This window comes from Streptomyces sp. GQFP (genome assembly GCF_021545335.1).
GTDB lineage: Bacteria > Actinomycetota > Actinomycetes > Streptomycetales > Streptomycetaceae > Streptomyces.
This window is the reverse complement of record NZ_CP089312.1, coordinates 8,174,411-8,232,081: the sequence shown is the minus strand read 5'-3', so window position 1 is coordinate 8,232,081 and position 57,671 is coordinate 8,174,411. Positions and strand designations below refer to the sequence as shown.

General features: G+C 68.4%; 40 protein-coding genes and 4 pseudogenes (1 of these 44 cut by a window edge). 19 read left to right on the top strand and 25 right to left on the bottom strand.

Annotated elements, in window-relative coordinates; all coding sequences use genetic code 11:
- A protein-coding gene (locus tag LUX31_RS37065) for a LacI family DNA-binding transcriptional regulator (protein WP_268828249.1) crosses the window boundary here: on the top strand, positions 1-892 show its 3' portion. 143 nt of this gene lie to the left of the window's left edge; only the last 892 of its 1,035 coding nucleotides appear in the window; its start codon lies beyond the left edge, outside the window; it ends in the stop codon at positions 890-892.
- A 98-nt stretch (positions 893-990) separates the two neighbouring features.
- Positions 991-1,917, top strand: coding sequence for a phosphatase PAP2 family protein (locus LUX31_RS37060; protein WP_235479680.1), 927 nt, complete (start codon positions 991-993; stop codon positions 1,915-1,917).
- Positions 1,918-1,937: 20 nt separating this feature from the next.
- Here LUX31_RS37060 and LUX31_RS37055 read toward each other — a convergent pair whose 3' ends face one another.
- Positions 1,938-4,946, bottom strand: coding sequence for a bifunctional [glutamine synthetase] adenylyltransferase/[glutamine synthetase]-adenylyl-L-tyrosine phosphorylase (locus tag LUX31_RS37055; protein WP_235479679.1), 3,009 nt, complete (start codon positions 4,944-4,946; stop codon positions 1,938-1,940).
- Between the two features lie 173 nt (positions 4,947-5,119).
- On the opposite strand from LUX31_RS37055, the gene LUX31_RS37050 reads away from it, so the two are divergent.
- A complete protein-coding gene (locus LUX31_RS37050; protein WP_235479678.1) occupies positions 5,120-5,635 on the top strand; it encodes a pyridoxamine 5'-phosphate oxidase family protein in 516 nt (171 codons plus the stop codon).
- A 59-nt stretch (positions 5,636-5,694) separates the two neighbouring features.
- Positions 5,695-6,138 carry a VOC family protein gene (locus tag LUX31_RS37045; RefSeq protein ID WP_235479677.1) on the top strand — a complete coding sequence of 148 codons (444 nt, stop codon included), beginning with the start codon at positions 5,695-5,697 and terminating at the stop codon, positions 6,136-6,138.
- Positions 6,139-6,236: 98 nt separating this feature from the next.
- Here LUX31_RS37045 and LUX31_RS37040 read toward each other — a convergent pair whose 3' ends face one another.
- The gene (locus LUX31_RS37040; RefSeq protein ID WP_235479676.1) at positions 6,237-7,598 is read right to left on the bottom strand and encodes a glutamine synthetase family protein; all 1,362 of its coding nucleotides are present in this window, start codon (positions 7,596-7,598) and stop codon (positions 6,237-6,239) included.
- Positions 7,599-7,919: 321 nt separating this feature from the next.
- Here LUX31_RS37040 and LUX31_RS37035 point away from each other — a divergent pair, with 321 nt between their 5' ends.
- The 4 genes from LUX31_RS37035 (at position 7,920) to LUX31_RS37020 (ending at position 13,175) form a co-directional block, all read left to right on the top strand.
- Complete coding sequence (locus tag LUX31_RS37035; protein WP_235479675.1) at positions 7,920-8,606, top strand: DUF3105 domain-containing protein; 687 nt, start codon at positions 7,920-7,922, stop codon at positions 8,604-8,606.
- The gene (locus LUX31_RS37030; protein WP_235479674.1) at positions 8,606-9,226 is read left to right on the top strand and encodes a DUF305 domain-containing protein; all 621 of its coding nucleotides are present in this window, start codon (positions 8,606-8,608) and stop codon (positions 9,224-9,226) included. Before LUX31_RS37035 ends, LUX31_RS37030 begins: the two co-directional genes overlap by 1 nt.
- 154 nt (positions 9,227-9,380) lie before the next feature.
- A complete protein-coding gene (locus LUX31_RS37025; RefSeq protein WP_235479673.1) occupies positions 9,381-11,324 on the top strand; it encodes a S53 family peptidase in 1,944 nt (647 codons plus the stop codon).
- 96 nt (positions 11,325-11,420) lie between these two features.
- On the top strand, positions 11,421-13,175 hold the full coding sequence (locus tag LUX31_RS37020; RefSeq protein ID WP_235479672.1) for an NAD+ synthase: 1,755 nt from the start codon (positions 11,421-11,423) through the stop codon (positions 13,173-13,175).
- A gap of 841 nt (positions 13,176-14,016) precedes the next feature.
- Here the strand turns inward: LUX31_RS37020 and LUX31_RS37015 are convergent.
- The 4 genes from LUX31_RS37015 to LUX31_RS37000 form a co-directional block, all read right to left on the bottom strand.
- Complete coding sequence (locus LUX31_RS37015; RefSeq protein ID WP_235479671.1) at positions 14,017-14,448, bottom strand: hypothetical protein; 432 nt, start codon at positions 14,446-14,448, stop codon at positions 14,017-14,019.
- Between the two features lie 2 nt (positions 14,449-14,450).
- Positions 14,451-19,829 (bottom strand): DUF6531 domain-containing protein, encoded by a 5,379-nt coding sequence (locus tag LUX31_RS37010; RefSeq protein WP_235479670.1) that lies wholly within the window; start codon positions 19,827-19,829, stop codon positions 14,451-14,453.
- Positions 19,830-20,428: 599 nt separating this feature from the next.
- Entirely contained in the window at positions 20,429-20,638 is a 210-nt protein-coding gene (locus tag LUX31_RS37005) for a DUF397 domain-containing protein (RefSeq protein WP_235479669.1), read from the bottom strand.
- A gap of 29 nt (positions 20,639-20,667) precedes the next feature.
- Positions 20,668-21,537 carry a helix-turn-helix domain-containing protein gene (locus LUX31_RS37000; RefSeq protein ID WP_235479668.1) on the bottom strand — a complete coding sequence of 290 codons (870 nt, stop codon included), beginning with the start codon at positions 21,535-21,537 and terminating at the stop codon, positions 20,668-20,670.
- A 189-nt stretch (positions 21,538-21,726) separates the two neighbouring features.
- Here LUX31_RS37000 and LUX31_RS36995 point away from each other — a divergent pair, with 189 nt between their 5' ends.
- The 4 genes from LUX31_RS36995 to LUX31_RS36980 all read left to right on the top strand — a co-directional run bounded on the left by LUX31_RS36995 (position 21,727) and on the right by LUX31_RS36980 (position 25,594).
- Positions 21,727-22,044 (top strand): hypothetical protein, encoded by a 318-nt coding sequence (locus LUX31_RS36995; protein WP_235479667.1) that lies wholly within the window; start codon positions 21,727-21,729, stop codon positions 22,042-22,044.
- Positions 22,045-22,567: 523 nt separating this feature from the next.
- The gene (locus LUX31_RS36990; protein WP_235479037.1) at positions 22,568-24,379 is read left to right on the top strand and encodes a reverse transcriptase/maturase family protein; all 1,812 of its coding nucleotides are present in this window, start codon (positions 22,568-22,570) and stop codon (positions 24,377-24,379) included.
- 814 nt (positions 24,380-25,193) lie between these two features.
- Positions 25,194-25,397 (top strand): hypothetical protein, encoded by a 204-nt coding sequence (locus LUX31_RS36985; protein WP_235479666.1) that lies wholly within the window; start codon positions 25,194-25,196, stop codon positions 25,395-25,397.
- Positions 25,394-25,594 carry a hypothetical protein gene (locus LUX31_RS36980; protein ID WP_235479665.1) on the top strand — a complete coding sequence of 67 codons (201 nt, stop codon included), beginning with the start codon at positions 25,394-25,396 and terminating at the stop codon, positions 25,592-25,594. The genes LUX31_RS36985 and LUX31_RS36980 overlap by 4 nt, the downstream gene beginning before the upstream one ends.
- Before the next feature lie 216 nt (positions 25,595-25,810).
- Here LUX31_RS36980 and LUX31_RS36975 read toward each other — a convergent pair whose 3' ends face one another.
- From LUX31_RS36975 to LUX31_RS36950, 6 genes and pseudogenes are all read right to left on the bottom strand, one after another.
- Positions 25,811-26,383: a dihydrofolate reductase family protein gene (locus LUX31_RS36975; RefSeq protein ID WP_235479664.1), complete on the bottom strand. Its 573-nt coding sequence runs from the start codon at positions 26,381-26,383 to the stop codon at positions 25,811-25,813.
- The gene (locus tag LUX31_RS36970; protein ID WP_235479663.1) at positions 26,371-26,628 is read right to left on the bottom strand and encodes a hypothetical protein; all 258 of its coding nucleotides are present in this window, start codon (positions 26,626-26,628) and stop codon (positions 26,371-26,373) included. Before LUX31_RS36970 ends, LUX31_RS36975 begins: the two co-directional genes overlap by 13 nt.
- Before the next feature lie 28 nt (positions 26,629-26,656).
- A complete protein-coding gene (locus LUX31_RS36965) occupies positions 26,657-26,977 on the bottom strand; it encodes an ankyrin repeat domain-containing protein (protein ID WP_235479662.1) in 321 nt (106 codons plus the stop codon).
- A gap of 94 nt (positions 26,978-27,071) precedes the next feature.
- Positions 27,072-28,026: pseudogene (locus LUX31_RS36960) on the bottom strand (MFS transporter); the annotation flags it as partial.
- A 247-nt stretch (positions 28,027-28,273) separates the two neighbouring features.
- Positions 28,274-28,717: an RICIN domain-containing protein gene (locus tag LUX31_RS36955; protein WP_235479661.1), complete on the bottom strand. Its 444-nt coding sequence runs from the start codon at positions 28,715-28,717 to the stop codon at positions 28,274-28,276.
- Positions 28,718-29,164: 447 nt separating this feature from the next.
- Positions 29,165-29,816: pseudogene (locus tag LUX31_RS36950) on the bottom strand (IS5/IS1182 family transposase); the annotation flags it as partial.
- Positions 29,817-29,831: 15 nt separating this feature from the next.
- On the opposite strand from LUX31_RS36950, the gene LUX31_RS36945 reads away from it, so the two are divergent.
- On the top strand, positions 29,832-30,455 hold the full coding sequence (locus LUX31_RS36945) for an SMI1/KNR4 family protein (RefSeq protein ID WP_235479660.1): 624 nt from the start codon (positions 29,832-29,834) through the stop codon (positions 30,453-30,455).
- 59 nt (positions 30,456-30,514) lie between these two features.
- Here the strand turns inward: LUX31_RS36945 and LUX31_RS36935 are convergent, their stop codons facing one another.
- The 6 genes from LUX31_RS36935 to LUX31_RS36910 form a co-directional block, all read right to left on the bottom strand.
- Positions 30,515-31,630 (bottom strand): peptidase C39 family protein, encoded by a 1,116-nt coding sequence (locus LUX31_RS36935; RefSeq protein WP_235479659.1) that lies wholly within the window; start codon positions 31,628-31,630, stop codon positions 30,515-30,517.
- A 248-nt stretch (positions 31,631-31,878) separates the two neighbouring features.
- On the bottom strand, positions 31,879-33,981 hold the full coding sequence (locus tag LUX31_RS36930) for an iron ABC transporter permease (protein ID WP_235479658.1): 2,103 nt from the start codon (positions 33,979-33,981) through the stop codon (positions 31,879-31,881).
- A complete protein-coding gene (locus LUX31_RS36925) occupies positions 33,978-35,036 on the bottom strand; it encodes an iron-siderophore ABC transporter substrate-binding protein (RefSeq protein WP_235479657.1) in 1,059 nt (352 codons plus the stop codon). Before LUX31_RS36925 ends, LUX31_RS36930 begins: the two co-directional genes overlap by 4 nt.
- Positions 35,033-35,992, bottom strand: a complete 960-nt coding sequence (locus LUX31_RS36920; RefSeq protein ID WP_235479656.1) for an ABC transporter ATP-binding protein — start codon at positions 35,990-35,992, stop codon at positions 35,033-35,035. Before LUX31_RS36920 ends, LUX31_RS36925 begins: the two co-directional genes overlap by 4 nt.
- A gap of 171 nt (positions 35,993-36,163) precedes the next feature.
- Positions 36,164-37,039: a helix-turn-helix domain-containing protein gene (locus LUX31_RS36915; RefSeq protein ID WP_235479655.1), complete on the bottom strand. Its 876-nt coding sequence runs from the start codon at positions 37,037-37,039 to the stop codon at positions 36,164-36,166.
- 66 nt (positions 37,040-37,105) lie between these two features.
- Entirely contained in the window at positions 37,106-38,038 is a 933-nt protein-coding gene (locus tag LUX31_RS36910) for a helix-turn-helix transcriptional regulator (protein ID WP_235479654.1), read from the bottom strand.
- Positions 38,039-38,210: 172 nt separating this feature from the next.
- Here LUX31_RS36910 and LUX31_RS36905 point away from each other — a divergent pair, with 172 nt between their 5' ends.
- Both LUX31_RS36905 and LUX31_RS36900 read left to right on the top strand, forming a co-directional pair.
- The gene (locus LUX31_RS36905) at positions 38,211-41,897 is read left to right on the top strand and encodes a S8 family peptidase (RefSeq protein WP_235479653.1); all 3,687 of its coding nucleotides are present in this window, start codon (positions 38,211-38,213) and stop codon (positions 41,895-41,897) included.
- Between the two features lie 263 nt (positions 41,898-42,160).
- Positions 42,161-42,337 (top strand): annotated as a pseudogene (locus tag LUX31_RS36900) (VOC family protein); the annotation flags it as partial.
- Between the two features lie 2 nt (positions 42,338-42,339).
- Here LUX31_RS36900 and LUX31_RS36895 read toward each other — a convergent pair.
- The 4 genes from LUX31_RS36895 to LUX31_RS36880 all read right to left on the bottom strand — a co-directional run bounded on the left by LUX31_RS36895 (position 42,340) and on the right by LUX31_RS36880 (position 47,810).
- Entirely contained in the window at positions 42,340-43,584 is a 1,245-nt protein-coding gene (locus LUX31_RS36895) for an MFS transporter (RefSeq protein WP_235479652.1), read from the bottom strand.
- Positions 43,585-43,693: 109 nt separating this feature from the next.
- Positions 43,694-44,674, bottom strand: coding sequence for an endonuclease/exonuclease/phosphatase family protein (locus LUX31_RS36890; RefSeq protein WP_443046092.1), 981 nt, complete (start codon positions 44,672-44,674; stop codon positions 43,694-43,696).
- Positions 44,675-44,973: 299 nt separating this feature from the next.
- The gene (locus LUX31_RS36885) at positions 44,974-45,528 is read right to left on the bottom strand and encodes a TetR/AcrR family transcriptional regulator (RefSeq protein WP_235479650.1); all 555 of its coding nucleotides are present in this window, start codon (positions 45,526-45,528) and stop codon (positions 44,974-44,976) included.
- 683 nt (positions 45,529-46,211) lie between these two features.
- Complete coding sequence (locus LUX31_RS36880; protein WP_235479649.1) at positions 46,212-47,810, bottom strand: MFS transporter; 1,599 nt, start codon at positions 47,808-47,810, stop codon at positions 46,212-46,214.
- Between the two features lie 228 nt (positions 47,811-48,038).
- Between LUX31_RS36880 and panB the strand changes: the two genes are divergently transcribed.
- Both panB and LUX31_RS36870 read left to right on the top strand, forming a co-directional pair.
- Positions 48,039-48,905: a 3-methyl-2-oxobutanoate hydroxymethyltransferase gene (gene panB, locus LUX31_RS36875; protein ID WP_235479648.1), complete on the top strand. Its 867-nt coding sequence runs from the start codon at positions 48,039-48,041 to the stop codon at positions 48,903-48,905.
- Between the two features lie 140 nt (positions 48,906-49,045).
- A complete protein-coding gene (locus tag LUX31_RS36870) occupies positions 49,046-52,360 on the top strand; it encodes a BTAD domain-containing putative transcriptional regulator (protein WP_235479647.1) in 3,315 nt (1,104 codons plus the stop codon).
- Positions 52,361-52,377: 17 nt separating this feature from the next.
- Here LUX31_RS36870 and LUX31_RS36865 read toward each other — a convergent pair whose 3' ends face one another.
- Positions 52,378-53,217, bottom strand: coding sequence for an ABC transporter permease (locus LUX31_RS36865; RefSeq protein ID WP_235479646.1), 840 nt, complete (start codon positions 53,215-53,217; stop codon positions 52,378-52,380).
- Positions 53,214-54,235 (bottom strand): annotated as a pseudogene (locus LUX31_RS36860) (ATP-binding cassette domain-containing protein). Before LUX31_RS36860 ends, LUX31_RS36865 begins: the two are co-directional and overlap by 4 nt.
- Positions 54,236-54,401: 166 nt before the next feature.
- Here LUX31_RS36860 and LUX31_RS36855 point away from each other — a divergent pair.
- Together LUX31_RS36855 and LUX31_RS36850 are read left to right on the top strand one after the other, a co-directional pair.
- Complete coding sequence (locus LUX31_RS36855; protein WP_235479645.1) at positions 54,402-55,805, top strand: recombinase family protein; 1,404 nt, start codon at positions 54,402-54,404, stop codon at positions 55,803-55,805.
- 143 nt (positions 55,806-55,948) lie between these two features.
- Complete coding sequence (locus LUX31_RS36850) at positions 55,949-56,758, top strand: site-2 protease family protein (protein WP_235479644.1); 810 nt, start codon at positions 55,949-55,951, stop codon at positions 56,756-56,758.
- Positions 56,759-56,825: 67 nt separating this feature from the next.
- On the opposite strand, the gene LUX31_RS36845 is transcribed toward LUX31_RS36850, so the two are convergent.
- Positions 56,826-57,668 carry a geranyl diphosphate 2-C-methyltransferase gene (locus LUX31_RS36845; RefSeq protein WP_443046091.1) on the bottom strand — a complete coding sequence of 281 codons (843 nt, stop codon included), beginning with the start codon at positions 57,666-57,668 and terminating at the stop codon, positions 56,826-56,828.
- Between the last annotated feature and the right edge of the window lie 3 nt (positions 57,669-57,671).

Here is a 57,671-nt window from a genome sequence, read left to right as displayed (position 1 = left end):
CCCCGTCCGGCTGCGGCAGCGCAGCGAGGGCCTGGTGGGCCTCATCACCCCGGAGCTGGAGAACCCGATCTTCCCGGCCCTGGCGCAGGTCATCGGCCAGGCCCTGACCCGGCAGGGTTACACCCCGGTCCTGGCCACCCAGACGCCCGGCGGCTCCACGGAGGACGAGCTGACGGAGATGCTCGTCGACCGGGGCGTGGCCGGCATCATCTTCGTCTCCGGACTGCACGCGGACACCTCCGCCGACATGCAGCGCTACGAGCAACTGCGCGCCCAGGGCGTGCCGTTCGTGCTGGTCGACGGCTTCTCCCCCAAGGTGCAGGCGCCGTTCATCTCCCCCGACGACCGCGCGGCGATGAACCTCGCGGTCACGCACCTCGTCTCGCTCGGCCACACCAACATCGGTCTCGCGCTCGGCCCGAAGCGTTTCGTGCCGGTGCAGCGCAAGATCGAGGGCTTCGTCCGCACGATGCAGGACCTGCTGGGTCTGACGGCTCAGGACGTCGAGACACGTCTCGTCCAGCACTCGCTGTACACGCTCGAGGGCGGTCAGGCAGCGACCACGGCGCTCATCGACCGCGACTGTACGGCGGTGGTGTGCGCGAGCGACATGATGGCGCTGGGCGCGATACGGGCGGCCCGGCAGCGCGGTCTGGAGGTCCCCCGGGACATCTCGGTCGTGGGCTTCGACGACTCCCCCCTGATCGCCTTCACCGACCCGCCCCTCACGACCGTACGCAAGCCGGTCCCGGCGATGGGCCAGGCCGCCGTACGCACGTTGCTGGAGGAGATCGGCGGTACGCCCGCCCCGCACAGCGAGTTCGTGTTCATGCCTGAGCTGGTGGTTCGGGGTTCGACGGCCTCGGCCCCTGGGGAACGTACTCGTTCCTAGGTAGGAGTTCGGGGCGCCTCCCCTGCCGTAGAACGTGCGGGTCGTACAGGACCAGGGGATGATCTGGAAGGGGGCCGTATCTGGCAGACTCTGTGCCCATGGGTGAGACGACCGTGACGACGAAGGAAGGCCATGACATGGCCGCTCCGCACTCTGTCGCGGGCCAAGCTGGCCAAGCGGACCCGGCAGACGCAACGGACGCCACGAACGCGCCGGACGAGGTGAACGGCCGCGCGGGCAATACCTTCCTGCGCAGGCTCCGCGCTCCGCGCCGGCCGCGGCTGTGGTTCGAGATCCTGCTGATCGCGGTCAGTTACTGGACGTATTCGCTCATCCGCAACGCGGTACCGGAGCAGAAGGCCGAGGCGCTGCGCAACGCGGACTGGATCTGGAAGACCGAGCACAGCCTGGGCATCGCCTTCGAGGAATCGGTCAACCACGCGATCAACTCGGTGACTTGGCTGATCGTGGGCATGAACTACTACTACGCGACGCTGCACTTCGTCGTCACGCTCGGTGTTCTCGTGTGGCTGTACCGCAGTCACCCGGGCCGGTACGCGGCAACACGTCTGACCCTCTTCGCGACCACGGTCGTCGCACTGGTCGGTTACTACCTGTATCCGCTGGCCCCGCCCCGGCTGATGAACGGCGGCGACTTCGTCGACACGGTGATGATCCACCACACCTGGGGTTCGATGGCCTCCGGCGACCTCAAGCACATGTCGAACCAGTACGCGGCGATGCCGTCGATGCACATCGGCTGGTCCACCTGGGCCGGTCTGACGATCTTCGCCCTGGCGACCGTCCCGTGGGTGCGCGTCCTCGGTCTGCTCTACCCGATGGCCACCCTGCTGGTGATCGTCGCCACCGCCAACCACTTCTGGCTGGACGCGGTGGGCGGCCTCATGTGCCTGAGCTTCGGCTTCCTGGTGGCCCGCCTCTGGTACGGCAGCCTCCCGTACGCCCTCCCGAAGCTGGTCCCGGTGCAGGGGCAGGGCGGGCCGCTGCTCCCGGTCAAGCCATAGCCGGCTGACCGGGGCGGCTTCTACACGGACGCGGCCCCGTAGAACAGCGTGTCCACGACGCTCCGGGCCCGTCGGGTGGTCCTGCGGTACGCGTCGATCATGTCGCCGACATGCCCCGGCCCGTACCCCAGATACCGCCCCACGGCGCCCAGTTCACGCCCGTCGGAGGGGAAGGTGTCCCCGGCCCGCCCGCGCACCAGCATCACGGCGTTGCGCACCCGGGTGGCCAGGACCCATGCCTCGTCCAGTATCGCGGCGTCCTCGCCGGAGATGAGATCGGCGGCGCAGGCCGCGGCGAGGGCTTCGCGGGTACGGGTGGTCCGCAGCCCGGGTTCGGCCCAGCCGTGCTGGAGTTGCAGCAGCTGGACGGTCCACTCCACGTCCGAGAGGCCGCCCCGCCCGAGCTTGGTGTGCAGGGTCGGATCGGCGCCACGAGGCATCCGCTCCGACTCCATCCGTGCCTTCAGCCGCCGGATCTCGCGCACCGCGTCGTCGCCGAGCCCCTCCGCCGGGTAGCGCAGCGGGTCGATCAGCTCGATGAAGCGGCGCCCCAACTCCAGGTCTCCGGCGACGACTTCGGCCCGCAGTAGCGCTTGTGACTCCCAGACGAGGGACCAACGGCGGTAGTAGGCCTCGTACGAGGTCAGGGTGCGCACGGTCGGCCCGGACTTGCCCTCGGGGCGCAGATCCGCGTCGATGAGCAACGGCGGGTCGGAGCTGGGTACTTGGAGCAGTCGGCGCATCTCGGACACCACGGCGTTGGCGGCCTTGGCGGCCTCCTCCTCGCCGACGCCCTCCCGGGCCTCGTGCACGAAGAGCACATCGGCGTCGGAGCCGTAACCCAGCTCGTGTCCGCCGAAGCGGCCCATGCCGATCACCGCGAACCGGGTGGGCAGGGTGTCGCCCCACCCATCTCGCACGACAGCCCTCAGGGTCCCGGCGATGGTCGCCGCCGTGATGTCGGAGAGTGCGCCGCCGACCAGGTCCACGAGGGCGCCCTGGTCGGCCTGGGCGGGCGACTGCTCGGTGCCGTAGGAGCCGACGATGTCGGCGGCGGCCGTACGGAAGAGTTCGCGTCGGCGGACACCGCGGGCGGCGTACACGCCCTGTTCGCCGGTTTCGGAGCGTCCGACGGCGGCCAGTATCTCCTGCTCCAGGTGGTCGCGTTCGCGGGGCTCCAGCTGGCCTCCGCCGTCACCGTCGCCGAGGAGCGCGACGGCCTCGGGGGCCCGCATGAGCAGGTCGGGGGCGAGACGCCCGGCGGACAGGACGCGGGCGAGGTTCTCGGCGGCGGCGCCTTCGTCCCTCAACAGCCGTAGATACCAAGGGGTTCGGCCGAGCGCGTCCGACACCTTGCGGAAGTTGAGCAGTCCGGCGTCCGGGTCGGCGGAGTCGGCGAACCAGCCCAACAGGACGGGCAGCAACGTACGTTGGATGGCGGCCTTCCGGCTCACCCCACTCGCCAACGCCTCCAGGTGCCGCAGGGCGGCGGCCGGATCGGCGTACCCGAGCGCGACCAGCCGCTCCCGGGCCGCACCGGTGCTCAACCTGCTCTCGCCGGGGGCGAGTTGGGCGACGGCGTCGAGCAGCGGCCGGTAGAAGAGCTTCTCGTGCAGCCGCCGTACGACGGACGCGTGCCGCTTCCACTCCCGGTTCAGCTCGGCGACGGGGTCGGTGCGCAGCCCCAACGACCGCCCGATGCGCCGCAGATCGGCCTCGCCCTCGGGGACGAGATGGGTGCGCCGGAGCCGGAACAGCTGGATCCGGTGCTCCATGGACCGCAGGAACCGATAGGCGTCGTCGAGCTGTAGGGCATCGGCACGCCCGACGTACCCACCGGCGGCGAGCGCGTTCAGCGCGTCGAGAGTGGTCCCGCTCCGCAGGGAGGTGTCGGCCCGCCCGTGCACCAACTGGAGGAGCTGCACGGCGAATTCGACGTCGCGCAGACCACCGGGCCCGAGCTTCAGCTCCCGCTCGACCTCGGCGATGGGAATGTTCTCGACGACCCGACGGCGCATCTTCTGCACGTCGTTGACGAAGTTCTCGCGCTCGGCGGCATGCCAGACGAGGGGGGCGAGCGCGGCGACGTACTCCGCCCCCAGCTCGACGTCACCGGCGACCGGCCGGGCCTTCAACAGGGCCTGGAACTCCCAGGTCTTGGCCCAGCGCTGGTAGTAAGCGAGATGGCTACTAAGCGTCCGCACGAGCGGGCCGTTACGCCCCTCGGGCCGCAGATTGGCGTCGACGGGCCAGATGCTGCCCTCGATGGTGGTCTCGGAGCAGATCCGCATGAGATGGGAGGCAAGCCGGGTGGCGGCGCGCAGCGCCTTGCCCTCATCGGCCCCCTCAACAGCCTCCCCCACAAAAATGACATCGACGTCGGAGACGTAGTTCAGCTCGTGGCCACCGCACTTGCCCATGGCGATGACGGCGAGCCGGCAGATCGAGGCGTCCTCGGGTGCGGCGGTCCGGGCGATGGCGAGGGCGGCGCGCAGGGTCGCGGTGGCGAGGTCGGCCAGTTCGGCGGCGGTCTCGGCGATGTCGGTCGTACCGCACACGTCGCGGGCGGCGATGGACAGCAGGCAGCGCCGGTAGGCGACGCGCAGCGAGACGGGGTCGGTGGCCTCGGCGAGCCCGCGTTCGAACTCCTCCACTCCGGGGTGGAGGTCCCGGGGCTCGTACATGACGAGGGCGTGCCAGTCGCGTGGATGCCGGATGAGGTGATCCCCGAGGGCGGCGGAGGCGCCGAGCACGCCGAGCAGCCGGTCGCGCAGCGGCTTGGCCGCTATCACCGTGTCCAGCAGCTCGTGCCGTGCGGTCCGCCCGTCCTGCGCCTCGACGAGCCGGACGAGCCCGAGCAGCGCGAGATCCGGGTCGGCGGTCGCGCCCAGCGCGTCGAGCAGCACCGGGTCGTCCCGCAGGGAGGCCAGCCCGGCACTCTCGAGGAGCCGCTCGGCCCCGGAGGGATCGGTGAAGCCGTGCCGCAGCAGCCGCGTGAAGGTACTGCTCCTGCGCCCCGGCGCCATCATCCTGGGCCTCCCGTCGGACCAGCGGATCAAGGTCGTACGGCCATGAGCCTAACCGGAGAGGCCGCTGGAAGCGCCGGCCGGACCGGAGCGATGTCCACTGGTGGGACCGATGATTTCCGCCGCCGTACGGGGTCAGCCCTACGACGGGACCACCGACGTCGAGGAGGCACCCCATGTCCGGCACGACTGCCCCGCAGACCCGGCTCGACCCCCGCTACAGCGACGAGACCGCCACCCCTCCCCCGTGGCCCGAGACAGAAGCACGGCTCAGCTCCGCAGAACTCTTCTGGATCTCGACGGTACGACCCGACGGCCGCCCCCACGTCACCCCACTGCCCGCGATCTGGTCGCACGGCGCGCTGCACTTCTGCACGGGCCCCGAGGAACGCAAGGCCCGCAACCTCGCCCAGAACCCGCAGGTCGTGCTGACGACGGGCACCAACACCTGGGACAAGGGCTACGACCTGGTGGTGGAGGGCGAGGCCGTACGGGTGTCGGACGACGACCGTCTGCGCGAGCTGGCCGCGGCCTGGGAGGCCAAATACGGCAGCTTCTGGCACTTCGAGGTGCGGGACGGTCACTTCCAGCACGGCTCCGGACACGCTGTGGTCTTTTCGGTGGCGCCCCGCACGGTTTTCGGCTTCGGTAAGGGGGAGCCGTTCAGCCAGACGCGCTGGCGGTTCGACTGAGGGCCCTGAGCGCCCTGAGCGCCCGTCAAGGACGACGTGAAGCGATCTGGAGGACTGCCATGCAGTACACGCTGGAAGTGATCCCGCTGCCCGTGAGCGACATCGACCGGGCCCGCGACTTCTACCGCGACAAGGCCGGTTTCCACGTCGACATCGACCAGGAGGTCATGCCGGGAATGCGCATCGTCCAGCTCACGCCACCCGGCTCGGGCTGTTCGATCGCCCTCGGCGACACCGTCTGGGAGACGATGGACGGCCCCACCCCGGCCCCGGGCTCGTACCAGGGCCTCCAGCTGTGCGTCCCCGACATCAAGGCGGCCCACGCCGAACTGACGGAACGCGGCCTGGAGGTCTCGGAACCGATGCAGTACTCCCCGGACGACGGCGCGACCTTCATGTACTTCAAGGACCCGGACGGGAATGGCTGGGCGATCCAGGAGTACCGAGTGCGGGCACAGAAGCCCCTGCACGAGCTGCTCGGCGAACTGGCGGCGCGCCCCTAAAGGGGGCGCAGCCCCCCTTTAGGGGCGCGGGGAACTGCGCGACAAGCCCCCCCCCGGCCGCAGCAGGGGAAAGCGGCCGGTGGACCCCAAAACAGCCCCTAAAGAACCGGCAGATTCTTCCGCAGCTCGAACGCGGTCACCTCGGACCGGTACTCCTCCCACTCCTGCCGCTTGTTCCGCAGGAAGAAGTCGAACACGTGTTCACCAAGCGTCTCGGCGACCAGTTCGCTGCGCTCCATCAGCGTGAGCGCCTCCCCCAGGTTCTGGGGCAGCGGCTCGATGCCCATCGCGCGGCGCTCCGCGTCCGAGAGGGCCCATACGTCGTCGTCGGCGCCCGGGGGCAGTTCGTAGCCCTCCTCGATGCCCTTGAGGCCGGCGGCCAGCAGGACGGCGTACGCCAGGTACGGGTTCGCGCCCGAGTCCAGGGAGCGGACCTCCACGCGCGCGGAGCCCGTCTTGCCGGGCTTGTACATCGGAACGCGGACCAGGGCCGAGCGGTTGTTGTGGCCCCAACAGATGTACGAGGGGGCCTCGCCGCCGGCGCCCGCCGTGCGCTCCGAGCCGCCCCAGATGCGCTTGTACGAGTTGACCCACTGGTTGGTGATGGCGGCGATCTCCGCCGAGTGCTTCAGCAGGCCCGCGATGAAGGAGCGGCCGACCTTGGAGAGCTGGTACTCCGAGCCCGACTCGTAGAACGCGTTGCGGTCGCCCTCGAAGAGGGAGAGGTGCGTGTGCATGCCCGAGCCGGGGTGCTCGCTGAACGGCTTCGGCATGAACGTCGCGTTCACGCCCTGCTCCAGCGCCACCTGCTTCATGACCAGGCGGAACGTCATGATGTTGTCCGCCGTGGAGAGCGCGTCGGCGTAGCGGAGGTCGATCTCCTGCTGGCCGGGGGCACCCTCGTGGTGGGAGAACTCGACCGAGATGCCCATCGACTCCAGCATCGTGATGGCCTGGCGACGGAAGTCCTGGCCGACGTGGGTCGGGGTGTGGTCGAAGTAGCCGGAGTTGTCGGCCGGGGTCGGGCGGGTGCCGTCGAGCGGCTTGTCCTTCAGGAGGAAGAACTCGATCTCCGGGTGGGTGTAGAAGGTGAAGCCCAGGTCGGAGCCGCGGGTGAGGGCGCGCTTGAGTACGTAGCGCGGGTCCGCGAAGGACGGCGAGCCGTCCGGCATGAGGATGTCGCAGAACATCCGGGCCGTACCGGGGGCCTCCGCGCGCCACGGGAGGATCTGGAACGTCGACGGGTCCGGCTTGGCGATCATGTCGGACTCGTATACGCGAGCGAATCCCTCGATCGCGGAGCCGTCGAAACCGATGCCCTCGTCGAAGGCCTGCTCCAGCTCCGCCGGGGCCACGGCCACGGACTTGAGGAAGCCCAGCACGTCCGTGAACCACAGCCGGACGAACCGGATGTCACGCTCCTCCAACGTCCGGAGCACGAACTCCTGCTGCTTGTCCATCTTCCGCTTCCCCATCCTTGCTGGTCAGGCCGCCTGTCTCCCGCACCACGGAAGGCGGTCGGGCACCTGAGCATCCCACCACAACAGCATTTCATGCGCGTTGCGCACCTTGATCGTCCAGCCGACCTCGGAGTGAACGCCTCACGTACGGCGGGTGGACCGCTCTGCAGCCCATCTTGCCTGTTCGCGGCGATATCCGTAATGGGCGACCACCGACCGGAACCGTTGCGGGCCATCGGGGCCGACGATCAGCCGCCACGGATTACGATCAGGGGACCGACCGTCCCTTTCCCCGTCCCTTTCCCCAGAAGGATCGATCCCATGGGTTCCGCCAAGAAGAGCGCCAAAGACAGCGGCAGCGGCAGCGCGGCGCGCAAGGCGCGCATAGAGGAGATGCGGCGCGCCGAGCGCTCGCGCGAGCGCCGGAACCGGATCCTCACGATCGGCGTGAGCGTCGTCATAGTGGCCGGCCTCGTGGTCGGTGCGACGGTCCTCGTGCGGTCGCAGTCCGACGACGACAGCAGCACCGCCGCGAGCGACTCCAAGGGCACGGGCAAGTTCGTCACCGGCGCGGACGGCGTCAAGACCTGGGACACGAAGCTCACCCAGAACCACGTCACCAAGACCGTGAACTACCCGATGGAGCCCCCGGTCGGCGGCGACCACAACGCGGTCTGGATGAACTGCAACGGCGACGTCTACACCAAGGCGATCAACAACATGAACGCCGTGCACTCGCTGGAGCACGGCGCCGTGTGGGTGACGTACAACAGCAAGGCGTCGAAGACCGACATCGACGCGCTCGCGGCCAAGGTGAAGAAGACGCCGTACACGCTGATGAGCCCGGACGACAAGCAGGCCGACCCGATCATGCTCTCCGCGTGGGGCAAGCAGCGCACGGTGACCAGCGCCACCGACCCGAACGTGGACAAGTTCTTCTCGGAGTTCGTCCAGGGCGACCAGACCCCCGAGCCGGGCGCCGCCTGCACGAACGGGCTGTCGCAGTGATGCGCGCGCCCTGGATCGCCGGTGCCGCCGTGACGGCGCTCATCGCGGCGGGCGCGATCACCTACGCGGTCGCCGACGGCGACGACTCCGGGATGACGGCGCCCGCCGCCGACTCCGCGGACGCCGGGTTCGCCCGTGACATGGCCGTCCATCACCAGCAGGCCGTCGAGATGTCGTACATCGTGCGCGACCGGACGGACAACGAGGAGATCAGGCGCCTCGCGTACGACATCTCGCAGACGCAGGCCAACCAGCGCGGCATGCTGCTGGGCTGGCTCGACCTGTGGGAGCTGCCGAAGGTGTCCTCGGACGCGCCGATGTCCTGGATGGACATGGCGGGCATGGCCGACGGCAAGGACGGCGCGCTGATGCCGGGCATGGCGACCAACACCGAGCTGACGAAGCTGGGCAAGCTCAGCGGCAAGCAGGCCGAGGTCTTCTACCTCCAGCTGATGACCGAGCACCACCAGGGCGGTGTCCACATGGCCCAGGGGTGTGTGGAGCGGTGCGAGGTGGGGGTCGAGAAGCGGCTCGCGCAGGGCATGGTCGACGCGCAGGAGTCGGAGATCTCCCTGATGGCGGGGATGTTGAAGGAGCGCGGCGCCAAGGCGCTTTCCTGAGCGCGCAGTCGGGACATATGCCTCAACTCGCTTGCACATGCGGTTCCTTGGGGGGTTCTTGGCCCAGCCATGTCCCCCTGATTCCCCTGGCATGAACGGTTCATCGCGAGAGTCGGATGATCACTCGCGTTGAACCGCATCAGGGGGTTCCTCAATGAGATCCAATCGCGCCATCACGCGCGCCGGTGTGAGCCTGGCAGCGACCCTGCCGCTCCTCGCCGGCGCGCTGGCGCTCGGCATACCCGCGGCCCATGCCGCGGACTCCCCGGGCCGGGACACGCTCGCCGGCACCAGGCCCGCGTGGGCCACCGCCAAGGCCGACAAGGGAGCCACGTCCGACAGCTCCAAGGTCTCCGCCCGGGTCTACCTCGCCGGCCGGGACGCCACCGGTCTGGCCGCGTACGCGAAGGCCGTCTCCGACCCGACGTCCGCCGTGTACGGCAAGTACCTCACCGCCGCGCAGGTCCAGCAGCGCTTCGGGGCGACACCGGCACAGGTGGCGGCCGTAAAGGCGTGGCTGACGTCGGCGGGCCTCAAGGTCACCGGCGTGACGGCGCACTACGTCACGGTGACCGGTGACGTGGCCGCCGCCGAGAAGGCCTTCGGCACGCAGCTGCACAACTACGCCAAGGGCAGGAAGACGTACCGGGCGCCGGCGAAAACCGCCTCCGCGCCGGAGAGCCTGAACGGTGCCGTCCTGACCGTCACGGGTCTGGACAACGCCCCGCACACGGCGACCCACGACGACACGCTGCCGGCGCCGGAGACGGTGTTCCGCAACGCCGGGCCGTTCTCCTCGTACTACGGCTCGAACACCGCCACCACGCTGCCGACGGCGTACGGCAAGCAGATCCCGTACGCCGTCGAGGGCTACACGGGCAAGCAGCTGCGGGCCGCGTACGGCGCGGGCAGCTGGACCGGCAAGAAGGTGCGCGTCGCCATCACGGACGCCTACGCCTCGCCGTACATCGCCGGCGACGCCGCCACCTACGCGGCCAAGCACGGCGACGCCGCCTACCGCAGCGGCCAGCTCAAGCAGGTCCTGCCGACGGACTACAGGTACACCGAGGAGTGCTCGGCAGCCGGCTGGTACGGCGAGGAGACCCTCGACGTCGAGGCCGTGCACGCGGTCGCGCCGGCGGCGGACATCACGTACGTCGGCTCGGCGTCCTGCACCGACGACGACCTGCTGGACTCCCTCGGCACGATCGTCGACAAGCACCTCGCGGACATCGTCTCCAACTCGTGGGGCGACATCGAGGCCAACCAGACGCCGGACCTGGCCGCCGCCTACGACCAGGTGTTCAAGCTGGGCGCGGTCGAGGGCATCGGCTTCTACTTCTCCTCCGGCGACAACGGCGACGAGGTCGCCAACACCGGTACGAAGCAGGTCGACACCCCGGCCAACTCGGCGTGGGTGACGGCGGTCGGCGGTACGTCGCTGGCGGTCGGCAAGGGTGACGCGTACCAGTGGGAGACCGGCTGGGGCACCGAGAAGGCCACCCTGTCGGCCGACGGCAAGTCCTGGACGGACTTCCCGGGCGCCTTCACCTCCGGCGCGGGCGGCGGCACCAGCGCGACGGTCGCGGAGCCCTTCTACCAGAAGGGCATCGTCCCGAACTCGCTGGCGAAGGCCAACAGCGAGAAGGGCAACCGGGTCGTCCCGGACATCTCGGCGATCGCCGACCCGAACACCGGTTTCAAGGTCGGCCAGACCCAGACCCTGCCGGAGGGCGGCGTCGCGTACAGCGAGTACCGCATCGGCGGTACGTCCCTTGCGGCGCCGGTGATCGCGGCCGTACAGGCGCTCGCGCAGGAGGCCCGCGGCGGCGCGCCGATCGGCTTCGCCAACCCTGCGATCTACGCGAGGTACACCTCCCGTGCGGGGCTCTACCACGACGTGACCGACAACCCCACGGGGTACGGCCTCGCCGTGGCACGCCTGGACTTCACCAACGGCTACGACGCCACGGACGGGATCCTCACCTCCGTCCGCAGCCTCGGCAAGGACAGCTCGCTGAAGGCCGTACGCGGCTACGACGACGTGACCGGCGTGGGTACGCCCGCGAAGGGTTACGTGGAGTCGTACCGCCGCTGAGGCAGCTCCTGGATGGATGGGGTGGCGGAGGGACGTGGGGTGGCCCACACCTCTCCGCCACCCCATCGCGTCGCATTGACGATTACACTTGGCGGCGTGCCTCAACTACGCCTCGCCCTGAACCAGATCGACTCGCGCGTCGGCGACATCGCCGGGAACGCGGAATCGATCCTCCGCTGGACCCGGCACTCCGCCGAGCAGGGAGCGCATCTCGTGGCGTTCCCGGAGATGGTGCTGACCGGGTACCCCGTCGAGGACCTCGCCCTGCGCTCCTCCTTCGTGGAGGCGTCCCGCGCGGCCCTGCGCTCGCTCGCCGCGCGCCTGGCCGACGAGGGCTTCGGTGAGCTGCCGGTGGTTGTCGGCTACCTCGACCGCTCCGAGACCGACCTGCCGAAATTCGGCCGCCCGGCGGGCTCCCCGCGCAACGCGGGCGCGGTGCTGCACAACGGCGAGGTGATCCTCACCTACGCCAAGCACCACCTCCCCAACTACGGCGTCTTCGACGAGTTCCGCTATTTCGTGCAGGGCGACACGATGCCGGTGCTGCGGGTACACGGTGTGGACGTGGCCCTGGCCATCTGCGAGGACCTGTGGCAGGACGGCGGCCGGGTCCCGGCGGCGCGCTCGGCGAAGGCTGGCCTGCTGCTCTCGATCAACGCCTCCCCCTTCGAGCGCGACAAGGACGACACGCGCCTGGAACTGGTCCGCAAGCGCGCCCAGGAGGCGGGCTGCACGACCGCCTACCTGGCGATGGTCGGCGGCCAGGACGAACTGGTCTTCGACGGCGACTCGATCGTGGTGGACGGGAACGGCGAGGTGATCGCGCGGGCCCCCCAGTTCACGGAGGGCTGCGTGGTCCTGGACCTGGACCTGCCGGCGGCGCTGCCGGACCCGCCGGTGGGCGTGGTGGACGACGGTCTGCGCATCGACCGGGTGGTGCTGTCGGAGGAGCCGGTGGAGGCGTACGAGCCCGAGCTGGCCGGGGCGTACGCGGAACGCCTGGACGACGACGAGGAGATGTACTCGGCGCTGGTGGTTGGCCTGCGGGCGTACGTGAAGAAGAACGGCTTCCGGTCTGTCCTGATCGGCCTGTCCGGCGGCATCGACTCGGCCCTCGTGGCGGCGCTGGCGTGCGACGCGGTGGGCGCGGAGAACGTGTACGGCGTGGCGATGCCGTCCAAGTACTCCTCCGACCACTCGATCGGCGACGCGGAGGAACTGGCTCGCCGGACGGGGCTGAACTTCCGTACGGTGCCGATCGCGCCGATGTTCGACGCGTACATGGGCTCCCTGGGCCTGACGGGCCTGGCGGAGGAGAACCTCCAGTCACGCCTGCGCGGCACGATGCTGATGGCGATCTCCAACCAGGAGGGCCACATCGTGCTGGCGCCGGGCAACAAGTCCGAACTGGCGGTGGGTTACTCGACGTTGTACGGCGACTCGGTGGGCGCGTACGGCCCGATCAAGGACGTGTACAAGACGTCGATCTTCCGGCTGGCGAAGTGGCGGAATCGGGCGGCGGAGGAGCGGGGTCAGACCCCGCCCATCCCGGAGAACTCGATCAGCAAACCGCCGAGTGCGGAGCTGCGTCCGGGGCAGATCGACACGGATTCCCTCCCCGACTATCCGGTACTGGACGCGATCCTCGAGCTGTACGTGGACCGGGACACGGGTGCCGACGCGATCGTCGCGGCCGGGTTCGACGCGGAGTTGGTGACTCGGGTGCTGCGGATGGTGGATACGGCGGAGTACAAGCGGCGGCAGTATCCGCCGGGGACGAAGATCTCGGCGAAGGGGTTCGGGAAGGATCGGCGGTTGCCTATTACCAATGGGTGGCGGGAGTCGGCGTAGGGGGCGGGGCGAGATTCGCCCCGCCGCCCTTACAACGGCTTCTTAGCTCCAGTGACTCAGCCCAGACACACGGTCCGGGCTTCGGTCGCTCCGTCACATGACTACGTCCGTCACGCGGCGGCCGAACCCGATCGGCTCCAGGAGGCTACGCCTCAGGGGAATCCGAAATGAGCGCGATCCTCATCCACTTCACCCCTGGGATTGATATGTCCGCGCTTCGGTGGTCGGCAATGGCGACGAACTCCCACCCTGCAATGAACGGCTCCCCCACGCTCAGAACCGTCCAGGGACCTGCCACTGCCCAACCTACGGCAAGCACTCGGCAGAGCATCTCACCGGGCTGCACCCCTTCCTCCAGCAGAATCAGAAACCGCACGTCCTGAAGTTTTTCGTCCTTCCAATACTTTTGATTCTTCCTTCACCAAGCTCCAACGGGAAGCCACGGATGACTCACGCGGTTAACCGATTCAGGGCTCGCTCGTTTGAAACGCGAAGAAAAACTTGGAGTTCGACCAATCCGACCATCGAAACCCTCCAGGATCGCCCAAGCTGAGCCTGGTAAGGCGAGATGTCGCCAGGGTGAGCTTGTCGTTATAGCCGCCGCTGTTCACATCTTCGGAAGTCCCGCCCCCATGTTGACACCGCCAACCTCACGAACCAGAGCCCAATCGCACTGACGCGAAGACCGACGTGAACTCCACCGGCGAGTAGAGGCGGCCGGGCGGAGTCCCACCTGGCACAGAACCCTGATACGCGAAGGTGGCGATCTCGATCCCCGAGACCGCCACCTCCACTGCGCACCGTACCCCTCACGCAGCCGCAAGCACTGAAAGGGTTTTCCTCATCTCAAGGACTCCAAACAGTTTGCAAGGCGGATAACATCCGGATTCCCGCCCCACCCTCGCGAATGGCAGGCTTCAAGGAGCCCCCGGGCTATTGAGCGTACACTCTCGACAATCTTGCCCATGGGAATCATCGCCAGCGCTTTACTCCCACCCGATCCCCCGAGCGTTACCACACACTCTCCGGGTACTGGGCAATCGACCATCACCCAAAAAGGGCCGTCAAAGAAGCGCACGCGCCCAGACCGGAAGCTTTTTCCCCTGGCAGCCTCGAGCACACTGGCCAATTCGCAAGTGAAGGCAACCGGCATGTCGTTCCACTCGAACTCGGGAAATACCTCGCCGCAGGATTCGATCCACACGCTTCCCCAGATGGCTTCGGAGCGGGAAATCTCTAGGGATTCAAAATCGCAGCGCAGGGAAAACTCCACGACTATCTCCAGACCGGATATGCCGTCTCGATCAACTTTGTGCTCTTGTTCAACCACATCTCAATCTCCAGCCCTTCGGCCATACCGCGGAGGAACACTCTTTCCCCTTGGGACGGACCAGCAGTCACGGCAAAACGATAAGCCGTCATGATGGTCGACTCGATCTTTTTTGCCGACATATAGTCGGGGAATTTTGTCTTTTTGCCACTTTGCTTGTAAACCGCGCCACCGGCCGTATGATTCCTAATCACATGAACCATATCTACCGCGACAACCTTCCAGGACGGCAAGTTTATCGCCTTGGGGATGAGGTAAATTCCCGCACCCTCGGCCGCCAGACGCTTTCCGCTGCCTCCGATCGGGAAGGGAACCATACTCGAGTAGAGGCCGAAGTTGTACGCCGGCCGGCAGGTGACGTCGGCTCCGGTGAAGTAGCTGAACCCTCCGAAGGTGAAGCCATCGAGCAGGCCGAGGCTAGCCTGGCCCGTTGCCTCGACGGCTCCCCTGGTGACCTTGTCGGAGATGGCCTTCGCCGACTGAACCGCCGGGTGCTGTGTCGCAGTCTCGCGGTCTTCCTGAACGCAGTTGCTGCCCCAGCCCCATTTGCCTGTGAACAGATCCTTCAACTGCGTCGTGATGCTGCACATGCCGCTCGGGTCGGTGCGGCTGGTCGGCGCGTTCTCCACGTAGGCGTAGGACTGCGTGTAGGGCGTGCTCTCGTCCGGGACGTACGGGTCGCGGCTGGTGAAGCGGCCTGTGTTCGGGTCGTAGGTGCGGGCCCGCAGGTTGATGCTGGTGGCGACCGCGTCGTAGTCGTTCCGGATGGTCTGGTCGGTGTACTCGCCCGTGAATCCGAAGCGGTTGCTTGGTGCGTCCTCCGCACCGAGGTTCAGGTTCGTGGGGTTCTCGCCGAATGGTCCGAAGGTGTAGTTGGCGACCTCCCTGCCGGTGGAGTTGGTGAGGTCGGTGACCGAGCCGATCAGATCGTGGTGGTAGTAGAAGGTGCCTTGAGGCTGCTTGGTGGATTCGATCTGGCCGAGCTCGTTGTAGGTGTAGGCGGCCGACCAGCCGCCAGAGCCAGTGCTTTCCCCTGCCAGCAGCGGGAGTTCGTTGTTGATGTCCCAGGTGTACGACCTGGTGGTACCGCCATTGACCGCGGTGGCGCGGTTGCCGTCGACGTCGTACGTGTAGGTGGTCGTTTCCTTCGACTTCAGCCGGTTGGCGGCGTCGTAGGCGAAGGTGTCGATTCCGTCGGTGGTTCGGTTGCCGTCGGCATCGTGGCTGTAGTTGGTGGTGCTGGTGCCGGTGACTGCCTTGGTGAGCTGGTCCGCAGCGTCGTAGAAGTAGCTGGTGGTGCCTCCGGGGCCGGTCTGTGTCAGGCGGTTGCCGACCTTGTCGTAGCTGTAGGTCGTGGTCGGTGAACCGGACGGGCAGGTGTCGGCCTTGGTGGTGGAAGAGCAGTCGCCCTTCAGTCGGCCGGTCTCGTCGTAGGTGTAGTACTCCGACTTGGCTGTGGTGCTGCCGGTGTTGTTGTTCCGTACCTGGTCGACCCGCTGCGGTCGGCCGTCCCCGTCGAGCACCCCGTGCCAGGACGACAAGGTCTTGGTGCTGTTCGAGCTGACGATGTCGGTGAGCATCAGGGCGCGGTCGTAGGTCCTGGACTCGGCGTATCCGTTGGGGAGGGTGACTCCGGTCAGGAGGCCCGGGAATGCGTGGGCGTAAGTCGTCTTGAGGCTGTTGGTTGTGGCCGTGAGGCGGTCGCCGTCGGAGTTGTAGGTGTAGGTGGTCTGCTGGCCGTCCGGGTTGGTCCGGCTCGTCAGGTGTCCGGCGTCGTCGTAGCCGTAGGCGAAGGTCTTGCCGGTCGGCAGGGTGACGGTCTTCAGCCTGTCGACGGCGTCGTACACGAAGGTGCTGGTACCCGTGGCGTCGACCGTCTGGCGGCGGTTGCCAGCCGCGTCGTAGGCGATGGACGTCGCCGGGGTCGAGTCGCTGTACGTGGTACCCGTGAGCCGGTTCAGCGCGTCGTAGGTCTTCGTCGCGACGGTGCCACGGGCGTTCGTCGTCTGGTCCAGGTTGCCGTCGGCGTCGTAGCGATAACCGACACTGCGGTTGAGCGGGTCCACGACCGACGTCAAACGGTGGGCGGAGTCGTAGCTGTACGTGGTGGTGTGCTGGTTGGCGTCAGTACGGGTGCGTACGTTGCCGGATGTGTCGTAGGTGTATGCGGTGGTGCCTTCATCGGGGGCGGTGACCGTCTTGATGCGCCCGAGGGAGTCGTAACCATAGGTGGTGCGACGGCCACTCGCGTCCTGTGAAGCGGACAGTTGGCCGAGGTTGTCGTATTCACGCGTCTGCCGTCGGCCGTATGGATCGGTGACACTGGTCTGGTTGCCTGCGGCGTCATAGCCATATCGGGTGGTGTAGTCCGAGGCTGTGTTGCCGGTGAAGTAGCCGCGGGGGTCAGTCTGCGCCACCAGCAAGCCGTCGGCGTCGTAGGCCCAGGTCTGCTTGCGTCCGATCGGGGACGTTTCCGAGGTGCGGTTGCCGTCGGTGTCGTACCCGTAAGTGGTGACCTTGTTCAACGGGTCGGTCACTGTCGCAAGGAGATCCGCAGACGTGTAGGCGTACTTGGTGACCTTGTTCAACGGGTCGGTGATCTGGGCGACGTTTCCGTTGGCGTCGTAGCCGGTCAGCGTCACGTGGCTCAGCGGGTCGGTGACCTTGGTCGGCTGGTCGAAGGCGTCGTACTCGGTGCTGGTCACGGCGCCCGTCGGGTCGACGGACTTGATGAGGTTGCCGTTGTCGTCGTAGCCGTACGTGGTGGTGTACTTCGTGGCGTCGGCACCGGCGACATTGCCACGCGGCGTTGTCATTGAGGAGCGGCGACCGGCACCGTCGTAGCCGTAGGTTGTCCGACGACCGGTTTCGTCCACGGCAGCCGTCTGATTGCCTCGGGCGTCATACTCCATCGTGGAGTACTTGCCGTCAGAGCCGGTGACCTTGATCGGCTGGTTCGCCTTGTTGTACTCGTACGAGGTGATCTGCCCCAGCGCGTCGGTGACAGTCTTGACGTTGCCGTTGTCGTCGTAGCCGTACCCGGTGGTGAGGCTCTCCGGATCCGTGGTCTTCGACAGGCGCCCTTGGGCATCGTAGTCGTAGCGAGTGGTGTACTCAGCCGGGTTGGCCCCTGCCACGTTTCCCCGCGGATCCGTCTCGGTTTTCAAGCGGTCGGCGCCGTCATACCCGTAGGTCGTCTTCCCCCCTCCCGGGGTCGTCACCGATTCCACAAGGCCTGCGCCGGTGTAGCTGTAGCGGGTGATGCCACCACCCGGCGCGGTCTCCGTCTCGATCTGTCCGTTGGCTGTGTAGGTGTACGCGGTGGTGCCTGCCGGACCTGTAGCGGTCTTTACTCGGTCACCGCTGCCGTCGTACTCGTACGACGTGCTGTAACCGCGGCCGTTCGTCACGGACTTGAGGCGGTCGGAGGTGTCGAAGGAAATCTTTTCCGTCACCCCACCTGTCACCTGAGAGGCGAGGTTGCCACGAGCGTCGAACGTCCGCGAGATCTTGTTGGAGTTGGCGTCGTACTCGGCCGTGGGGTTGAGATTCTGGTCGTAGACGCGGTCGGTGCCGCCGCCCTCCGGACGGTAACTGCGCATGAGGACACCAGCCTCGTAGACGTCCGTCCAGATGCCTCCCGCCGGGTCGGTCACATTCGACTCGCCAGAACCGGCCGGAGCGTCCGTGGCAGCCCTCCAAGTGAAGCTGAAGGTACCGCCGTTGGCATCGACCTGGCTGCGTATGCGCCCGGTGGTCTCGTCATAGGTGTTCTGGGTGACGGTGTTGCCTCTGGGATCGACGACCGTGGCCAGCCGCCCACCGGTGTACGTGTACTGGGTCACGCCGCCGTCAGTGCCGGTAACCCTCGCCAACTGACCGGCCTCGTAGCCATAGGCCACCTTGCGGCCGTCGGACAGTGTCACGGAGTTGAGCCGGCCTGTGGCCGCGTCGACATCGAACGTGGCGTCCCGGCCAGCGGCATTCGTAATCTTCGTGAGCTTGGTGTCCGAGTAGCTGAGCGCCAATCCCTGCCCGGCTCCGTCGAGCCAGCCGGTCATGCGGCCCGAGGAGTTGAAGACACGGCTCGTGTGATCGGCGTTGGTCACCGTGAAGCCGCTGCTCGTCTGGGTAAGCACGTAACGCACCGGCTTGGGTGCCGTGAAGGTACCGTCACTCTGCTTCGCGAACTCGACCTTGGCGCCGTCCGGTTCGGCCAGGGTGACCGTACTGGCGGCCATCGTCAGGCCAGCCTCGAACGGCAACTTCCACCCCTTGCCCAGCAGCCCGCCCGTATCGGTAGCGGCCGACGAGTAGGACCGCGAAAGGGCCAACGGAAGCCCTCTTCCGGACATGACCGCGTCCGTGACGGTTTCCGTGACCGCGCCCGTGGCCGTGTTCACCGGGTCGGCGATCCGAACCTGGTACCAGCAAGTGCACCAGCCGGACAGGCTCTCACCGATGCCAGGCGTGTAGACCACCGGGGCGCCGGGAGAAGTGACCGCCGTGGTCCACTTGGTCGGCAGCCAGTACTCACGGTAGGTCGGCTTCGTCTGGTCCGGAACCTGGTAGAAGTGGTTGGTCATCTCCGTCGCGTAGGAGAGCTTCGCGTAGTAGACCGTGCCCGCCTTCCCGACGAGCAGCCCATCGCGAAGGGACCAGACACACGTCGCAGGCGCGCTGCTGCCCGATACCCAACGTACGCACAGGCCGTTGGTCTCCGCGCTGGACATGGTGGTCCGGCTCGTCAACCGGGTAGCCACCAACTGGTTGTCCGACGCCCGGTACAGCTGGATACGCAGCATGACTGGCGGAATGTTCGTACTCTCGGTCCATCCCGCCTCCACGGACCACGTTGTTCGGCCCGGCCGGAAATTCGGGTACACCTGGGGGCTGACCGGCGGATTCGCCTTCAGAGCCGTCGCCACTCCGGCGGGATCAAGCTGGGACTCATCGTTGACAATGTAGGTATCACCCCAGAGCGCCCCCTCGAAGGCCGGGAGATCCTCGGCTGCCGCCGGGGCCGCCGCCGTGGAAAGCTCGAGCTCACCGTCAGCGGTCAGAACCGAGTCACGGCTCTCGTCGACTGCACCACTCAGCGCCTGCTGCACCGACTTGCTGTGCCGCAAAGCGGGGCGCATCACCGAGAGTTGCTCATCGCGTTTGACCTGCGCCTCACGCTGCTTGGCGGTCATCGCCTTCACAGGCTTGAGGGGCTTCGACATCCGAGCCGCCGGGCGCCCCGTGTCGACGGAGTCCCCGTCGGCTGCCGCCACCGGGCCCGCCGACAGAGCGCCCCCTCCCAGGAGCGCAAAGAACGTCAAGAGAACAACGAAAGTCCGGACAGCGGCCGGAAGCACCGGTCTTATTCGACGCCGTACAGGCAAAGTCACTACACATCCCCGTTTCCACATGAGAGTCATAAGATCCTCAAAGACTCAGGGACTGTAGCTTTACCGATCAAGAGCATGTCAACAGAGTAAATTCGGCCGCTGCGGCCTGATCTCACACTCGAACCACGCCATCGCGCCTCCGGCTCTGCGCATACTTACCCACCGGCACGTTGAGTAGAAGCCGCCCTTGGCCGCGTCTTCGCCTACCAACAACTCGGCTCTGGTAGAAGGCAGTTGAGAAGATTTTTTCGGTGAATCAGTAGGTCTTCGAGGCTGATCGGGCTGCAACACTCAACTTCGAGGAACCGCGCTGCCTCCCCGCTGCCAACCACGCCGGGTACGCCCGCCAGACGATTGGTGCGACTCTACGAAGAGGTCCGATTCTCCTAGGCGCCGACTGGGGGCAAGCCACTTTTCATGATTCATTCGTGTCGGCAACCTTGACGCATCGCCCCTCGCCGCTTCCCGCCGTAGCTCGACTCCCGCCGACGGCGCCTTGAGTTGCGGCGCCGTCGGGCCACCAGGTGTCATCACACTGGATACGCGCCGAAGCCGACATCCCCGGTGTGCACGAGCCCGACGAACGAGGACCAGGCCGCAGTCGGCACGACGAGTGCGGGGCCGGTTCTGTCCTTGGAGTCGCGGATGCCGACGTGGTCGGCGCATGCCGCTATCTCGACGCACGCGCCACCCGAGTCGTTGCTGTACGAGGACTTGAACCAGGCGGATTCGTCGGCCACTTCAAGTGTCGTGATCTTGGTAATGATGGCTATGTCCACTCTCGTGCTAGTGCTTCCAGGAAGCCGGCTGTGCGAGCCGGGGGCAGGGCGCTGTCGCGCATGGCGTCGAAGCGGCGGATGTTCCTCTGAACTTCCCGCCGCTCGTCTGAGACGCTGATCGTGTTCCACATGTCGACCTCCACCACAGGGTCGAGTGTCTCGGAGAAGTCCAGCAGAATGAAGTTGGATTCCGTGCGGTACGTCACGACGTCGTGAGGCAGGATCTGGACGGTCACGTTCTCCAACTCGCCCAGCTTCACGATCTCCTCGTACTGGGGGCGCATCACCTCGGGGCCACCCACCATCCGTCGGACCGCTGCCTCGTCCATGATGACGCGTAGTTCCAGAGGCTCTTCCGAGCGGGTGATCAGCTCCTTCCGCTCCAGCCTCAGCCGGACGTTCTGTTCGACGTACTCGCTCGTCGTCTCGTCGACCGGCTTCGCGATCCGGTACAGAGCGTTGGCGTAGTCCTCCGTCTGGAACAGGCCGAAGACGAAGGCCGGCTGCCAGGCGCGCATCACCTTCGCGTCCTGCTCCAGGCCGCGGAACGTCGGCATCCTCGACGGCATGAACGCCTTGTACGGCATCCACGGCTCCTTGCTCAACGACTCCCTGTGCAGCTGGAGCAGCAACTCCCGGTCCTCACGGGGGAGGTCGATGTCGAGGTGGTCGATGAGGCCTTCGAGGTCACTCACACGTGGCAGGTCGTTCTCGCCGATCTCCACTCGCGCGAGCTTCGTGTGGGAGAAGCCGAGCGCCTTGGCCACCTCCTGAAGCGTCTCGCCCTTCCTGTCCCTGAGCTTGCGCAGCTCCTTGCCCAACTCCCTGCGCCGGAAGGTCGCTCCGCGCTTTGCTGCCACTCCGTGATCCTCTCCCCAACCCTGCCGGTGCTCAACGTGCCCTGTGCTCAGTGCCGTCGGGGGGTCTGTCCCTGAGTGCGCCACCCTCTGCATCCCACTGAACAACCCCCTGCCCATGTTCGGGCATGTGCCAATTTTACCCTCACCCCAATTGTGCTTGCACAGCAAATCGCACACGAGGCACGGTGGTTGAGCGCACTGATCGAGATCGGCCGTCTCGGGGTGCACTGGGCGGGCCCGAACGAGGCTTCGGGGCCGTACGGCGGGCAGCACCCAAACCACCAGCGACGATGCGAGGGCACCATGCGCAACACCTCACAAGCCCTGTCGGCCACAGAGCCAGCCGTGCTCCATGCCTTCAAGGTGGATTTCGTCCCCGCCTACTCCCGCGTCCGGCACATACGGAGGATCACCGCCGCCCATCTACGCCTGTGGGATCTGCCCTCGATGATCGAACCCGCGACGCTGGTCGTCTCCGAGTTGGTCACCAATGCCAGTGCGCCATGAGGCGCTCTGTTGTATCCCCGGTCCAACCGGGAGGAACTGAAGGGAGGTTCCTGGGTCCGATGGCTTACCTGGATCCGAAAGGAAAAGGGGACCGTAGCATGCCAGAAAATCAGCGCTCGTGTTCAAGTGCGGAAGCGAGGCGCTGAGGGACCCGCGCGATATGGCGAAAGCTGTACTGCCTGAACCCCAATCTCCAAAGGATGCAATGTGTAACATCCGCCGGAAATCTGCACTTGTCACCGGCGCCGCACCCTGCGGTGGAGTAATTGCATATCCATCGCACCCTTCGGGTCGCGGAATGATTCCCAGTGAGGGAATTAAAGGAGATGAGTGGGGCGCCTAAGTCGCGCTAGATACGTACAACAGAGATGAACATGGGATCACCTAAAGGGCGCGAGCCCCATGGTGACGGAGGCCCCGTAGTAGTCGCAGGAGTAACGACCTGCCAAGGCGGGCGGGAAAGCCGCTCACAGGGCGAAGGGGGCCAGGTGATCGGACATCACGATGCTGGGAGGTATGCGTAATGCAGAACGCCGAAACGGTACTTGATGTCCTGCGTGAACGCGGCAGGCAGGGCCTGCCGTGCAGCGAACTGTATCGACAGCTGTTCAACCCGAACCTGTATCTGCTCGCCTACGGGCGCATCTATGCCAACCATGGTGCGATGACCCCCGGGGTCTGCGGGGAGACCGCGGACGGCATGTCCGAAGCCAAGATCGGACGCATCATCGAAGCCATGCGCCACGAGCGCTACCGCTTCAAACCCGTGCGGCGCACACACATCCCGAAGTCCAACGGGAAATTGAGGCCGCTGGGCCTGCCGTCCTGGTCGGACAAGCTCGTGGGCGAAGTGATCCGCCTCCTGCTGGAGGCGTATTACGAGCCCCGCTTCTCTGGCCGTTCACACGGTTTCCGTCCCGGCCGGGGCTGTCACACGGCGCTGTCCGAGGTGACATACAACTGGACAGGGACGACCTGGTTCGTCGAGGGAGATATCTCCGACTGCTTCGGATCGCTCGACCATGACGTCATGGCGGCGATCCTGGCGGAGAAGATCCACGACAACCGGCTCCTACGCCTGATTCAACAGATGTTCCAGGCGGGATACTTGGAGGACTGGAAATGGCATGCCACCTTGTCGGGAGCCCCGCAGGGCGGCGTCCTCTCCCCTCTCCTGTCCAATATTTACCTGGACCGGCTGGACACCTTCGTCGAGACAGTTCTCATCCCGGAATACACCCGAGGGAAAGCCAGGCGCAAGAACCAGGCATACCGAGACCTGGAGAACGCGATCAACGCCGAAAGGAAGCGGCTCGCCTACCGAAAGGAGCACACCGAGTCCGCTCAAGTCCGCGCATGGCGCAAGCAGTTACGCAGCCTTCCGGCCGGTGATCCACAAGATCCCGGCTACCGCAGACTGCGCTATATCCGCTACGCGGACGACCACCTCCTCGGGTTCACCGGACCCAAGGCAGAAGCCGAGACGATCAAACAACGTCTGGTCGAGTTCCTGCGCGATGACCTCAAGCTGGAACTGAACCAGGACAAGACCCTGATCACCCACGGCCGCACCCAGGCCGCACGGTTCCTCGGCTACGAGATCACCGTCCAGCACGCCGACGACAAGATCTCCCGGGGCGGCCGCATCAACCGTGGTGCACGCTCCATCAACGGGAAGATCCAACTCCGGGTGCCCAAGGACGTGATCAAAGCCAAATGCGCCCCCTTCCTCAAGCACGGAAAACCCGCGCACCTGCTCCCGCTGACCGTATGCACACCCCTTGACATCGTCGGCATCTACGGAGCGCAGTACCGGGGCATCGTTCAGTACTACCTGCTGGCCGGCGACGTCTGGAGACTCGACCGGCTCAAGGGGGTCATGCTGACCTCCCTGCTCAAGACCCTGGCCGCCAAGCACCGGTCGAGGGTGACGACGATGGCCAACAAGTACAAAACCACCATCAAGACACCCCAAGGACCACGCAGGTGCTTCGAGGCCCGGGTCGAACGGCCAGGCAGAAAACCACTGATCGCACGGTTCGGTGGTATTCCCCTCACCCGCAAGCGGACGGCCGTCATCGACGACCTGCCGCCCACCCAGTTCACCCCCCGCAGCCGCCCGCGCGGCAGTCAGCTCATCGACCGGCTCCGCAAGGGATGGTGCGAACTCTGCGATGAGCGATCTTCGGTGGAAGTACACCAAGTTCGCTCCCTCGCAGGGCTTCACGGCAAGGGTGAACGGACCGCATGGGCACAGCTGATGCTCAAGAAGCGGCGCAGAACTCTCGTGGTCTGCCCGCCTTGCCACGGAGGGATCCATGCGGACCAAGGATGAGGAACACGCACAAGTCACTGGAGAGCCCGCTGCATCGAAAGGGTGCACGGCGGGTTCGGACCGGGGGCCACTGGAGAAGGATCCGTTCAGCGGACACCTCGCCAGTGGCCTACCGGTACTCCAGCACTCCGATGGCACCTCGGTGAACCTCCGCGTGCAGCAGCGCCACTCCGGCGAACTGCGTGTCGAAGTCGCCGACGGGACACCGAAGTCGGCCAAACCACGCGTGGCAGGGCACGACGACGAGAGCGGCCGAGGGCTGCTGATCGTCGCCGCCATTGCGCGCGAGTGGGGCGTCAGTCGCGGTGGAGAGGTGACGTGGTGCTCCCTCGCGATCCCCAGGGGAGTGTGCGTGAACACCGCCCCGAACAGCGAACAGAGAGCCCCGCGACGCGGCGACCGTCCGGGAGCGTGGCCCACCAACCGCATGGGAGTTGATGAACATGGCAGAGCGTAGCGCTGCGGCGCTGCACTGGGCACTGGCGGCTCTGGCCCTCTGGAGCCTGGCCCGCCTACTGCCCGCGACCGGTAGCCGCCGCAAGGTGCCGATGACGATTCGAACTGTCGCGACCACTACGAAGGGGAACGTAGAGGGTTACCCGATCCTCACCGCACGGGTGCTGTCTCCACGCCGGTCGCCGTACAGTACCGACCGGGCACCTCTGGACGGTTCGGCGTCCCGCCTGTCACGGCCGTACCTGCCTGCTCTAACCGAGAGCCTGGCCTCGGGAACGGCCACGGCACTCCGTGCGGCCCGGGTACGGCCGTACAGCCTCGGCATCCGGATCTCCGTCCCGGCAAGTGGTTGCGGCCGATGAGCAGCGCAAGGAGCACGAGAGTCAGCGCGGCCGTGCGGCAGGCCGAACTGCCCATGCTGCGCGCCTACCGCCTGTGGCACGAGCACACCCGCAAGTGCGTCGACGGCTGCAAGAGCGTGCGCAAAGCACAGGACGGCTGCGAGAACGGGCGGGAACTCTGGGCGAGTTACCGTCACGCCTACGCCGGAGGCGACCGATGACGCAGCCGACAACGAACACGGCCCGGTGCGGGAAGCTCCGCGCTTCCCTGTTGTACGGCGCCCCGATTCTCAGCGAGGTAGGCGCGTGCGTCCTCCCCCACGGGCACGACGGGGATCACCGGGACCCTCGGGGCGGCACCTGGAACGTCATCCCGCTCTACCCCATGACCAACCCCGGCAGGGGGACGGACGAATGACCCTCGCCCCCGAGCCTGCCTGGCCTCCGGAACCCCCGTTCGTGTCCAGCCTCTGCACCATCGGCACCCACGGCCAGTGCCAGGACGCGAAGCCCCGGGAGAGCGGCATTCCGGGACTGCGCTATCTGGTGTGCACGTGCCGCTGCCACCAAACAGCGTTCGTTCCACGTGCGTTGGATGCTCAGTAGTCACCGTGGTCCGCCTTCGGGCGGACCCTCAGCGGACGACGTCGAACACGTTCTTCTGCAGGCCGTTGGCGTACACCTCGGACTCGACGAGCTTCAGCTTCTGGGCGTCCTTGTCCGTGTCGCTGAACAGACGCTTGCCCGCACCGAGCAGCAGCGGGAAGACCAGCAGGTGGTAGCGGTCGATGAGGCCGGCGTCGGAGAGGTTTCGGTTGAGGGTGGCACTGCCGTGGATGATGATCGGGCCGCCCTCCGTCTCCTTCAGGGCGGCCACGTCGTCGAGCGAGCGCAGGATCGTGGTCTCGCCCCAGTTCGGGACCAGGTCGGCCTCGGTGAGGGTGGTGGAGACGACGTACTTCGGCATCACCTTGTAGTCGGCGAAGTCCTCCATGGCCGGCCAGACCGGGCTGAACGCCTCGTAGCTGGTCCGGCCCAGCATCATCGCGGTGGCTTCCTTCTGCTCCCGGCCCTTGAGTTCGTACGCCTCCGGCAGGAACTCGATGTCCTTGAAGGTCCACCCGGAGTTCCGGTAACCGGGCTCGCCGCCCGGGGCCTCCACGACGCCGTCGAGCGAGACGAAAGCGGTGCTGATCAGGGTGCGCATCTCGGGTCTCCTGGGTACGTCTCGGGGTGTGTCCCGTGGCTGGTTCTCAGCCGGCTCGGTTCCACCTTGCGGTTCGGTTCCACCTTGCGGTTCGGTTCCACCTTGCGGTTCGGTTCCACCTTGCGGTTCGGTTCCACCTTGCGGTTCGGTTCCACCTTGCGGTTCGGTTCCACCTTGCGGTTCGGTTCCACCTTGCGGTTCGGTTCCACCTTGCGGTTCGGTTCCACCTTGCGGTTCGGTTCCACCCTGACTGACTCCAGGGCGCGGGGAAACTCATCGGCCGCCGATGTGGGCCCGCAGGAGCTTCGCCGCCGGGTCGTGGCCGTAGTGCTCGGCCATGTCCATGGGGGTGTGGCCGTCGGGATCGGCGAGTTCCGGATCGGCTCCGAAGGCCAGCAGCACGGCGGTGGTGTGCACGGTCAACGGTTTGCCGCTCTGCAGCGATCTGTCGCCCTCGACGTCGATCGCATGCGTCAGCAGCGTCATGTTGCTGAAGACCTCATCGGGGTCGGCCCCCTCGGCCAGCAGCCGCGCCAGGGTCTCCGCGTCCTCGAACTCGACCGCGTGATGGGCGGGCGTCCAGTAGTCGCTCACCGAGGCATTCAACCGCTGCCTCAGAACGTCCGCCAGCGACTATCGACGCCACCCACCACCAGTCCCCGGCCACCACTTGAGTGGGCAAACCCCCTCAGTGGTGCACCCGCTCCGCCCGCTCCGGCATATGCGACGCCACCAACCGCTCCCGCCCAGCCGACGGAGTCACGCCGCGCCTGTCCACCACGTACGCCGTCCCGGCCACTCCCAGCCCCAGCAGAGCCAGCCCCGCCCCCACCACCGCCGGAGACGTCACCTCCAGTCCCGCCGCCAAGGCGAGATCCCCGACCCACGCTCCCCCGGCATTCGCCAGGTTGAACGCCGCCTGGTTCGCCGAGGACGTCAAGGACGGGGCCGTCGACGCCTTCTCCGAACGCCGCCACGCCCAGCAGCACGACCGCCAACGCCGCGCTCCACACCGTACTCATCAGCAGCGGGAACGCGCCCAGTACGACGGCCAGTGACACCAACCCGCCGAACAGCGTGCCGCGCATCGCGTGGTCCGCCAGCCGGCCGCCCAGCAGGTTGCCTATCGTCGCGCCCACCCCGAACAGCGCCAGCAGCACCGTCACGCTGGAGTCCTTGTAGCCCGCGGAGTCCGTCAGCATCGGCGTGATGTAGCTGTACGCCGAGAACAGTGCGCCGAAGCCCGCCACCGTCGTCCCCAGGGCCAGCCACACCGGGACCGATCGCAGCGCGGCCAGTTCGCCTCGCAGGCCCGCCACCGGTGCTTCCGTCCGGGTCTGCGGGACCAGCAGCGCCAGTGCTCCTATCGCCGCCACGCCGATCACGCTCACGCCCAGGAAGGTCGCCCGCCAGCCCAGCTGCTGGCCCATCGCCGTCGCCACGGGAACGCCGACCACGTTCGCGACCGTCAGGCCCAGGAACATCAGGGAGACCGAACGGGCCTTGCGCTCGGGGGCCACCATCGTCGTGGCCACCACCGCGCCCACGCCGAAGAACGCGCCGTGCGGCAGTCCGCTCAGGAAGCGGGCGGCCAGGAGGTAGTCGTAGGTCGGGGCGAACGCCGACAGCGCGTTGGCGGATACTGCCGCCGCTTGTACTCCGCCGTATCCACCATCCGCAGCACCCGAGTCACCAACTCCGCGTCGAAGTTCATTGCGGGCTAAGGGGTTCGGGAAGGATCGGCGGTTGCCTATTACCAATGGGTGCGGGAGTCGGCTTGATCAGCGGGGCAGGCGCCCGGAAAGACCGATGATCCCGCAGTGCCCTTTCCCGGGAACTCACATCCCGGGAAAGGGCACTGTGCTACGGCGTCGAAGGTGGAACTGACTTTCAGACCAGATGCCCGTACCAAAGGAAGACGGGCGCGTCGGCGCCTTCGCGGACGGTATTCAGGGTGCCGTCCTGATCGGATATGAGGAAGTTGCCGTTCTGGTTCTGGATGTGGTTGTTGTCGGCGGTCCAGAACTGTCCGGAACGGCCGCCTCCACAGGGGCTCATCCAGACGGCGTTCAGCTCGGTCGCGTTGTCGGTGGTCAGGCATGCACCGGTGTAGCGATTCACCAGTCGGCGCATCGTGTGGCCTTGCCACTGATTCGACTCCGTACCCCAGTACCAGTCCTGCGTTGTCTGGGAGGTGCAAGGAAGCACCAGAGCGTTGCCTCCGGATGAGCCGAGACATCCGTTGGTGTTCGAGTACCACCAGTAGGTCGCTGCGGACGCGGGGGACAAGGCGCCCGTGATGGCGAGCATAAAGGCACTGAGTCCCATGATCACGGTCAGCCTGAGCTTACGTCTCCATGATGTCATGAGCGAAACAATCACATACTCGCGCCACGGAAGAAAGGCTTCCGCCTATGGCCGAATTGTGCAGAGAAATCCGACCTCGGCAAGAGATTACCGTCACGACCACGCACGCCGCCCGCTTTCCGACGACTGCAACACCGTGAGGGTAAATTCTCGGATAACTGTTTTCTGCGAGACAGGGCCTGCGCACCGCACCTGCTGAAATGTCGCGGCTGCCACGAACAGCGGACTGGACGAGACGGGTTCGCCGAAGACCAGCGAGGCGTTCGGTTGGACGTCATTTGTCCTGGGCCGGCGGACCTTGGGTGTTCGTCTCTGCGGTGATCTCGATCTCGGTGTGGGTCATGCGGAGCGACGGCAGTCGGGGCGGCGGCCCGCCGTTAGTGACGCCCGGCGCTGAAGAACTAGCTAGGTGCAGGCGCGGCGGCGTTCGGTGTTGCGGCGAAGCTTGCCGAAGTTGTTCATCCAGGAGTTTGTGCGTTCTGCGACCCAGCGGCCGTCGGTCTGGATCGGGGATCGGGTCTCCGTGCCCCGCTTCGAGATCCGGGGTGTGATGTGGCGCTGGGTGAGATCGCGGTAGACCGCCCCATAGTCGTAACCGGCGTCCGGGCTCAGGGCTGGGTGCCGCGGGACCTGTCCGAGTTGCCCGACCACCGGTATGCCGTAGCTGTCGGTGAGCTGGGACCGTTTGAGGCCCTGCTTGCCCCGGTCCACCGGGGACCGGCCTGCGCACTCGCCGCCCGTTGGTGCCTTGGTGATACAGCCCGACCAGGTGGCCGGCAACACCGGCAGCGATCCACTCGTCTCGCCGGCGCTGGATCGTCGTGGCCGAACACGCCTTGTCCGCGACCCGCTCGTAGCCCATCCCCGACACCAGTGCCACAACGAGCCGGTCGAAGACCACCGCGTCCTCGATCCGGGGATTGTGGCGGCCCAGCGGGTGCAAGTCTTGCCGGGCGGGCAGCAGACGGAGGAACTCCTCACGGATCGGAGTAATGCTGGACGCAGGACGCGCACCTTTTCGAGTGATGTGGATCGGTGTCAGGATGCCTACGACCCATCGCTCCATCGAAGGAGTTCAGGCGTGGAACCCTCCCCGGTGACCGTCGCCGAGTGGCGCAGGTTCCTCAGTGACTACAGCTCCACGTTCCTGAACTCGGGCCTTCTCCGTGAGGCCGAGTCGGATGGGAGGGCGCAGTTCCTGCTGAGTGAGGCCCAACGGGAGGCTGGATGGCTTGGCTACGGGCCGGCGAGCGAGGAGGCGGTGCTGGCTGCTGAAAGGCGACTTGGGGTCCGGCTGCCGCCGATGTACCGGAACTTCCTGCTGACCAGCAACGGCTGGAAAAGCATCGGCCTTCTCGATCTGCTCAAGGTCGATGAAATCGGGTGGTTTCCTGACCTGACCGATCTCCTCGACTACTGGTCGTCGCCAGACTCGGGATACTTCGCCGAGGATCTCGAGAAATTCGAGCGGTGCCTGTTGATCTCAAATGACGACGGCGGCAGCGGTGGCCATTGGGTGCTGTTTGCCGACAGCGCCAGGCAGGACGGCGAGTGGACCGCGTACGAGTGGTGGCCGGGCGACGGCACCGGTCCTGAGCGGCACGACAACTTCGCCGCCATGCTGACAAGCGCAGCGGAAGTCATTTCCGCAGAGGAACCATACGCGTCGGATCAGGCTACGGATAGTGACGATCGCGCTGGCTAGGGCGATGAAAAACTGGGCGCAGGCTGCATGGCGTTCGGTGCAACGCCTCAGTTTGCGATCTACTCTTCGGTCGGCTCGGAAGAGTCGGAAGAGGATGCGTCGCGCTCCGGGCAGCCGATGATCACGGCACCGCGGTAGCGGTCCGACGAGATCGTCGACATCTCGTCAAGCGACGAGTCGGGTACGGGCAGCAGGTGGGCGTCGACCCAGGTGTCCCCCGTGGCCGCGTTGGCCCATGGGTCCTCGATCACGACGGCGCCGGGTACGGCTCCGTGGCAGAGCACCCAGTGCGGCACGTCGAACCCCTGCATCCCGGCGAGCGAGACCAGGAGCAGCACGTGCTCCCGTCGGCCGATCGCGCTCCGGATCGCGGTCATGGGCAGGTGGCCTGAGTCGATCGGGACACCGACCCGTCCGGCGTCCGTCCGTGACACGCGTTGGAGCACGGCACGCCACTCCTGCTCGCTCGCCGGATAGTGGTCGAGCAGCACGGGCCGGTCCACGTCGAGAAAGACCGTGACCGGGGACGACGGCCACGCTCGACGCACGGCGACGCCCAGTCCGACGGGCTCGCACGCGGGGAAGTTCGTCGCGTCGCGCCACAGCGTCAGCTCCGCCGGACGGTCGAGCGACTCCCGCGGCAGCGCCCCCGCGTGTGCCTGCGCGACCAGGGCGGTGACGGCGCCGCACGTGAAGTGCGTCGTCTGCCCGTAGTACGGGGGCTCGGTCACCGCGCCGTCGTGCAGCCAGCGAACGTACCCGGCAGCGGGCCCTCCCGCGTCCTCCGCCTGCGCGAGCGGAACACGCAGCGGGGCGAAGCCGACGGCGGCGGCCACCTCGGCGCTCGCCGTCCACCCTTCCCACTTCACCTGCGCGAGCCCTCGGTGGCGTGCGGAGGACACCACGGCGTCGACGGCCGCCGGCACGTCACCGACGGCATCGACGATCTTCAGGTAGGCCGTGTGCGGGCGTGCCGTCACGAGCGCGGCAGCGGCCCAGTCCTCGCCGTCGTCCCCGGGAACGGCCACGACGTGCGGGGCGTGGGCGGAACGGTCGACCGCGCGCCAGCGCTCCAGCACGTCGTGGTGTCCGAGCCGCCTCAGCGGGGTCGGCAGCGTGTCGGGCTCGAACGGGACGACGGTGCTCTTCACGGGCGTTTCCTGGTGAGGCGGCATTCCGGCACTCCTGGCGGGTCGGAGGGGGCGATCGGAGGGGGCGAGGGGCGGGGCTTCGCTCGCAGGTCTCCGTGACGGCGCGGACTCGGACCCGGACTCGGACCCGGACTCGGAGGTCCCGGCCGATCGACGGTCCGGGAAGCGGGCGGACCCCGGCCCGGGTCGACGCGCCGCGCAGCGTGCCCCGGGGGCCGGTGACGGTGACGGTGGCGGTGACGTGCCGGCCGACGCGGGTGCGCTGCCCGTCGTCATGCGCGGGACTGCCGCAGCACCCAGACGAAGTACGGAGCTCCGACCAGGGCGATCATGAGGCCCGCCGGTATCTGGGCGGGTGCGACGAGCGTGCGGCCGAGGGTGTCGGCCACGCAGACCAGCAGCGCGCCGAGCAGCGTCGCGACCGGGATCGCGCGGCCGTGGCGGGCACCTACCAGTGACCGGGCGAGGTGCGGGGCGACGAGCCCCACGAAGCCGACGACGCCGATGGCGATGACGCTGAGTGCGGCGAGCACCGCGGCGATCGCCAGTGCGGTGAAGCGTGTGCGTTCCACCCTGACGCCGACTACCCGCGGGGTGTCCTCGTCGACGGCGAGCAGGTCGAGCCGGCCGCGCATGGCGAGCAGCGCGGGGAGCGCGAGAGCCAGGGCCACCGCTACCGGTACGACGTCGGGCAGCGTGCGCCCGTAGGTCGTACCGGAGAGCCAGGTGAAGATCTGGGGCGTGTTCCACGGGTCGGCACGCAGCAGGAGGAACGTGGTGACGGAGCTGAGGCCGTACCCGCAGCCGATGCCGATCAGCACGAACCGGTCGGGCAGGAAGCCGCCGCGCCAGGCCAGCAGGGCGATCACCCCGAACGTGGCGAGCCCCGTCACGACCGCCGCGACGACGAGCAGCGGCCGTCCGCCGGGCAGGCCCGACGTCACGACACTCACCGCACCCAGCCCGGCGCCCGCCGTGATGCCGAGCACACCCGGCTCCGCCAGCGGGTTGCGCACCGCGCTCTGCACAGCGCATCCGGCCAGTCCGAGCGCCGCGCCGGCGAGGACCGCGGCGGCCACGCGCGGGACCCGGTCGTCGAGCGCCTGGCCGATCAGGTCCGGGGCGGTTCCCCGGATCCAGAGCGCGATGTCCCCCGTCCGCAGCCAGAGGCTCCCCGCGAGGATCGCCACGAGGACCGCCGCGGCCAGGAGTGCCACCGCGCCGAGCACGACGAGGAGGAACGCTCGGCGCGACCGTGCGCGAACCCGCGTGTGCGGTGGTTGTCGGAGTTGGCCCGTGTCGCGGAGGCGGAGGGCGAGGACCACGATCACGACGGCGCCGAGCAACGCGGTCGGTACGCCCGTGGGAATGGCGGCGGCCCCGTCGGCACCCTGCACCGCACGCAGCGACGCGTCCGCGAGCAGGATGAGCAACGCGCCGAACAGCCCGGACGCGGGCACCAGGAAGAGGTGCCGGTGCAGCGCCCGGACCCGTCCCGCGATCAGGCGGGTCAGAACGGGGGCGCCGAGTCCGACGAAGGCGATCGGGCCCGCGAGTGTCACCGCCGTGCTGGTCAGGAGCACCGCGCAGAGCACGGCGGTCACGCGGGTGGTCCGGATCGGCACGCCGAGGGTGGACGCGGCGTCGTCGCCGAGGTTCATCACGTCCAGCCTGCGGGACAGCGCCAGGGCGACGCACAGCACCGTGGCCACGAGGGGGAAGGCACGTACCGACGCGTCGATGTTCAGCTGCGCGAGCGAACCGCTTCCCCAGGCGAAGAGACCGGTCGTGTTCTGGGCGAACAGGATGAGCAGCATCGCGGTCGCCGCGTCCAGGGCCATCGCCGTCGCCGATCCGGCGAGGATGAGGCGGGTGCCCGTGGTGCCCGCGGCCCGGCCCGCGAGGACCAGCACGAGCGCCGCCGCGAGCAGGCCGCCGGCGAAGGCGACGGCGCCCGACGCCCACAGCGGGACGGCGAGACCGAGGGCCGCGACGAGCGAGAGCGTGAAGTAGGCCCCGGACGTGACCGCCAGGGTGTCGGGGGAGGCGAGCGCGTTGTGCGTGACGGACTGCAGCAGCGCGCCGGCGCAGCCGAGGGCGAGGCCCACCGCGACACCCGCGAGCAGGCGCGGCAGGCGCGAGCCGGTGAGGATCTCGCCGACCGGCACCCCGCCGGCGCTCTTCCGTTCCCCGACGAGATACCGCACCAGGTCCCCGACGCCGACGCCGGAGGTTCCCTGCGTCAGATGCCACATGCCCACCAGGGTGGTCACGACGAGAAGGAGTGCCAGGACGGCCACCCCGGAGGGGCCGCCGCCGTGTCCGGCGTACGGCAGCGGTCTCCTTCCGGGTGCCGATATCCGCGGTGTGCTCACTTCTTGGCGAGTACGTCGACGTACGCATCGATCGCCTGCGCGCAGGAGCGCGGACCGCCGGCGCCCCAGACCCGCGCCGGGAACGAGTGCGCGCGGCCTTCCTTCACGGCCGGGATGGTCTTCCAGATCGGGTTCTTCTTCAGCGCCGCGACGTACCCGCCGGCTCCTTCGTCGTTGGCGTAGAAGAGGTTGGCGTCACCCACCGCGGTGAGTCCCTCTACGTCGGTCTGCGCGAGGCCGTAGGCGGCGTTGACGCCCCCGTCCCCATGGGCCTTGTTGATGTCGTCGGTCCACACGGGGTTCATGCCGAGCTCTTCGCCTATCTCGGTGAACAGGGCGCCCTTGGCGTAGGGGCGGACGGTGAGGTTGCCGCCCTGGAGCCATCCGTCGAAGAACAGGAAGTCCTTCGTCGGCAGATCGGCGTCGGTGACCTGCGTCTTGGCCGTCGCGAGGTGCTCGTCGAACTCCTTGAGCACCTGGTCGGCCCGCTCGGTGCGCCCCGTCGCCTCGCCGATCATGCTGAACACGTCCCGCATGTTCCCGATCGGGTCCTTCGGATTCGCCCCCAGCGTGGCCAGCACGGGGACGCCTCGCTTCTCCAGCTTCTTGATGATCTCGTCGTCGGCCTTGAACGCCTCCACGACGATGAGGTCGGGCTTCGCCGCGTAGAGGGTGTCGAGGTCGGGCTCACCGCGGGTACCGACATCCGTCACCCCCTCGGGCAGCTTCTCCGCGCTGACCCAGGTGCGGTAGCCCTTCGCGTCGGAGACCGCGGTGGGGGTGACACACAGGGTCAGGGCGTCCTCGATCTGCTGCCATTCCAGGACCGCGATCCGTTCGGCGGGCTTGTCGAGTGTCACCTGCCGGCCGACACCGTCCTTGAAGGACACCGGCTTCTTCGAGGTCGTCGTGGTGTCCCCGGCGCAGCTCTTCGACGAGGGCGACGCGCTGCCGCCGGCCTCGGCCTTGTCGACACTGGTCGTGCCGCAGGCCGTTGCGGCGAGGACGACGAGCCCTGTGGAGGCTGACGCCGCGAGGCGACGGGCACGGTTCATGAAGGGTCCTCTTTCTTGTGGTTCTTGTGGTTCTTGTGGTTCCTGTGGTTCGCAGGAGCGGCGGATGCGCCGCTCCGGGCGGAGTGCCGCCCGATCGGGTCGATACGCAGACGGCCCGTGCGGGGGTCCACGCCGACCTCGACACTGATGTCGTAGACCGCGCCGATGTTCTCCGCGGTGAGGACGTCGGCGGGTGCGCCCGCAGCGTGCACACGGCCGGAGCGCATCAGGACCAGCGTGTCCGCGACGCGGGAGGCCTGGTCGAGGTCGTGCAGCACGATCCCCACCGCGGCGCCGTGCTCCTCGACGAGATCGCGCACCAGGTCGAGCGTCTCGATCTGATAGCGCAGGTCCAGGTGGTTCGTCGGCTCGTCCAGCAGCACGACGCCGGTGTCCTGGGCCAGGCAGGCCGCGAGCCAGACACGCTGCATCTCCCCGCCGGAGAGTTCCCCGACCGGCCGGCCGGCCATGTCCCGCACGCCGGTGACACCCATGGCGTGCTCGATGGCGCTCCGGTCCTCGGCGGACAGGCCGGCGAAGCCCCGCCGGTACGGGTGGCGTCCGAACGCCACGACCTCCGTCACCGTCAGTCCTTGGGGCGCGGGCCGTGATTGGGAGAACAGCGTGACCTCGCGCGCGAACTGACGGGCGCTGAGCAGAGTTGCCTCGCGCTCGGGGTGTCCGTCACGGGCACCGAGCGTCACCCGGCCGTCGTGCACCCGGTGCAGTCGGGAGAGCGCGCGCAGCAGCGTGGACTTCCCGCTGCCGTTCGGCCCCACCAGAGCGGTCGCGCGACCGGCCTCCAGGGCCAGCGAGACGCCGTGGACGACCGGCGTCCCGCCGTACCGCAGTACAAGATCGTGCCCGCTGAGGGCGGCCACCGGCGTGGCCGGATCGGTCGGATCGGCCGGATCGGCCGCAGGCCGACCGGTGCGCCGGGAGGAGTCTGTGCACATGGGTGGGTCCGGATGGTTGGAGGAGCAACGACTGCGGCACCCTCCGTCCGGCCGTTGCCGACCGGGCCACAGACTCTCCAGCGCCCGGAAACCACCGTACGCAGCGAGCAACAACTAAGGGTTGCCTTGCCTAACTGGGAGAAGGTTATATTCCGCTCGACGTGTCGACAATCAGGAGTTCTGGACACCCGATACGGGATTCCGGACACCGTCCGGGGTGCCGTCGGTCGCGTCGAAGTACGCGCCGGGCGTGGTTCCCATGACCCGCCGGAAGGCGGCGATGAAGGTGCTGGGCTGCGCGTAGCCGAGCGACTCGGAGACGGTCTGCACGTCGACTCCCTCGGAGAGCAGCATCAGCGCCCGATGGACGCGCAGTGCCTGTCGCCACTGCGCGAAGGACAGCCCCGTCGCGTGGCGGAACGCACGGGTGACCGTACGGTCGCTGATCCCCAGCGCGCGGGCCCACTCGTCCAGCGAGCGGCAGTCGGCGGGATCGTCCAGCAGGGCTTCGGCGATCGCGTCGATCCGGGCGTCGCCGGGCAACTGCAACGCGAACTGGCGCTCCGACGGCTGGAGCACGTCGAACACGACCGACTCCGCCCGCGCCCTGGCCGCGCCATCGAGATCGGTGCGGGACAGATGGGTCAGCAACGACTCCAGCACCGGCGTCATCGCGATCGCTATCGGCTCCTCGAACGCGAACGGCGTGCGGTCGGGGGCGAAGAAGGCGTCGTGGAACTCCGCACCCGCCGTCGCCCGTCCCCCGTGCAGCACTCCGGCCGGCATCCACAGCCCGTGTCCCTCGGACACGGTGAAGACGCGGTCCCCCACACGGGACGTCAGTGTTCCCCCGCGTACCCAGACGAGCTCGTGCACGGGATGCGAGTGCGGCGTCCACTCCGTGGGAACGCGAGGAACCCGCGACCCGGCGAAGATGACGAAGGGGGCTGTCGCCTGCTCCGGAACAGCCGCGGCTCGGCGCACCACGGTGCCCGGCTCACGCCGCCACGTCCCGGGGCTCGCACCACCACGAGACGATCGGACCATGCGTACGAGTCTATCCAGGGCCCGCACGGACGTCGGCGGACGCGTAGCCCACGACTGCGGTGGTGGTCAGACCCAGCCGCGCCGACTGGCCTCGACGCCCGCGTGGAAGCGGCTCTTGGCATGGAGCGCTGTCAGCAGTGTCTGTACGCGTCGGCGGACGGTCCGGGTGGTGATCTCGGTCTGCCTGGCGATCGCCTCGTCCTTCCACCCCGCGGCGAGCAGAGTCATCACCTCCCACTCCTCCTTGCCCAGGCCCGTGTCGTCGCGGTCCATCGGCACCGCACGGCTCCAGCTGGTCTCGAACAGCATCAGCAGGGCGTCGAGGAGCGGCGAGCGCCGCACGAGCAGCGCCTTCGCGTTCTGCGGCTCATGGTCCATCGTGATGACGGCAGCCGCACCGTCCGCGATCGCGCCCTTGAACGGGAGTTCCGCATGGATCCTCGCCTGGAGGCCGCGTACGGCCGCGCGCTTGGCCTTCACTTCCGCTGACAGGCCCTGTGGGTCGCAGAGCTGACGGAAGCGAACACCGCGATCCAGCGCGGACTGCTCCACTGGGCCGCCCTGTCCTGCGGTGTACGGGGCCATGTCCCACATCAGCACTTCGTCCCTCGCGTCGCGCAGCAGCTCGTGATAGCGGTTCCCGACGTCCCCCCAGGTCTCCAGTTGCTCGATCACGCTGTGGGCGTCGTCGGCCTGCCGAGAACGGAGGTAGCGCTCCTGCAGACTCGGCAGCGAGCCACGGACCTGCAAGAGCGCTTCCTCGTGCTTGAGCACCAGGCCCCGTAACGAGCGGTCCGGATTGGCGGCGGTCCACCCCGCATGGGGATCACCCGTCTTCGCCAGGACGTTCGCGCGCAGGACGAGGCCGTGCGCCCGCAGCCAGTCCAGCAGTTCTGAGGCTGCCTTGACCGTCCGCCCCGTCTGCGACGCGAGTTCGGCCGTGGTGGCCGTGTGGCGATCGAGCAGCGCGAGATAGATCGTCTCCGCGCCCTCCGGCATGCCAAGACCGGTCAACTCAGGTAATCGGTACGACACATGGCCTCTTTCCTGTTGCGGACACGGTCCGCTACGTGACGTACGCGTCCTCTGGTCCTCAAGAGGACGCGCGCGCCAGCATGCGTCAAGAGCGAACGGGTGTCCAGCCCGTGCCAGGAGCAATGAAGGGACTCGCATGAGACGCCTGAACGTGCGTCATGCGGCCGCCGGACTCACCGCGACAGCCACCGTGGTCGCGCTGTTGACGGTGCCCGGACATGCGGCCGCCGAACGCGATCCGGACGGCATCGCCGCGTCAGCCCCGACCACCGCGCGCATCACACTGATCACCGGCGACGTGCTCACCGTGCGCGACTACGCGGACGATCACGAGTCGATCACCGCCGACCCGACCGGCCCGTCGCGCGGCCTTGTGTCGCTGTACGAGTGGGAGGGCGACACGTACGCCGTCCCGGCTGCCGCCCAGGAGGGAGTGAACAGCGGCCAGTTCGATCGCCGGCTCTTCAATATCGACGCACTGAGGAGCCAGGGGTACGGCACCTCCGCACCGATACCGGTCATCGTCGACAACCGAGACGAAGCCAAGGCACCTGTCCAGCCCCGGCACGGCCGGGCCGGCCGTGACCTCGACAGCATCAACGCGATGGCCGTCGCAGTGTCCAAGGGCGAGGCGAAGGCCTTCTGGCGCGACTACGACCACACCCCCGCCGGTCTCCGGGCGCGCGGACTCGCGCGGCTCTGGCTCGACGGAACGGTCTCGGTCGATCTGGCCGACTCCGTGCCCCAGATCGGCGCTCCCACCGCCTGGGAGGCGGGCTACGACGGAGCGGGCGTCACGGCCGCGGTGCTCGACACCGGTGTCGACGCCACCCACCCGGATCTCCAGGGGCGGATCACCGGCACGCGGAACTTCACGACGGAGGCAGATGCCGTCGATCATCACGGCCACGGCACACATGTCGCCGCCACCATCGGCGGCAGTGGCGCCGGGAACGGCCACAAAGGCGTCGCCCCCGCATCCCGCCTGCTGGTCGGCAAAGTGCTCAACGACTCGGGCAGCGGCTCGTTCAGCGGGATCATCGCCGGAATGGAGTGGGCCGCCCGCAACGGCGCCGACGTGATCAACATGAGCCTCGGCAGCTCCGCCGAGGACGACGGAACCGGACCGATCAGTGTCGCCGTCAACACACTCACCGAAGAGACCGGCGCTCTCTTCGTCGTCGCCGCAGGCAACTCCGGCCGGCGGCAGATCGGCAGCCCCGCCTCCGCCGACGCGGCTCTCACTGTCGGAGCCGTCGACAAATCGAATGGGCTCGCCCCCTTCTCCAGCCGCGGCCCGCGCACGGGCGACGCCACGCTGAAGCCCGAAGTCTCTGCGCCGGGCGTCGGCATCGTCGCCGCCCGCGCCGCCGGAACCTCGATGGGCACCCCGGTCGACCAGCTCTACACCACCGCGAGCGGCACCTCCATGGCGACACCGCATGCCGCCGGAGCCGCCGTGCTGGTCAAGCAGCAGCACCCCGAGTGGTCCGCGCCAGAACTCAAGGCCGCCCTTGTCACGACGGCCGCCCCGGGTGGCTACCAGGTGGCCGAGGGCGGGGTGGGCCGAGTCGACCTCACCCGGGCCGTGTCACAGGCGGCGTACGCCACGCCCGCCGCGCTGAACCTCGGCGCCGTCCGATACGCCGAGTCCGGCGACTACCAGCCGGTCGAGCGCCAGGTGACCGTCCACAACTCGTCCGGCACCGAACGCACCTTCACGCTCCGGGACGACGGCGTTGACGCCGCCGGCGCGGAGATTCCGGCCGACGCCATGACCCTCGCCAGCACCTCGGTCACCGTGCCGGCCGGTGGGACAGCGACCGCGGCCGTCGTCCTCGACCCCAACCTGCTGAAGAGAGACACGCACTACAGCGGCCGGGTGACGGCGACGGCACAGGACGGGACCACCGTACGCGTCCCCTTCTCGTTCCTGATGGAGAAGCTGCTCCACGACGTCACCATCACCGGCGTCGGCAGCGACGGGGTGGCGGCCGGCGGTCCCAGTCAGGTGGCCCTTCTCAGCGGAACCGGACGGAGCGCACCCCCGGAGACCTCCTCCTTCAACAGCGCCGGTGAAGCGCGCCTGCGAGTCGCGCCGGGTGAATACATCATGTACGCGAACATCTTCACCCCCGACGCCTCGCGGTCCTGGACCGAGGAGGCGACGGTGGCGTACGACACCTCGGTGACTGTCGACGGCGACGTCGACATCACCCTCGACGCACGCGAAGCGACCAGGACAACGGTGGACACCGGCCGCACGACCGAGTGGCGAGGAGGCGCGATCTCCTTCTATCCCCACGGATACGACCTCACCTCCTTGATCCCCGGGGAGATCGAGCGGATCTCGACCCTGCCCTCGGAGGGCGACAGCGAGAGCGAGCTCGCGCTCTACTCCTCGTTCACGGCACCCGTCCTGACCGCGAGGGTGGCAGCACCGGAGGGGATCACCCTCACCCCGACCCAGTTGGACGGCGCCAGGCAGTTCAGCGGGCGCCGCACCCTGAGGGTCGTCGACGCCGGGACGGGCACGCCCGAGGAGTACCGCGGCATCAAGGCGCGGGGCAGGCTCGCCCTGGTCACCCACTCACCCGACGTGCCGATCTCCTCGCAGATCGAGACGGCGGCACGGCACGGCGCAACCGCGGTAGGCGTCATGAACCCCACGCCCGGCCGCCTGGTCGCCGAGGCCGGCTCCACGGCGGTGCCCGCGTTCGCGGTGTACGGCGAGCAGCGTGAGCAGTTGCTCGCGGCGCTCGCCGGCGGCGACGTCCGCATCCACCTGCGGGGCACGCCGTACAGCGACTTCCAGTACGACCTCGTCAACACCGTGGAGTCGATCCCGGAGGACGGTCTGCGGTTCACCGCCGACGACACCAACACCGCGAGAATCGACGCGGACTACTACCGCCACGCCGAACCGGTCGGCAACCTGCTCCAGGCCTGGCGCCGTACGCGCGGCTTCTTCTACATCTCCACCGAGGTGCCGATCCGGCTCGGGGCGCCGCGCGAGGAGTACGTCACGGCTGATCCCGACACCCGCTACTGGACAGGCGCGGACATCGAAGGATCCAACGGCGTCGCCTACTTCGACCTCAGGTGGCACGGCTTCACCCCGGGAGAGAAGCGCGAGGTCGACTGGTTCAACCAGGTGGCCAACCCCACCCGGGGGGACACGGTGACAAGGCAGGGCTACAGCTCGGCGGTCGGCGACTACCTGTCCATCGGAGCAGCGCCCTTCCCGGACAGCGATCCGTCCCACTCCCCCGTCGCGGTCTGGGACGACGACATGTCGCTGGTGCTCTACCGCGGCACGACGGAACTGGGGCGAAAGGACTACTTCTACAACACCTTCCGCATCGACCTGGAGCCAGGCACATACCGCGCCGTGCAGCAGGTCGACCGCACCTCGCCGGGTTGGGAGTTCTCGCGGTCGGCCACGACGGAGTGGAGCTTCGAGGTCACCGAGACCGGCGTCGCCCGGCACATCCCGGTGCCGAAGCTCACTTACGACGTGGGCGTCGACCTGCGCAACCGGATCGAGGGAGGCAAGCGGCAGAGCTTCACCGTCCGGGCAGCACCGCAGCGCGCCGGCGACCCCGAGGTCACGGAGGTGAAGACCTGGGCCTCCTACGACGACGGCGCCTCGTGGACCCCCGTCGGTCTGACACCGACGGAGACACCCGGCGAGTACACCGCCGCGGTGCGCCTCCCGCGAGCCGGGAAGAGCTCGGGCTATGTGACGCTGCGAAGCGTCGCCGTCGACGCTTCGGGCAACAGGATCGACCAGACGGTCGAGCGGGCGTTCGGCCTGAAGTAGACACGAACGCGGTACGTGGCTGCGGAGGGCCTGGGCCAGGGCTGATGCGTCCATCTGGCCGACCTCTCCGGTGACGGCCTCGACGACTGCCTGATCGTCGACCCGCGCTCGGGGGCCACGGAGGTGGCCCGGTGGGGAGGGGTGCCTGAGGGCACCCCTCCCCACCGGTGCTACGGCGTGTGCCCCTTGGTCAAGCACGTGAGGACACTGCGGTCACATCGCGGCCGGCCTCCGCAGCAATGCGCGCGATGCCCGCGACCCCCGACACCGCCGTGCCGGCCTCCGACCGACACGCGGACTGGCCCGCCATGCCGAGTCTGCCGCGCGTGTTCGTCGCCGACGCCGACCAGAAGTTCACACAGGCCCTCGCAGCCGGCGGCCGTGCCGTCACTTCCCTGACCGACGACGCCTTCGGGCAACGCGGAGGGCGTATCAAGGACCGTCAGTGACGTACCGTCTCCGCCTGCCCCGGAACGTGCGACGCCACCAACCGCTCCCGGCCCGCCGACGGAGTCCCGCTCACCGCGCGTCGGTCGACCACGTGGGCCGCCCCGGCCACACCGAGCCCCAGTACCGCAAGCCCCGCCCCCACCAGCGCCGGAGACGTCACGCCGAACCCCGCCGCCAAGGCGAGACCCCCGACCCAAGCGCCGCCCGCGTTGGCCAGGTTGAACGCCGCCTGGTTCGCCGAGGAGGCCAAGGACGGGGCCGTCGACGCCTTCTCCATGACCATCAGCTGGAGTGGCGAGCCGGTGATGAACGCGGCCATGCCGAGCAGCATCACCGCCAACGCCGCGCTCCACACCGTACTCATGAGGAGCGGGAACGCGCCCAGTACGACGGCCAGTGACGCCAACCCGCCGAACAGCGTGCCGCGCATCGCGTGGTCCGCCAGCCGGCCGCCCAGCAGGTTGCCTATCGTCGCGCCCACGCCGAACAGCGCCAGCAGCACCGTCACGCTGGAGTCCTTGTAGCCCGCGGAGTCCGTCAGCATCGGCGTGATGTAGCTGTACGCCGAGAACAGGGCGCCGAAGCCCGCCACCGTCGTCCCCAGGGCCAGCCACACCGGGACCGATCGCAGCGCGGCCAGTTCGCCGCGCAGGCCCGCCACCGGTGTCTCCACCCGAGCGTTCGGGATCAGCAGCGCCAAGGCCCCTATCGCCACCACGCCGATCACGCTCACGCCGAGGAAGGTCGCCCGCCAGCCCAGCTGCTGGCCCATCGCCGTCGCCACGGGGACGCCGACCACGTTCGCGACCGTCAGGCCCAGGAACATCAGGGAGACCGAGCGGGCCTTGCGCTCGGGGGCCACCATCGTCGTGGCCACCACCGCGCCCACGCCGAAGAACGCGCCGTGCGGCAGTCCGCTCAGGAAGCGGGCCGCCAGCAAGTAGTCGTACGTCGGGGCGAACGCCGACAGCGCGTTGCCCGCCACGAACAGGGCCATCAGGCCTATCAGGAGCTTGCGGCGGGACATCCGGGCCGTTACCGCCGCCAGCAGCGGGGCGCCTGTCACCACGCCCAGCGCGTACGCCGAGACCAGGTGTCCGGCGGACGGGATGGAGATGCCGAGGTCGTCGGCGACGTCGGGCAGCAGGCCCATCATCACGAACTCGGTGGTTCCGATGCCGAACGCGCCTACGGCGAGGGCTAGCAGGGCCAGGGTCGGCGTGCGCCGGGACAGCATAGGGAAAGCAGCCTTTCGGGGGGTGCGGCGGAGCGCCGGTCCGTACAGTTTATGTTCAAGTACGGAACAAAGGCTGCCACGCCCGGTATTCCCCGGGGGTGCCCGCTGGTTACGAGCCCGTTGCCGACGAGGGAATCTTCACCCGCGCCGCGATCGGCAGGTGGTCGCTCGCCGTGCGCGGCAGGGACCAGGAGCTGACCGGCTCCACGCCCTGCACCATGATCTGGTCGATCCGTGCCATCGGGAACGACGCCGGCCAGCTGAACCCGAAGCCGCTGCCCGACGCGCCCTGCGTCGAGCGCATCTGCGCCGTGACGGCGTTCAGCGCGCGGTCGTTCATCGTGCCGTTGAGGTCGCCGAGCAGGATCTTGCGGGTCAGCTTGTCGTCGGAGAGCGCCTCGCCCAGCGCGTTCGCGCTCCGGTCGCGCTGGCGGGCCGTGAAGCCGGCCTCCATCTTCACGCGTACCGACGGGAGATGGGCGACGTACACCGCGACCGGTCCCTCCGGCGTCGCCACGGTGGCGCGCATCGCACGGGTCCAGCCCAGCTTGATGTCCACGGGCCGGGAGGCGCTGATCGGGTACTTGCTCCACAGGCCGACCGTGCCCTGCACCGAGTGGTACTTGTACGTCGACGCGAGTGCCGTCTCGTACGTCGGGACCGCCGTCTCCGTCAGCTCCTCCAGGGCGAGGACGTCGGCGCCGCCGTCCGCCACCTCGCGGGCCGTGCCGGACGGGTCCGGGTTCTCCGCGTTGACGTTGTGGGTGGCCACCGTCAGGTTGCCGCCCGTACCGGCGTTGCTGCCGAGCAGCCCGCCGAAGAGGTTGAACCAGACCGCCGTCGGCACCAGCACCGCGATGAGCGCGGTCGCCGAGCGCCGGAGCAGCCCGACGATCAGCAGCAGCGGTACGAGGACGATGCCGAACCACGGCAGGAACGTCTCGGAGAGGCTGCCGAGGTTGCCGATCCGGTTGGGGATCTGCGCGTGCAGCACCATCACGAGGGCCAGCAGCAGGGCCAGCACCGCCGTGACGATGCCCCGGCGCCAGATTCTCGGATCGCCCCGCCAGCCGACCGTCAGACGGCTCATCAGGCGCCGAAGCCGGGATCCCCGGCGCTCGGGTCCCGAGCCTCCGTTGTCCGTCTCCGTCATGTACGCCTGCTGGGCCATACCGTCGCCTCACAACCTGCCGTGCATCCCGTCCGTCCCCCGCGCCTAAGACCCTAGGGGATGATCGGTTCCGTTCTCGCCGTCCCATGACGGCCGTACGGGGACGATGACGAACAAGTCGGCGCGACCAGTTCCTGTCACTGCGCCGGATAGCGCTCTCTGTGACGAAACACGCACAGTCGTCCGCCGGGCGCCCCGACAGACGTACGAATTCCCGGTTACGGGGTGGCCGGCCGCAGACCTTCCAGCAGCGTGTCGACTATCTGCTCCGCGAGACCCTCCGGCAGATCCGCGTCGGGGCGCAGTACGGCGCGCAGGAGCATCGGGCCGACGAAGAGGTCGTTCATCAGGGTGACGTCGACGTCCGTGCGCAGCTCGCCGTCGCGCTGGCCGCGGCGCAGGAGTTCGAGGCCGAGCAGCCGACGCGGTTCGACGACGGTGGCGTGGTACGCGGCCCAGAGTTTGGGGCTGCTCTTCATCTGGGCCTGGACGTTGTGCAGGAACGCCGAGGACCGGTTGGCCAGTCCGCGCCGGCGCAGCGCCTCCAGCAGGACGACCATGTCGTCGCGCATCGACGTGCCGGGCAACACGGGGTCCGGCAGCTCCATGGCGCGCATGACGTCGACGAACAGCTCCTCCTTGCCCGGCCAGCGGCGGTAGATGGTGGCCTTGCCGACACCGGCGGTACGGGCCACCCGCTCGATGGAGATGTCCGCGAGCGGCACACCCTCCTCCAGGAGCTGCATCACGCCCTCGATGATGGAGCGTTCCACGGCTTCACTGCGGGGGCGACCACGGGTGCCTCCGGCGGTGGGGCGGGGGGTGGTTCCGCCCGTCGGGGGGCGGCCGGCGGGGGTGCCACCCGTGGGGGGGCCGCTCGCGGGGGGCGCACCCGTGGGGGTCCTCCCGGTGGGGAGGCTGCCCGTAGGGGCCCTCCCGGCAGGGGAACTGCCCGTGGGGGGTCGGTCGGCAGGGGAACTGCCCGTGAGGGATCGGTCAGCAGGGGAACTACCCGCAGGGGCCCTCCCGGCAGGAGAACTGCCCGCAAGGGTCCCCCCGGCAGGGGAACTACCCGTGAGGGATCGGTCAGCAGGGGAACTACCCGCAGGGGTCCCCCCGGCAGGAGAGCTGCCCGCAAGGGTCCCCCCGGCAGAGGAACTACCCGTGAGGGATCGGTCAGCAGGGGAACTACCCGCAGGGGTCCCCCCGGCAGGAGAGCTGCCCGCAGGGGTCCCCCCGGCAGGAGAGCTGCCCGCAGGGGTCCCCCCGGCAGGGGAACTACCCGTGAGGGGTCGGTCGGCAGGGGAACTGCCCGCAGGGGTTCCCCCGGCAGGGGAACTGCCTGTGGGGGGTCGGTCGGCCGAGCCGTCCGCGAGGTTCACGCGGCCTCTTCCCTTCCTCGTCGTGCGTCGTGCGTCGTACGTCCTGCGTTCGATTCTCTCCGGTGATCGGCGTTTCAGTGATCCGTGGACACCAACTGCGCCTTCTCCTCGCCCCCTTGGGGCGTGGCCGGGCGGCCCGGCAGGCACAGGGCGACGACCAGGGCGCCCAGGACGGCGACGCCCGCGCCGCACAGCGCGGTGACGTGCATCGCGTGCAGGAACGCGTCATGGGCGGGGCCGACCAGGGCGTCGCCCTTCGGGCCGAGCTTCGCGGCGACGCCGAGGGTGGCCTCGATGGACTCGCCCGCTGTGTGCCGTACGCCGGCGGGCAGCGCGCCGAGCTTGTCCTCGATGCCGCTGCGGTAGGCCGCCGAGAGGACGGAGCCGAGTACGGCGATCCCGAGCGCGCCGCCGACCTGGCGGAAGGTGTTGCTGAGCGCGGAGGCGGAGCCGGCCTTCTCGCGGGGCAGGGACTGCATGATGACGACGCTGGTCGGCGTCATGATGTGCGCCATGCCGGTGCCCATGAGGAAGAAGACGACCTCCAGGATCCAGATGGGTGTGTCCGCCTCGAACGTGGCGAACGCGGCCAGGGTCGCGGCGATCAGCAGCATCGCGACGGTGGTCGTGACCCGGTTGCCGAAGCGGTCGACGGCCAGCCGGGCGCGCGGCGCGAAGATCAGCTGGGCGGCGGCCAGCGGCAGCATCAGCAGGCCGGTCTGGAGGGGCGAGTAGCCGCGCACGCTCTGGGTGTAGAAGACCGAGAAGAAGGTCACGCCCATCAGCGCGAAGAAGACGAGCGCGATGACGGACATCGCGGCCGAGAAGGTCTTGTCGCGGAAGTACGTCACGTCGATGGACGGATGGTCGCTGCGCTTCTCGAACAGCACGAAGCCGACGAGTACGGCGAGACCGGCGCCCATGGTCGCCAGCACCTGCGGGTCGGTGAAGTCGGCGAGCTGGCCGCCCTTGATGATGCCGTAGACCAGGAGCACGAGCCCGACGACGGAGAGCAGGACCCCTACGGGGTCGATCCGGCCCGGCTTCGGGTCGCGGGAGTCGGGCACCAGGACGGTCATCAGCACGAGGGCGATGATCACGATCGGTACGTTGATGAGGAAGACGGACCCCCACCAGAAGTGGTCGAGGAGGACGCCTCCGGTGATCGGCCCTATGGCGATGGCGAGTCCGACACCGCCCGCCCAGATGCCGATGGCCTTGGGCTGCTCCTCGCGCTCGAAGACGTTCATGAGAACGGCGAGGGTGGCGGGCATCACGAAGGCGGCGCCGAGGCCCATCACGGCCCGGAAGAGGATGAGTTCGGTGGGCGAGCCCGCGAACGCGGCGAGGGCGGAGCCGAGGCCGAAGACGGTGAGTCCGCCGAGGAGCACCTTCTTGCGGCCGAGACGGTCGCCGAGGATGCCGGCGGAGAAGAGGAGCCCCGCGAAGACGAGGGTGTAGGCGTTGATCGCCCACTCCAGTTCGCTCTGGGTGGCGCCCAGGCCGGTCGGGGCGGGGGTGGAGATGGTCTTGATCGCGACGTTGAGGATGGAGTTGTCGAGGACCACGATCAACAGGCTGAGCATGAGCACGCCGAGGATGACCCAGCGTCTGCGGTGCACGGACTCGGGGATCCGTGGGTCGAGGGCGGACGGGCCGGCAGAAGTCGTCATGGCTGCCACCCTAAGCTCATTTCGATACGAGACCGTCTCGTATCGAAAGCCTTTACCGAGACCTTAAACAGGGTGGGGTGCATGTGCAACGCGGGGTGCGAGATGTTCGGCACAGAGGCATGCGCTCGACGGGCGACCACTAGCCGATCCCCGACGCGAGGTGCCACCATGGGTGGTGATCCGGGGACGCCGTCAGGGTGCCTCGAGATGATTGAAGGAGCCGTTGCCATGACGCAGCTTCAGGCTGCCCACCAGACCTCCGCCGGCAGCACGAACGCGCTGTACGGAGGCAAGGGCACACGCCGCATCACGGTCCGCGACATCAGCGCCGCCAAGGAGCGCGGCGAGAAGTGGCCCATGCTCACCGCGTACGACGCGATGACCGCGTCCGTCTTCGACGAGGCCGGGATCCCGGTCATGCTGGTCGGCGACTCGGCGGGCAACTGTCACCTCGGGTACGAGACGACCGTGCCCGTCACGCTGGACGAGATGACCATGCTGTCCGCCGCCGTCGTACGGGGCACGAGCCGGGCCCTGATCGTCGGCGACCTGCCCTTCGGGTCCTACCAGGAGGGGCCGGTGCAGGCGCTGCGCTCGGCGACCCGGCTGGTGAAGGAGGCGGGGGTCGGGGCCGTCAAGCTGGAGGGCGGCGAGCGCTCGCACCGGCAGATCGAGCTGCTGGTCGAGTCCGGGATCCCGGTGATGGCCCACATCGGGCTGACGCCGCAGTCCGTGAACTCCATGGGGTACCGCGTGCAGGGGCGTGGTGAGGAGGCGGCGCAGCAGTTGCTGCGGGATGCGAAGGCCGTGCAGGACGCGGGGGCGTTCGCGGTGGTCCTTGAGCTGGTGCCGGCGGAGTTGGCCGCGGAGGTCACGCGGACTCTGCACATCCCCACGGTCGGTATCGGGGCGGGGGCGGAGACGGACGCGCAGGTGCTGGTGTGGACGGACATGCTCGGGCTGACCGGCGGGCGGATGCCGAAGTTCGTCAAGCAGTACGCGAATCTGCGTGAGGTGATGGGGAATGCGGCGAAGGCGTTCGCGGAGGATGTGACGGGCGGAACGTTCCCGCTGGAGGAGCACTCCGTGCACTGAGCCGATTCGCCGGACAAGCCACTGCGGCACCACAGCAGCCCGCCGACTTCCCCCATCGGCGGGCTGCGCCATTTTTTCCGCCCCCGCCGCGCCTGCCTATCCCATGCTCGCTCTGGGCTACGGCAAGTGAGAATGGACCCGTGCGCTACCACATCCTCGGCACCACCCAGGCACTCCGTTCCGACGGCACCTCCGTCCCGGTCGGCGGGGCGCGGCTGCGTGCCCTGCTGACCGTGTTCGCGCTGCGGCCCGGCCGGACCGTGCCCGCGGGTGTTCTGGTGCAGGAGGTGTGGAACGGGGACGCGCCCGCCGACGCGCCGGGTGCGCTCCAGGCGCTGGTCGGCCGGCTGCGCCGCGCGCTCGGTCCGGACGCGATCGCCTCCGCCGAGGGCGGCTACCGGCTGTGCGCCGGGCCGGACGACGTCGACCTGTACCGGTTCGGGCGGCTGGCGGACGAGGGCAAGCGCGCGCTGGCCGACGGCGACCCCGCCAAGGCCGCCGACGTCCTCGACGACGCCCTCGCCCTCTGGCACGGCCCGGCCCTCGCCGACCTCCCCGACCGCACCGCCGAGGCCGCCCGCTGGGAGACCCGCCGCCTGGACACCCGCCGCGCCCGCCTCACCGCCGCCCTGGCCCTGGGCGCCGCGGAACAGTCCCTCCCCGAACTGACCGCCCTGTGCGACAGCCACCCCCTCGACGAACCCCTCCAGGCCCTCCGCCTGCGCGCCCTGAGAGACGCGGGCCGCCCCGCCCAGGCCCTGGCCGCCTACGAGGACGTACGCAACCTGCTGGCGGACCGCCTCGGCGCCGACCCGGGCCCCGAACTGCGGTCCCTGCACGCGGAGTTGCTCAGAGTGGGCGGCACGCCCAACGGCATACCCAAAGGCGCGCCGCCTTCGCTCCCAGCCCCACCCTCGCCTTCGCCTTCGCCCCCGGGCAACCTCCGCGCCCGCCTCACCTCCTTCGTCGGCCGGGAGGCCGATATCGAGGCCATCCGGGGTGACCTCGCCGCAGCCCGGCTGGTGACCCTGCTCGGGCCCGGTGGGGCGGGCAAGACGCGGCTGTCGCAGGAAGCCGCCGAGGCTGTGCGGGACGGTGGGCGGGACCGGGCCGCGGACGGGGTCTGGCTGGCCGAACTCGCGCCCGTCGTCGACCCGGACGCCGTGCCGGAGGCCGTGCTCACCGCTGTCGGGGCGCGGGAGACCGTCCTGCGCGGGGCCGGTGCCGAGGAGCTGCGCGTCGCCTCCGCGGACCGGCACGACGACCCCCTCCTACGGCTCGTCGAGCACTGTGCGAACCGGCGGATGCTGATCCTCCTCGACAACTGCGAGCACGTCGTCGACGCCGCCGCGCGGCTCGTCGCGGAGCTGCTGGTGCGCTGCCCGGGAGTCACCGTGCTCGCCACCAGCCGTGAACCCCTGGGCGTACCGGGCGAGTTGGTGCGTCCCGTCGAACCGCTGCCCGAGCCGGTCGCGCTACGGCTGCTCGCCGACCGAGGGGCCGCCGCCCGGCCCGGATTCCGCGTCGAGGACGATCCGGAGGCCGCCGCCGAGATCTGCCGTCGGCTCGACGGGCTGCCCCTCGCCATCGAACTGGCCGCCGCCCGCCTGCGGATGCTGTCGCTGCGGCAGATCGCCGACCGCCTCGACGACCGGTTCCGGCTGCTGATCTCCGGCAGCCGTACCGTCCTGCCCCGCCAGCAGACCCTGCGGGCCGTCGTCGACTGGTCCTGGGACCTGCTCGACGAGGACGAACGGGACGTCCTGCGGCGGCTGTCCGTCTTCGCGGGCGGCTGCGACCTCGCCGCCGCCGAGGCCGTGTGCGGTCCCGTCGCCCTCGAAGCGCTCGGCTCGCTCGTCGACAAGTCCCTTGTCGTGGCCGCCCCTTCGGGCGAGAGCGGAGGGATGCGGTATCGGCTCCTGGAGACCGTCGCGGAGTACGCCGGTACGCGCCTCGACGAGTCCGGCGACCGGCCAGAGGCCGAGCGCGCGCACCTCACGTACTACCGCGAACTCGCCCGCACCACCGACTCGTTGCTGCGCGGCTCCGGCCAGCGCGCCGCCCTCGACGTGTTCCAGGAGGAGAGCGAGAACATCCGCGCCGCCCTGCGCCACGCCGTGGTCACCCGCGACGAACAGGAGGCGCTCTGCCTCGTCCTGTCGATCGCCTGGTACTGGCAGATGCGCGACCTGCGGCTCGCCGGCCGCAACTGGTCCCGCGAGGTCATGAACCTCGGCCCCGACCCCTTCGCCCTCCCCATCCGCCCGGCACAGCCCCTCTGGGAGCGCTGCACGGACACCCCGCCGCCCTGGCGCGACGACGTGCTCGAAGAGGCCCGACGCGGCGTCCACCTCATCCATCTCGCCTGTATGGACATGGAGTTGGAGGCCTGGCAGACACCCGAGGCCCAACAGAAACTGGACGCCATGACCCGCGTCTACGAACCCGGCGCCCCCCAGACCTGCCGCTACCCCGGCCTCCTCTGGTTCTACGCCGTCATGCTCACCCGCGACATGGACCGGCTCCGTGTCATCGTCGACGAGTCCGTGCGCACCTGCCGCGACACGGCACCCCGCTTCGAGTGGGAACTCGCCGCCTGTCTCCAGATGCGCGCCAACGTCCTCGCCAACCGCAGCGACTGGGCCGGCGACGCGACCCGCGACGCCGACGAGGCCCTGGAGATCTTCCGCCGCCTCGGCGACGACTGGGGCGCCGCGGAAGCGCTCTCCGCACGCGGCGAGGCCCACGAGAAGAAGGCCGCGTACGACAGCGCCGCCACCGACTTCGCCGACGCGATGGAACTGGCCGAACAACTCGGCGCCCGCGCCCAGAAGACCGTACTCGCCGCCCGCCTCGGCAACGTGTTCCTGGAGGCCGGCCGGACCGACGAGGGCGAACGGCTGCTGCGCCAGGTCATCAAGGAGGCGGAGGGAATGGTCAACGAGGCCCTGCCCGCCGCCCGGCTCTTCCTCACGGCCCTGCTCGGCATCACCGACCGGGTCCCCGAGGCGCGTGAGCAACTCCGGCTGCTGCGCCAGGAGTTCAGAGCCGCCTCGTTCGTCATCTTCGACGCGTTCATCCTCGGCGCGGAGGCCTGGCTGGACGTGGTGGAGGGACGGCACGAGGAGTCCCTCGCCAAGACCAGGGAGGCACTGGCCCGGGCCGACGACGCGCTGTCCCGCAGCATCGCTCCCCAGCTGCAGACCTCCTTCCTGACCACCGGCGCCGTGGCCCTCGCCGGTCTCGACGGAGGCAGCCACGCCCGCGACGCCGCCCGCTGCCTGGGCGCCGCCGACGCCCTGCTGCCGCCCGGCCACATCCCCGGGCACATGGAGCGCGAGGTCCGCACCCGCGCCGTCCGCGCGGTCCGTGACCTGCTCACCGACGAGGAGTACGAGGCGGCGTACGAGGAGGGCGGCCGACTCTCCGCGGAGGAGGCGACCGCCCTCATCTGACGTACGTACCAGCTCTCTCAGCTCTTCGTGCGGAACTTGTGGATCGCGACCGGTGCCATCACCGCCGTGATCGCCACCGACCAGCCGATGGTCACCCACAGGTCGTGCGCCACCGGGCCGCCCACCATCAGTCCGCGCGCCGCGTCCGCGAGCGTGGACAGCGGGTTGTAGTCGGTGAACGCCTGGAGCCAGCCCGGCATCGACTGCGTCGGCGCGAAGATCGACGAACCGAACTGCAGCGGGAACAGCACCAGGAACCCCATCGCCTGCACGGACTGCGCGTTCTTCAGGACCACGCCCAGGGTGAGGAACACCCACATGATCGACGAGGCGAACAGCGTGGACAGGCCCACGGCCGCGAACAGTCCCGGCCAGTGGTTGATGTCGAAGCCGACCAGAACCGCCACGATCATCAGCACGGTGGTCGCGAACAGCATCCGGATCAGCTCGACCGAGATCTTCGCGAACAGCACCGAGCCGCGCCCGATCGGCAGGGACCGGAAGCGGTCCATGACACCGGAGTTGAAGTCCTGGCTGAACCCGGTGCCGACGCCCTGGGACAGCGTCATGCTCATCATCGCGATCATGCCGGGGATCACGTACTGCACATACCCGTCCTGCCCGCCGCCCGTGGCCTGCCCGATCGAGCCGCCGAAGACGAACACGAACAGCAGGGTGAAGACGATCGGCATCAGCAGCGCGTCGAACATGGACTCCGGGTCCTGCCGTATCCACAGCAGGTTGCGGCGGACGAGGGCGCCGGTGTGCCGCAGATGGGCGCGCAGCGGAATACGCCCGTCGGCGTTGATGCGGCTATCCAGGTCCATCTCGTTGACGGTTGCGGTCGCGGCGCTCATACGGCGACCTCCTCTCGGGCGTCGGCGGGCGCGGCGTCGTCGTCCAGCGAGGCAGTGGCACGGTGGCCGGTGAGGGACAGGAACACCTCGTCCAGGCTGGGCAGTTCGGTGCTGATCGAGGAGATGGTGATACCGCGCGCGACGACCGCGCCGGTGACGGCGGTCAGCTGCTCGTCGCTCAGGATCGGCACCAGGACGCTGCCGCTCGCGCTGTCCACGGCGGTGGTGGCGAGGCCGGTGATGCCGAGGTCGTCGAGATCGCGGGCGAGCGGGCGCAGTTGCAGCGGGTCGGCGGGCCGGATCCGCAGGGTACGGCCGCCGACCTTCGCCTTCAGCTCGTCGATGGCACCGCCCGCGACGACCTTCCCCCGGTCGATGACGGCCAGCTCGGAGGCGAGCTGCTCGGCCTCCTCCATGTACTGGGTGGTGAGCAGTACGGTCACCCCGTCGCCGACCATGCGCTTGACCTCGGCCCAGACCTCGTTGCGGGTCCGGGGGTCGAGCCCGGTGGTGGGTTCGTCGAGGAACAGGACGACAGGCCTGCCGATCATGGAGGCGGCGAGATCGAGCCGCCGGAGTAGGTACTCGCGGGCCGCTTGGCGGCATCGGTGAGCGAGAAGCGTTCCAGCAGCTCGTCGGCCCGGGCACGGGCGTCCTTGCGGGACAGATCGAGCAGCCGCCCGATCATGTAGAGGTTCTCCCAGCCCGGGAGCTTCTCGTCCACGGAGGCGTACTGCCCGGTGAGCCCTATCACCCGCCGCAGCTGCCGGGGCTGGCGCAGAACGTCGTATCCGGCGACGGTCGCCTGCCCCGACGTCGGCTGCAGCAGGGTGGACAGGATGCGTACGAGGGTGGTCTTGCCGGCGCCGTTGGGCCCGAGCACTCCGAGCACGGTGCCTTCCCGGACGTCCAGGTCAACACCGTCCAGAGCCTTGGTCTCGCCGTAGTGCTTGACCAGCCCCCGCACGGAAACGGCATGTTCGGCCCCGTCGGCGGGGTGGTTGTCGATTCGCGTCATGGGAGGAAACCTGTCACCCCCCACCGACAAACCACCTACAGGCCACCGACAGCCGCGCCGGGGTTTGGGGACGGACCCGCTGAGGATGCCCCTGGACTATGGGAGCCTCGGGATCAATTTACTTAACTCTCAGACGCTTGGATACAAATGAAATAGCCTCCGATTCATGGGAAGACCTCTGAGGGCACTCGTCACCGCCCGGCTGACCGTCCAGACGGAATCGACGACCAGCCCCGAGCGTCAGATCAAGGAATGCAAGTCCTTCTGCGAACTTCGCGGCTGGGAGGTCGTCGGCGTTGCCATGGATCTTGCCGTCTCCGCCAGCGCAGTACCTCCGTGGAAGCGCCCGGAACTGTCCCGATGGCTCGACGACCGCGCCCCGGACTTCGACGTCATCGTCTTCTGGCGACTCGATCGGTTCGTTCGCAGAGTCGGCGATCTGGACCAGATGATCAAGTGGGCGGAGAGCCATGGGAGCAAGGGGTTGGTGTCCGCCACCGAACCGTTCGACCTGACGAGTCCGACAGGACAGGCGACAGCCACCATGATCGCCACCTTCGCCGAGATGGAAGCCCGCGCCGCTGCCGAGCGGGTCGCCTCGTCGCGTGCGCACCTGCTCACGTCCACCAGGTGGGGCGGCAGTTCACCGCCCTTCGGCTACCGCACCTACGCGAAGGACGGTGCCCGCTACCTGGAGATCAGCACAGAGACCGCGGACGTTGTCCGGGAGGCCGCTCGACGTGTCATCGGCGGCGAGTCGGTCAACTCCATCTGCCGAGACTTCGAGGAACGGGGAGTGCCTTCCCCTGCGGATACCTACCAACGAAACAAGTCTGGCAAGGACTTCGTCTGGTACCCCCGCACGTTGAAGGGCATCCTCACGTCCCCCACCCTGCTGGGCTGGAAGACGCGCAGCGAGGATGTCCCCGGGAAAAAGTACAAGAGGCGTGTCCTGGTTCACGATCAGGAGGGTCGGCCCATCCGCGTGGCTGAGGGTGTGCTGGACCAAGAAGTGTTCGATCTTCTGCAGGACGCCCTCGCCGATTCGGCTTCGCCGATCGGTCGACGTTCGTCAACTCCCAGGACCCCGCTGCTCAATGTGATCAAGTGCGGGGGGTGTGGAAAGAACCTTCAACTCCACACGACCAGGAAGCGACGCAAGGACGGGACGTTCCGGAGCACCGAGAAGATCCGCTGCCTTTCACGCGTCGCCTCCCCCGCATGCCCGGGCTACGTGTTCCTGCCCGACGAGGAAATCGTCACTCCGGTCCTGCGCATGCTGCGCCAAGCTGTAGGAAGCACACCTGTCACGCGCCGCGTGTACGTCCAGCAAACCAGCGCCGACGGCGAGTCAGGCGAATCGTCACACGGTGCGGACAAGGATCACTGGCAGTTCGTGCCACTCGGTAAAACCTTCGCCGAGCGGTGGCAGAGCATGGGAATCAGCGAAATCGGCGAGGATCTGATCCACGCTGGCATCACCGTCAGATGCCACCCGCAGGGAGGCGGCGGCCATGTCCCGGAGATCCCCGACGACTTCCAGAAGCGACTTGCGAAGTACCTGGGATAGTCGGGCCTGCGACGGTCGAGACAGACGATCCCCCCAGACCTGTCCGTTCCGGGAACTCACAGCCTCGCGAGACGTTGTCCCCACGTCCACTGTTACGGTCGCCGTTCCTTCAGCATGGCCGCCACATACCAGGAGACCTGCCCATGACCACCACCTCTCCTACGACAGAGCAGCGAATCAGCCCTGTCTTCCTCGGAATCGCTGCCATCACGGCGGTGGCCGGGTGGGCCGTATGGACGGGCTTCGCGTCGTCCCCAGGGTTTGCCGTCTTCCTCTTTGTCACCGCGGCCTGGGTGGTCTCGCTCTGCCTACACGAGTACGCACACGCCCGCACCGCGTTCCATGGGGGTGACATCACCGTTGGGGCGAAGGGGTACCTGAGCCTCAATCCTCTCGCCTACACACACGCCCTGCTCAGCATCGTCCTGCCGGTGATTTTCGTGATCATGGGCGGGATCGGGCTTCCCGGCGGTGCCGTCTTCATCGAGCGGGGGCGCATCCACGGCCGGTGGAAGCACAGTCTGATCTCGGCCGCAGGACCGCTGACGAACGTCCTCTTCGCGGTGGTGTGCACGGCGCCGTTCTGGCTGGACGCGCTGGACGGAGTGCCGGCGGACTTCCGGTTCGCGCTCGCCTTCCTGGCGCTGCTCCAGGTCACGGCCGCGATCCTGAACTTCCTGCCGGTGCCCGGGCTCGACGGCTACGGGGTCATCGAGCCCTGGCTGTCGTACAAGATCAAGCGCCAGGTGGAGCCGTTCGCGCCGTTCGGGCTGCTGTTCGTGTTCGCGGTGCTGTGGCTCCCCGAGGTGAACAGCGCGTTCTTCGACGTGATCGACTCGGTGCTGCGCGGTCTGGGGATCGACCAGTTCGACACGTACTGCGGTCAGTACTTGTACAACTCTGTGTTCAGCTTCCTCCGGGACAATGGCACGAACATCGGATGTACGCCCTGACCTGCGGAAACGTCGAAGCCCCGGCCACTCCCCTCGGGGTGGACGGGGCTTCGTCCCGAGCGCCTGTTCAGACGCGGTCGGCCGCGATCAGCACGTACTGGAAGGAACCGTCCCGGTAGGACTCGATGAACGCCTCCTCGATCCCGGTGACCAGCGAGGACGTGGCCCGCAGTTCCCAGTACGGCAGGGTGTCGGGAGTCAGGTCGATCACGGTCTGCGGCACGAGCCGGTTGTCGGCCATGGCCCGCAGGTACTCACGACGGGAGTGGATGTTGCACTCGAAGTGGGCGTTGATCTGCGAGACCCACTTCGACGGCTGGCCGTAACGGGGGTTCCAGCAGCCGGTGATGGTCACGTACCGGCCACCCACCTTGAGGAAGCGGGAGTGCTCGGCGAACAGGTCGTGCAGATCGACGTACATGGTCGACTCGTTGTTCCACGAGGCGGCGACGCCACCCTTCTCGAAGGGCGTGTCGAGCATGTTGCACACGCGCGAGCGGACGTGGTCCTGGATCCGCAGCTCCCGTGCCCGCCCGTTGCCGAAGTCGGCCTGCGTGGCGGAGAGCGTGACGCCCTCGACCTTGCAGCCGAAGCGCTGGTGGGCCATGACCATGGATCCGCCGCGACCGCACCCGGCGTCGACGAGGGTGTCGTCGGCCGTGACGGGGCCCAGGTGGTCCAGGAGGACCTCGGCCTGGGCGGACTCCAGCCGGTGCAGCTCGGCGATCAGCCTCTTCTCGTACTCACTGTCCTCCGGGTCGCCGAGCGCGGTGTGGTCGACGGCGCCGATGCCGTAGTGATGGTGGTAGAGCCCGTCCACGTCACCGAGGCGCAGGTTCACCGGCCTCGCCTCGCTGTTCCAGTACCGGGCGATGTCCCCCTGATAGGGGGTCGCCGGGGCCGGGATCATCGC

Bases quoted from the DNA above. Each gene is read 5' to 3' on its own strand.
- LUX31_RS37060 (WP_235479680.1), top strand. From the start codon at position 991: ATGGGTGAGACGACCGTGACGACGAAGGAAGGCCATGACATGGCCGCT.
- LUX31_RS37055 (WP_235479679.1), bottom strand. From the start codon at position 4,946: ATGATGGCGCCGGGGCGCAGGAGCAGTACCTTCACGCGGCTGCTGCGG.
- LUX31_RS37050 (WP_235479678.1), top strand. From the start codon at position 5,120: ATGTCCGGCACGACTGCCCCGCAGACCCGGCTCGACCCCCGCTACAGC.
- LUX31_RS37045 (WP_235479677.1), top strand. From the start codon at position 5,695: ATGCAGTACACGCTGGAAGTGATCCCGCTGCCCGTGAGCGACATCGAC.
- LUX31_RS37040 (WP_235479676.1), bottom strand. From the start codon at position 7,598: ATGGACAAGCAGCAGGAGTTCGTGCTCCGGACGTTGGAGGAGCGTGAC.
- LUX31_RS37035 (WP_235479675.1), top strand. From the start codon at position 7,920: ATGGGTTCCGCCAAGAAGAGCGCCAAAGACAGCGGCAGCGGCAGCGCG.
- LUX31_RS37030 (WP_235479674.1), top strand. From the start codon at position 8,606: ATGCGCGCGCCCTGGATCGCCGGTGCCGCCGTGACGGCGCTCATCGCG.
- LUX31_RS37025 (WP_235479673.1), top strand. From the start codon at position 9,381: ATGAGATCCAATCGCGCCATCACGCGCGCCGGTGTGAGCCTGGCAGCG.
- LUX31_RS36990 (WP_235479037.1), top strand. From the start codon at position 22,568: ATGCAGAACGCCGAAACGGTACTTGATGTCCTGCGTGAACGCGGCAGG.
- LUX31_RS36985 (WP_235479666.1), top strand. From the start codon at position 25,194: ATGAGCAGCGCAAGGAGCACGAGAGTCAGCGCGGCCGTGCGGCAGGCC.
- LUX31_RS36980 (WP_235479665.1), top strand. From the start codon at position 25,394: ATGACGCAGCCGACAACGAACACGGCCCGGTGCGGGAAGCTCCGCGCT.
- LUX31_RS36975 (WP_235479664.1), bottom strand. From the start codon at position 26,383: ATGCGCACCCTGATCAGCACCGCTTTCGTCTCGCTCGACGGCGTCGTG.
- LUX31_RS36935 (WP_235479659.1), bottom strand. From the start codon at position 31,630: ATGCCGCCTCACCAGGAAACGCCCGTGAAGAGCACCGTCGTCCCGTTC.
- LUX31_RS36925 (WP_235479657.1), bottom strand. From the start codon at position 35,036: ATGAACCGTGCCCGTCGCCTCGCGGCGTCAGCCTCCACAGGGCTCGTC.
- LUX31_RS36920 (WP_235479656.1), bottom strand. From the start codon at position 35,992: ATGTGCACAGACTCCTCCCGGCGCACCGGTCGGCCTGCGGCCGATCCG.
- LUX31_RS36915 (WP_235479655.1), bottom strand. From the start codon at position 37,039: ATGGTCCGATCGTCTCGTGGTGGTGCGAGCCCCGGGACGTGGCGGCGT.
- LUX31_RS36910 (WP_235479654.1), bottom strand. From the start codon at position 38,038: ATGCCGGAGGGCGCGGAGACGATCTATCTCGCGCTGCTCGATCGCCAC.
- LUX31_RS36905 (WP_235479653.1), top strand. From the start codon at position 38,211: ATGAGACGCCTGAACGTGCGTCATGCGGCCGCCGGACTCACCGCGACA.
- LUX31_RS36895 (WP_235479652.1), bottom strand. From the start codon at position 43,584: ATGCTGTCCCGGCGCACGCCGACCCTGGCCCTGCTAGCCCTCGCCGTA.
- LUX31_RS36890 (WP_443046092.1), bottom strand. From the start codon at position 44,674: ATGAGCCGTCTGACGGTCGGCTGGCGGGGCGATCCGAGAATCTGGCGC.
- LUX31_RS36880 (WP_235479649.1), bottom strand. From the start codon at position 47,810: ATGACGACTTCTGCCGGCCCGTCCGCCCTCGACCCACGGATCCCCGAG.
- panB (WP_235479648.1), top strand. From the start codon at position 48,039: ATGACGCAGCTTCAGGCTGCCCACCAGACCTCCGCCGGCAGCACGAAC.
- LUX31_RS36865 (WP_235479646.1), bottom strand. From the start codon at position 53,217: ATGAGCGCCGCGACCGCAACCGTCAACGAGATGGACCTGGATAGCCGC.
- LUX31_RS36855 (WP_235479645.1), top strand. From the start codon at position 54,402: ATGGGAAGACCTCTGAGGGCACTCGTCACCGCCCGGCTGACCGTCCAG.
- LUX31_RS36850 (WP_235479644.1), top strand. From the start codon at position 55,949: ATGACCACCACCTCTCCTACGACAGAGCAGCGAATCAGCCCTGTCTTC.
- LUX31_RS36845 (WP_443046091.1), bottom strand. From the start codon at position 57,668: ATGATCCCGGCCCCGGCGACCCCCTATCAGGGGGACATCGCCCGGTAC.